The 54,232-nt window shown below is 60.7% G+C and carries 61 protein-coding genes, 1 pseudogene and 1 riboswitch (2 of these 63 running past the window's edge); of the genes and pseudogenes, 31 read left to right on the top strand and 31 right to left on the bottom strand.

The window, feature by feature from the left end; all coding sequences use genetic code 11:
* On the top strand, positions 1-108 hold the 3' end of the coding sequence (locus ACSQ76_RS08590) for a T6SS effector phospholipase Tle3 domain-containing protein (protein WP_437156255.1). 885 nt of this gene lie to the left of the window's left edge; only the last 108 of its 993 coding nucleotides appear in the window; its start codon lies off the left edge, out of view; it ends in the stop codon at positions 106-108.
* On the opposite strand, the gene ACSQ76_RS08585 is transcribed toward ACSQ76_RS08590, so the two are convergent.
* The 3 genes from ACSQ76_RS08585 to ACSQ76_RS08575 form a co-directional block, all read right to left on the bottom strand.
* Positions 57-659, bottom strand: a complete 603-nt coding sequence (locus tag ACSQ76_RS08585; protein WP_437156254.1) for a hypothetical protein — start codon at positions 657-659, stop codon at positions 57-59. The two genes, ACSQ76_RS08590 and ACSQ76_RS08585, sit on opposite strands and share 52 nt — an antisense overlap.
* Before the next feature lie 88 nt (positions 660-747).
* On the bottom strand, positions 748-1,353 hold the full coding sequence (locus ACSQ76_RS08580; protein WP_437156253.1) for an inner membrane-spanning protein YciB: 606 nt from the start codon (positions 1,351-1,353) through the stop codon (positions 748-750).
* 17 nt (positions 1,354-1,370) lie between these two features.
* Positions 1,371-2,273, bottom strand: coding sequence for a DMT family transporter (locus ACSQ76_RS08575; RefSeq protein WP_437156252.1), 903 nt, complete (start codon positions 2,271-2,273; stop codon positions 1,371-1,373).
* 417 nt (positions 2,274-2,690) lie between these two features.
* On the opposite strand from ACSQ76_RS08575, the gene ACSQ76_RS08570 reads away from it, so the two are divergent.
* A complete protein-coding gene (locus ACSQ76_RS08570; RefSeq protein ID WP_306129676.1) occupies positions 2,691-3,173 on the top strand; it encodes an MgtC/SapB family protein in 483 nt (160 codons plus the stop codon).
* Between the two features lie 28 nt (positions 3,174-3,201).
* Here the strand turns inward: ACSQ76_RS08570 and ACSQ76_RS08565 are convergent, their stop codons facing one another.
* Positions 3,202-3,786, bottom strand: coding sequence for a hypothetical protein (locus ACSQ76_RS08565; protein WP_437156251.1), 585 nt, complete (start codon positions 3,784-3,786; stop codon positions 3,202-3,204).
* Positions 3,783-5,252, bottom strand: coding sequence for a signal recognition particle-docking protein FtsY (ftsY, locus tag ACSQ76_RS08560; protein WP_437156250.1), 1,470 nt, complete (start codon positions 5,250-5,252; stop codon positions 3,783-3,785). Before ftsY ends, ACSQ76_RS08565 begins: the two co-directional genes overlap by 4 nt.
* Positions 5,253-5,349: 97 nt before the next feature.
* Between ftsY and ACSQ76_RS08555 the strand changes: the two genes are divergently transcribed.
* Positions 5,350-6,237 carry a lytic transglycosylase domain-containing protein gene (locus ACSQ76_RS08555; RefSeq protein WP_437156249.1) on the top strand — a complete coding sequence of 296 codons (888 nt, stop codon included), beginning with the start codon at positions 5,350-5,352 and terminating at the stop codon, positions 6,235-6,237.
* Here the strand turns inward: ACSQ76_RS08555 and ACSQ76_RS08550 are convergent.
* Positions 6,222-6,890 carry a lysoplasmalogenase gene (locus ACSQ76_RS08550; protein WP_437156248.1) on the bottom strand — a complete coding sequence of 223 codons (669 nt, stop codon included), beginning with the start codon at positions 6,888-6,890 and terminating at the stop codon, positions 6,222-6,224. The two genes, ACSQ76_RS08555 and ACSQ76_RS08550, sit on opposite strands and share 16 nt — an antisense overlap.
* 171 nt (positions 6,891-7,061) lie before the next feature.
* On the opposite strand from ACSQ76_RS08550, the gene ACSQ76_RS08545 reads away from it, so the two are divergent.
* Positions 7,062-8,126, top strand: coding sequence for an alkane 1-monooxygenase (locus tag ACSQ76_RS08545; RefSeq protein WP_437156247.1), 1,065 nt, complete (start codon positions 7,062-7,064; stop codon positions 8,124-8,126).
* 40 nt (positions 8,127-8,166) lie between these two features.
* Entirely contained in the window at positions 8,167-8,562 is a 396-nt protein-coding gene (locus ACSQ76_RS08540) for a hypothetical protein (RefSeq protein ID WP_437156246.1), read from the top strand.
* A 7-nt stretch (positions 8,563-8,569) separates the two neighbouring features.
* Here ACSQ76_RS08540 and xseA read toward each other — a convergent pair whose 3' ends face one another.
* The gene (gene xseA, locus ACSQ76_RS08535; protein WP_437156245.1) at positions 8,570-10,096 is read right to left on the bottom strand and encodes an exodeoxyribonuclease VII large subunit; all 1,527 of its coding nucleotides are present in this window, start codon (positions 10,094-10,096) and stop codon (positions 8,570-8,572) included.
* Positions 10,097-10,134: 38 nt separating this feature from the next.
* Complete coding sequence (locus tag ACSQ76_RS08530) at positions 10,135-10,695, bottom strand: type 1 glutamine amidotransferase domain-containing protein (RefSeq protein ID WP_437156244.1); 561 nt, start codon at positions 10,693-10,695, stop codon at positions 10,135-10,137.
* Between the two features lie 138 nt (positions 10,696-10,833).
* Between ACSQ76_RS08530 and purD the strand changes: the two genes are divergently transcribed.
* The gene (gene purD / locus ACSQ76_RS08525) at positions 10,834-12,099 is read left to right on the top strand and encodes a phosphoribosylamine--glycine ligase (protein ID WP_437156243.1); all 1,266 of its coding nucleotides are present in this window, start codon (positions 10,834-10,836) and stop codon (positions 12,097-12,099) included.
* A gap of 145 nt (positions 12,100-12,244) precedes the next feature.
* Here purD and ACSQ76_RS08520 read toward each other — a convergent pair whose 3' ends face one another.
* Positions 12,245-12,568 (bottom strand): 2Fe-2S iron-sulfur cluster-binding protein, encoded by a 324-nt coding sequence (locus ACSQ76_RS08520; protein WP_057793755.1) that lies wholly within the window; start codon positions 12,566-12,568, stop codon positions 12,245-12,247.
* A gap of 129 nt (positions 12,569-12,697) precedes the next feature.
* On the opposite strand from ACSQ76_RS08520, the gene ACSQ76_RS08515 reads away from it, so the two are divergent.
* From ACSQ76_RS08515 to ACSQ76_RS08505, 3 genes are all read left to right on the top strand, one after another.
* Entirely contained in the window at positions 12,698-13,093 is a 396-nt protein-coding gene (locus tag ACSQ76_RS08515; protein ID WP_306129687.1) for an OB-fold nucleic acid binding domain-containing protein, read from the top strand.
* Between the two features lie 208 nt (positions 13,094-13,301).
* Positions 13,302-13,661: a peptidoglycan-binding domain-containing protein gene (locus tag ACSQ76_RS08510; protein WP_437156242.1), complete on the top strand. Its 360-nt coding sequence runs from the start codon at positions 13,302-13,304 to the stop codon at positions 13,659-13,661.
* A 58-nt stretch (positions 13,662-13,719) separates the two neighbouring features.
* Positions 13,720-14,382: a hypothetical protein gene (locus ACSQ76_RS08505; RefSeq protein WP_437156241.1), complete on the top strand. Its 663-nt coding sequence runs from the start codon at positions 13,720-13,722 to the stop codon at positions 14,380-14,382.
* A 31-nt stretch (positions 14,383-14,413) separates the two neighbouring features.
* On the opposite strand, the gene ACSQ76_RS08500 is transcribed toward ACSQ76_RS08505, so the two are convergent.
* The 6 genes from ACSQ76_RS08500 to ACSQ76_RS08475 all read right to left on the bottom strand — a co-directional run bounded on the left by ACSQ76_RS08500 (position 14,414) and on the right by ACSQ76_RS08475 (position 20,305).
* Entirely contained in the window at positions 14,414-15,283 is an 870-nt protein-coding gene (locus ACSQ76_RS08500; RefSeq protein ID WP_437156240.1) for a hypothetical protein, read from the bottom strand.
* Between the two features lie 78 nt (positions 15,284-15,361).
* Positions 15,362-16,708, bottom strand: coding sequence for a glycosyl hydrolase family 28-related protein (locus ACSQ76_RS08495; protein WP_437156239.1), 1,347 nt, complete (start codon positions 16,706-16,708; stop codon positions 15,362-15,364).
* 206 nt (positions 16,709-16,914) lie between these two features.
* Positions 16,915-17,979, bottom strand: coding sequence for an Mrp/NBP35 family ATP-binding protein (locus ACSQ76_RS08490; protein ID WP_437156238.1), 1,065 nt, complete (start codon positions 17,977-17,979; stop codon positions 16,915-16,917).
* 522 nt (positions 17,980-18,501) lie between these two features.
* Positions 18,502-18,774, bottom strand: coding sequence for a hypothetical protein (locus ACSQ76_RS08485; protein WP_437156237.1), 273 nt, complete (start codon positions 18,772-18,774; stop codon positions 18,502-18,504).
* Between the two features lie 106 nt (positions 18,775-18,880).
* A riboswitch (cobalamin riboswitch) is annotated at positions 18,881-19,069 on the bottom strand.
* Between the two features lie 65 nt (positions 19,070-19,134).
* Positions 19,135-19,416 carry a GNAT family N-acetyltransferase gene (locus tag ACSQ76_RS08480; RefSeq protein ID WP_437156236.1) on the bottom strand — a complete coding sequence of 94 codons (282 nt, stop codon included), beginning with the start codon at positions 19,414-19,416 and terminating at the stop codon, positions 19,135-19,137.
* A gap of 139 nt (positions 19,417-19,555) precedes the next feature.
* Positions 19,556-20,305: a YebC/PmpR family DNA-binding transcriptional regulator gene (locus tag ACSQ76_RS08475; RefSeq protein ID WP_437156235.1), complete on the bottom strand. Its 750-nt coding sequence runs from the start codon at positions 20,303-20,305 to the stop codon at positions 19,556-19,558.
* A 158-nt stretch (positions 20,306-20,463) separates the two neighbouring features.
* Between ACSQ76_RS08475 and ACSQ76_RS08470 the strand changes: the two genes are divergently transcribed.
* On the top strand, positions 20,464-22,236 hold the full coding sequence (locus tag ACSQ76_RS08470; RefSeq protein WP_437156234.1) for an SLC13 family permease: 1,773 nt from the start codon (positions 20,464-20,466) through the stop codon (positions 22,234-22,236).
* Between the two features lie 10 nt (positions 22,237-22,246).
* Here the strand turns inward: ACSQ76_RS08470 and ACSQ76_RS08465 are convergent, their stop codons facing one another.
* A complete protein-coding gene (locus tag ACSQ76_RS08465) occupies positions 22,247-22,732 on the bottom strand; it encodes a transglycosylase SLT domain-containing protein (RefSeq protein WP_437156233.1) in 486 nt (161 codons plus the stop codon).
* Positions 22,733-22,973: 241 nt separating this feature from the next.
* On the opposite strand from ACSQ76_RS08465, the gene ACSQ76_RS08460 reads away from it, so the two are divergent.
* Positions 22,974-23,261, top strand: coding sequence for a hypothetical protein (locus ACSQ76_RS08460; RefSeq protein WP_306129696.1), 288 nt, complete (start codon positions 22,974-22,976; stop codon positions 23,259-23,261).
* A gap of 234 nt (positions 23,262-23,495) precedes the next feature.
* Here ACSQ76_RS08460 and ACSQ76_RS08455 read toward each other — a convergent pair.
* From ACSQ76_RS08455 to mgtE, 6 genes and pseudogenes are all read right to left on the bottom strand, one after another.
* Positions 23,496-25,273 (bottom strand): annotated as a pseudogene (locus ACSQ76_RS08455) (SLC13 family permease).
* Entirely contained in the window at positions 25,273-26,229 is a 957-nt protein-coding gene (locus tag ACSQ76_RS08450; RefSeq protein WP_437156232.1) for a DMT family transporter, read from the bottom strand. The pseudogene ACSQ76_RS08455 and the gene ACSQ76_RS08450 overlap by 1 nt, the downstream one beginning before the upstream one ends.
* On the bottom strand, positions 26,226-27,038 hold the full coding sequence (locus tag ACSQ76_RS08445) for a TIGR00282 family metallophosphoesterase (protein ID WP_437156231.1): 813 nt from the start codon (positions 27,036-27,038) through the stop codon (positions 26,226-26,228). Before ACSQ76_RS08445 ends, ACSQ76_RS08450 begins: the two co-directional genes overlap by 4 nt.
* Positions 27,039-27,143: 105 nt before the next feature.
* Complete coding sequence (locus tag ACSQ76_RS08440; RefSeq protein WP_306129700.1) at positions 27,144-27,617, bottom strand: OsmC family protein; 474 nt, start codon at positions 27,615-27,617, stop codon at positions 27,144-27,146.
* Positions 27,618-27,696: 79 nt separating this feature from the next.
* On the bottom strand, positions 27,697-28,254 hold the full coding sequence (locus ACSQ76_RS08435) for a 5-formyltetrahydrofolate cyclo-ligase (RefSeq protein WP_437156230.1): 558 nt from the start codon (positions 28,252-28,254) through the stop codon (positions 27,697-27,699).
* Positions 28,251-29,687: a magnesium transporter gene (gene mgtE / locus ACSQ76_RS08430; RefSeq protein ID WP_306129702.1), complete on the bottom strand. Its 1,437-nt coding sequence runs from the start codon at positions 29,685-29,687 to the stop codon at positions 28,251-28,253. The genes ACSQ76_RS08435 and mgtE overlap by 4 nt, the downstream gene beginning before the upstream one ends.
* A 129-nt stretch (positions 29,688-29,816) precedes the next feature.
* Here mgtE and guaD point away from each other — a divergent pair, with 129 nt between their 5' ends.
* The 10 genes from guaD (at position 29,817) to ACSQ76_RS08380 (ending at position 42,003) form a co-directional block, all read left to right on the top strand.
* A complete protein-coding gene (gene guaD / locus ACSQ76_RS08425; RefSeq protein ID WP_437156229.1) occupies positions 29,817-31,103 on the top strand; it encodes a guanine deaminase in 1,287 nt (428 codons plus the stop codon).
* A gap of 261 nt (positions 31,104-31,364) precedes the next feature.
* Positions 31,365-32,555, top strand: a complete 1,191-nt coding sequence (locus ACSQ76_RS08420; RefSeq protein ID WP_437156228.1) for a tyrosine-type recombinase/integrase — start codon at positions 31,365-31,367, stop codon at positions 32,553-32,555.
* The gene (locus tag ACSQ76_RS08415; protein WP_437156227.1) at positions 32,552-33,271 is read left to right on the top strand and encodes a hypothetical protein; all 720 of its coding nucleotides are present in this window, start codon (positions 32,552-32,554) and stop codon (positions 33,269-33,271) included. The genes ACSQ76_RS08420 and ACSQ76_RS08415 overlap by 4 nt, the downstream gene beginning before the upstream one ends.
* Before the next feature lie 126 nt (positions 33,272-33,397).
* Positions 33,398-33,577, top strand: coding sequence for a helix-turn-helix transcriptional regulator (locus ACSQ76_RS08410; protein ID WP_437156226.1), 180 nt, complete (start codon positions 33,398-33,400; stop codon positions 33,575-33,577).
* 104 nt (positions 33,578-33,681) lie between these two features.
* Positions 33,682-34,071, top strand: coding sequence for a hypothetical protein (locus ACSQ76_RS08405; RefSeq protein ID WP_437156225.1), 390 nt, complete (start codon positions 33,682-33,684; stop codon positions 34,069-34,071).
* 100 nt (positions 34,072-34,171) lie between these two features.
* The gene (locus ACSQ76_RS08400) at positions 34,172-34,306 is read left to right on the top strand and encodes a hypothetical protein (protein ID WP_437156224.1); all 135 of its coding nucleotides are present in this window, start codon (positions 34,172-34,174) and stop codon (positions 34,304-34,306) included.
* Complete coding sequence (locus ACSQ76_RS08395; protein ID WP_437156223.1) at positions 34,306-34,842, top strand: hypothetical protein; 537 nt, start codon at positions 34,306-34,308, stop codon at positions 34,840-34,842. Before ACSQ76_RS08400 ends, ACSQ76_RS08395 begins: the two co-directional genes overlap by 1 nt.
* Before the next feature lie 172 nt (positions 34,843-35,014).
* Positions 35,015-35,593, top strand: a complete 579-nt coding sequence (locus ACSQ76_RS08390) for a terminase small subunit (protein ID WP_437156222.1) — start codon at positions 35,015-35,017, stop codon at positions 35,591-35,593.
* 3 nt (positions 35,594-35,596) lie between these two features.
* Entirely contained in the window at positions 35,597-36,235 is a 639-nt protein-coding gene (locus ACSQ76_RS08385; RefSeq protein ID WP_437156221.1) for a hypothetical protein, read from the top strand.
* The gene (locus tag ACSQ76_RS08380) at positions 36,235-42,003 is read left to right on the top strand and encodes a hypothetical protein (protein ID WP_437156220.1); all 5,769 of its coding nucleotides are present in this window, start codon (positions 36,235-36,237) and stop codon (positions 42,001-42,003) included. The genes ACSQ76_RS08385 and ACSQ76_RS08380 overlap by 1 nt, the downstream gene beginning before the upstream one ends.
* Before the next feature lie 47 nt (positions 42,004-42,050).
* Here ACSQ76_RS08380 and ACSQ76_RS08375 read toward each other — a convergent pair whose 3' ends face one another.
* From ACSQ76_RS08375 to ACSQ76_RS08365, 3 genes are all read right to left on the bottom strand, one after another.
* The gene (locus ACSQ76_RS08375; protein WP_437156219.1) at positions 42,051-42,527 is read right to left on the bottom strand and encodes a hypothetical protein; all 477 of its coding nucleotides are present in this window, start codon (positions 42,525-42,527) and stop codon (positions 42,051-42,053) included.
* Between the two features lie 85 nt (positions 42,528-42,612).
* Positions 42,613-42,912: a hypothetical protein gene (locus tag ACSQ76_RS08370; protein WP_437156218.1), complete on the bottom strand. Its 300-nt coding sequence runs from the start codon at positions 42,910-42,912 to the stop codon at positions 42,613-42,615.
* Positions 42,896-43,132, bottom strand: a complete 237-nt coding sequence (locus ACSQ76_RS08365) for a hypothetical protein (protein WP_437156217.1) — start codon at positions 43,130-43,132, stop codon at positions 42,896-42,898. Before ACSQ76_RS08365 ends, ACSQ76_RS08370 begins: the two co-directional genes overlap by 17 nt.
* A 62-nt stretch (positions 43,133-43,194) precedes the next feature.
* On the opposite strand from ACSQ76_RS08365, the gene ACSQ76_RS08360 reads away from it, so the two are divergent.
* From ACSQ76_RS08360 to ACSQ76_RS08350, 3 genes are all read left to right on the top strand, one after another.
* Positions 43,195-43,473, top strand: coding sequence for a hypothetical protein (locus tag ACSQ76_RS08360; RefSeq protein ID WP_437156216.1), 279 nt, complete (start codon positions 43,195-43,197; stop codon positions 43,471-43,473).
* Between the two features lie 70 nt (positions 43,474-43,543).
* Positions 43,544-44,680: a sensor histidine kinase gene (locus ACSQ76_RS08355; protein ID WP_437156215.1), complete on the top strand. Its 1,137-nt coding sequence runs from the start codon at positions 43,544-43,546 to the stop codon at positions 44,678-44,680.
* 20 nt (positions 44,681-44,700) lie between these two features.
* Entirely contained in the window at positions 44,701-45,051 is a 351-nt protein-coding gene (locus tag ACSQ76_RS08350; RefSeq protein ID WP_437156214.1) for a response regulator, read from the top strand.
* Between the two features lie 643 nt (positions 45,052-45,694).
* On the opposite strand, the gene ACSQ76_RS08345 is transcribed toward ACSQ76_RS08350, so the two are convergent.
* Positions 45,695-45,901 (bottom strand): hypothetical protein, encoded by a 207-nt coding sequence (locus ACSQ76_RS08345; protein ID WP_437156213.1) that lies wholly within the window; start codon positions 45,899-45,901, stop codon positions 45,695-45,697.
* Between the two features lie 503 nt (positions 45,902-46,404).
* On the bottom strand, positions 46,405-47,385 hold the full coding sequence (locus ACSQ76_RS08340) for a response regulator transcription factor (RefSeq protein WP_437156212.1): 981 nt from the start codon (positions 47,383-47,385) through the stop codon (positions 46,405-46,407).
* 794 nt (positions 47,386-48,179) lie between these two features.
* Between ACSQ76_RS08340 and ACSQ76_RS08335 the strand changes: the two genes are divergently transcribed.
* The 5 genes from ACSQ76_RS08335 to ACSQ76_RS08315 all read left to right on the top strand — a co-directional run bounded on the left by ACSQ76_RS08335 (position 48,180) and on the right by ACSQ76_RS08315 (position 50,014).
* Entirely contained in the window at positions 48,180-48,791 is a 612-nt protein-coding gene (locus ACSQ76_RS08335; RefSeq protein ID WP_437156211.1) for a hypothetical protein, read from the top strand.
* Positions 48,792-48,808: 17 nt separating this feature from the next.
* Entirely contained in the window at positions 48,809-49,000 is a 192-nt protein-coding gene (locus tag ACSQ76_RS08330; RefSeq protein ID WP_437156210.1) for a hypothetical protein, read from the top strand.
* 15 nt (positions 49,001-49,015) lie between these two features.
* Positions 49,016-49,249: a hypothetical protein gene (locus ACSQ76_RS08325; protein ID WP_437156209.1), complete on the top strand. Its 234-nt coding sequence runs from the start codon at positions 49,016-49,018 to the stop codon at positions 49,247-49,249.
* Positions 49,249-49,446 carry a hypothetical protein gene (locus ACSQ76_RS08320; protein ID WP_437156208.1) on the top strand — a complete coding sequence of 66 codons (198 nt, stop codon included), beginning with the start codon at positions 49,249-49,251 and terminating at the stop codon, positions 49,444-49,446. The genes ACSQ76_RS08325 and ACSQ76_RS08320 overlap by 1 nt, the downstream gene beginning before the upstream one ends.
* A gap of 73 nt (positions 49,447-49,519) precedes the next feature.
* Positions 49,520-50,014 carry a hypothetical protein gene (locus ACSQ76_RS08315; RefSeq protein ID WP_437156207.1) on the top strand — a complete coding sequence of 165 codons (495 nt, stop codon included), beginning with the start codon at positions 49,520-49,522 and terminating at the stop codon, positions 50,012-50,014.
* Positions 50,015-50,272: 258 nt separating this feature from the next.
* Here ACSQ76_RS08315 and ACSQ76_RS08310 read toward each other — a convergent pair whose 3' ends face one another.
* Positions 50,273-51,103 carry a DUF3800 domain-containing protein gene (locus ACSQ76_RS08310; protein WP_437156206.1) on the bottom strand — a complete coding sequence of 277 codons (831 nt, stop codon included), beginning with the start codon at positions 51,101-51,103 and terminating at the stop codon, positions 50,273-50,275.
* Between the two features lie 177 nt (positions 51,104-51,280).
* Here ACSQ76_RS08310 and ACSQ76_RS08305 point away from each other — a divergent pair, with 177 nt between their 5' ends.
* Both ACSQ76_RS08305 and ACSQ76_RS08300 read left to right on the top strand, forming a co-directional pair.
* The gene (locus ACSQ76_RS08305) at positions 51,281-51,463 is read left to right on the top strand and encodes a hypothetical protein (protein WP_437156205.1); all 183 of its coding nucleotides are present in this window, start codon (positions 51,281-51,283) and stop codon (positions 51,461-51,463) included.
* Between the two features lie 715 nt (positions 51,464-52,178).
* Positions 52,179-53,378: a tyrosine-type recombinase/integrase gene (locus ACSQ76_RS08300; RefSeq protein WP_437156204.1), complete on the top strand. Its 1,200-nt coding sequence runs from the start codon at positions 52,179-52,181 to the stop codon at positions 53,376-53,378.
* On the opposite strand, the gene ACSQ76_RS08295 is transcribed toward ACSQ76_RS08300, so the two are convergent.
* The 3 genes from ACSQ76_RS08295 to ACSQ76_RS08285 form a co-directional block, all read right to left on the bottom strand.
* On the bottom strand, positions 53,375-53,671 hold the full coding sequence (locus tag ACSQ76_RS08295) for a hypothetical protein (protein ID WP_437156203.1): 297 nt from the start codon (positions 53,669-53,671) through the stop codon (positions 53,375-53,377). The two genes, ACSQ76_RS08300 and ACSQ76_RS08295, sit on opposite strands and share 4 nt — an antisense overlap.
* 112 nt (positions 53,672-53,783) lie before the next feature.
* Positions 53,784-53,984 carry a hypothetical protein gene (locus ACSQ76_RS08290; protein WP_437156202.1) on the bottom strand — a complete coding sequence of 67 codons (201 nt, stop codon included), beginning with the start codon at positions 53,982-53,984 and terminating at the stop codon, positions 53,784-53,786.
* Between the two features lie 11 nt (positions 53,985-53,995).
* A protein-coding gene (locus tag ACSQ76_RS08285) for a phage tail tape measure C-terminal domain-containing protein (protein WP_437156201.1) crosses the window boundary here: on the bottom strand, positions 53,996-54,232 show its end. The gene runs 3,006 nt beyond the window's last position; the window shows 237 of its 3,243 coding nt (coding positions 3,007-3,243); the start codon falls outside the window, past its right edge; its stop codon occupies positions 53,996-53,998.

Below are 54,232 nucleotides of genomic sequence, written 5' to 3'. Positions count from 1 at the left end.
CTCATGCCCTGGCCTAGAAACGGGCTTGCGTCGGTTCCGTTTCTGTCCCGGCCGCCTCAGGCGAGGCTGTCTTCAGGCGGGATCACAAGCAGCACGATGAACCAATAGGCAAAATGGATGAAAAACGCCGCGACCATCATCGCCGACATCCACACCACAAGCGAGCCGGTCGCGATCAATGCCTCGTTCACGCACAGAAAGACCATCGCGAAGCAGGCGTTGACGCGCAGCAGTGAGACCGGCCGCCCCTCTGTCACGTTGTGCATCATCCGCGCCATGACCTCCTGCTCGCGCCGGACGCCCATCAGCATGATCACAAGCACGAAAATGCAGCCCCCCGAAAGCAGGCGCTGGCTGAAAAGTGGATCACCGACCCCCAGTTGCACTGCCGCGAGTGCGGTCACGACCACCACCGGCCAGACCATCCTGGCGCGATAGCCGTCGTTCAAATGACGCGCCGCGTTGGGCAGACTGCGCCAGACCGCATGTGTCTGCGCCAGGACGAGAACCAGAACAAACACCCTGTCCTCCGGCATCCCCGACCCGTTGAGCCCGATCCACAGGATCAGCATGATCACAAGAGGAAGAAGCGTCTCGGCCCGCATCGGCGGAATGGAGGCGAAAGCGCCCTGGACGCGGGAAATCACTGCGTATGTCATGGTGTCTGCGTGAAGTATGATTGGGGCAAAAGTTTGGCCCCTCTCTAATACCGCCCGCAGACGCCGCAACAAAGGGCGGAATAAGGGCTCAGGACTTGCCGGCGTCGTCTGTCCCGTGCTCGGCGATCAGCTTGCCCTGCATCATGAAGAACACAAACATCGCCGCCATCAGGCCGAAGGTCTTGAAATAGACCCAGGTCTCCTCGCTCTGCGTGCGCCAGACCAATTCGTTCAGCGCCGCCATGGCGAAAAAGAAGATCGTGATCCGCCGGGTCAGGATCATCCAGCCCGCGTCCGTCAGAGGCATCAGGCCGTCCATCACGTATTGCAGATAGGACCGACCCCGCAACAGCCCCACGCCCAGAACCGTGCCGAAAAAGAGGTAGATGATCGTCGGCTTCATCTGGAAGAACTTCGGATCGTTCAGCCACACGGTCATGCCGCCGAACACCACCACCAGCACCGCCGTCAGGATCTGCATCTTCGACAGGTGCCCGGTCAGCTTCCACATCAGCGCAGTACAAGCCAGCAGAACGGGGATGAACACCGCCGTGATGACGATGAAGCCCTCGTATTCTGTCGCGCCGATCGTGAATACACGGTCCTTCAGCATCAGGTAAGCCACAAAGAAACCCAGCACCGGCCCGAACTCCAGCACCGCCTTCAATTTGCCATTCGCGTTCTTGTCGTCCATCGTCTCGCCTCTTCGCTTCAGCCGCCACTCTCAACTATGACCGCGCCGGCTGCAATCAATGCCATCAGCGCGATCCGCCGGGGCCCCACCGTTTCCTTCAACACCAACCAACCGATCAGGGCGGCGAACACCGTCGACGTCTCGCGCAGCACCGCCGCCTCGCCCACCTTGTCCAGTCTTGTGGCCATCATGATCGAGCCGAAGGAGAAGAACGCGATGAACCCGCCCGCAAAGCCGCGCAGCAGTAGCGGCCCGGGCTCGGGCGCGTCCTCCATCCCGCGCCACCGGCGATAGGCAATCACCGGAAAGATCAGCCCGTCGATCAGGAAGAACCACGCAAGAAAGGTAAACGGGTCCGCGGTGGCGCGGATTCCGTAGGCGTCGTAAGTGGTATAGAGCGCCACGAAGAGGCCCGTCAGCACCGCCAGCCCCAGCGCCGCCGGCATTGTTTCGCGGTCCAGCTCGATCGTCCGCAGATTATAGATCGCAAGGCCGTAGATACCGACCAGCAGAACGCCGACGCCGGCCCACTGCACAAGATTGAACACCTCACCAAAAAGCAGATAGGCCCCGATCACCGTAAAAAGCGGCCCGGTGCCGCGCACCACCGGATAGACCACCGTGTAGGCCCCGCGCGTGTAGGCCATCGCCTGCAATATCTTGTAGAGCGTGTGGATCAGCCACGCGGTGGCAAAGATCACCCACATATGCGGCTCGGGCCACGGCACCACGAACAGCGCGAAGGGTGCCGCCATCAGCGCATAGGCTCCGTCGATCGCCCCTCGAGTCAGCCACGGATCGTGCCGCCCTTTCTGCAACGCCCCGAACAGCGCGTGCAAAACCGCGGCCAGCAAGGCCAGCCCGAGCGCAAGCCGGTGACCGGCCTCGGTCCCCTCCAAGGAAATGATCCATTCGCTCATGTGCCGGTATCACACCTCCGGGACGGCCCGCTCCGCACCTCAGCCGCCATAAGTCCCCCGGAAGGAACACTCGTTTTCCGGTATGTGTCTGATCCGGGGCGGCAACGTTTCCCTCTCCCGGCGCAACCAAGGCGCATCCGAAATACCAACCATGTGCAAATCGCCCTCCGGGTTGACCAGAAGCAGGACAGGGTTCGCGCAAGACCCGTCGGCTTCTCCGGGTGAACGCAGATCCGGGACCCCAAGACCCGAGGCTGCACCTGCGCCACGGTCATCCCGTACCCCAGCGCTTCGAAAAGGGAAAGGTCCGCCCGAGATTTTCGCTCCTGGCCGCGCGCTTCGAAAGTCAGGCGACGCGAGGGAACCCACATGGCACCACATCGTTTACGTTTCATGCAACCTATGCTCGTCGCATTCATGGACCAGATCATCAACGAAGTGCAGGGTACATTCTCGGTGGTACCGGCGTCGGTGGCCTTCGCGCGGCTCAGCGTCGCCATGGTGCTCGGTGCTTGCATCGGGTTCGAGCGCGAGCTGCGCGACAAGCCCGCCGGCCTGCGTACCCATATACTCGTCTCGGTGGCCGCCTGTCTTTTCGTGATCATCGGGCGCGAACTGGCCGCAATGGATTTCGGCGGTGACAACGGTGAGCAGCGCAACGACCCCATCCGCATGATCGAGGCTGTCACTGCCGGGGTCGCCTTCCTCGCCGCCGGCTTGATCTTTACCGCCGGCGACAAGGTGCGCAACGTCACAACCGGCGCATCGTTGTGGCTCGCCGGCGCCGTGGGCCTCGGCTGCGGCGCGGGCCAGATTCCGCTGGCCGCCATGGCCGCCGCGATCGTCGTCTGCGTGCTGCTCGTGCTGCGCCAGATCGAAAAGATGATGGGGACGCACTGACACCACGCATTTCACAGGCGGGTCTGCCTCAAACGGGATAGATGAAATTGTTCACGTGCCCGTCGACCGTCTTTTCCTTGTCCAGCCGGTCCAGCAGGAAGAAGATGCGATGCCGCTGCGGCTCCTGCGGCGACAGCTTGGGCCGCTCTTTTGACACGACATCGACGATCGTGTCGTGTCCATTCAGATAGTCGATGACCGGCGCAGGGTCACCGGTGACTTCGACAAACAGCTTGAACTGAGTGCCCAGCCGCTTGTGCAGCCGCAGCTTGACACTGATCGGCCCAGCCTCGGCTGGCAGCACCTCGGACAGCCGGATGACCTTGTTGCGCAGACGTCCGTGATGGCGTTCCTGATCACTCGCCAGCGAACTCAGATAGGTGTCGTTGCCATATCGGATCAGCAAGAGGTTCAGACTGGTGATGTTCCGCGGCACGCCGCTATGCGGTTCCAGTATGAACTCGAACTCCCGCGTACGAAGGGACAACTGGAAATAGGCTGCCTGGACAAGACGATTGACCACGGTCCAGACCGCACTCGCCACAGCAATGAAAAGTGTCGTGTCGAATGCCAGCTCAAACGTGCTGAACCGCGCCAGTGTCTCTTCGATCACGCCCGCGCGCCCTCTTCCAGACCCGTCAGCGCATTGGCGAAATCCTCGGGATCGAAGGGCGCAAGGTCATCGATCTGCTCGCCCACGCCGATGGCATGGATCGGCAACCCGAACTTGTCGGCCAGCGCCACCAGAACGCCGCCCTTGGCGGTGCCATCGAGCTTCGTCATCACCAGCCCCGAGACATCGGCAAGCTGCTGGAAAGTCTTTACCTGGCTCAGCGCGTTCTGCCCCGTCGTGGCGTCCAGCACCAGCAGCGTGTTGTGCGGCGCATCAGGGTCTTTCTTGCGGATCACGCGCACGATCTTGGCCAGTTCCTCCATCAGGTCGGCGCGATTCTGCAACCGCCCCGCCGTGTCGATCATCAGCAGGTCCGCGCCGTCCTTTTCGGCCCTGTCCATGGCATCGAACGCCAGGCTCGCGGGATCGCTGCCCTCGGGTGCCGTTAGAACCGGCACGCCCGCGCGGTCGCCCCAGATCTGCAACTGCTCCACGGCGGCCGCGCGGAACGTGTCGCCCGCCGCGATCACCACCGACTTGCCCGCCGCCTTGAACTGGCTCGCAAGTTTGCCGATCGTCGTGGTCTTGCCCGAGCCGTTCACCCCCACCACCAGCACCACTTGCGGGCGCTTCGGGTAGATCGGCATCGGTTTGGCGACCGGTTCCATGATCCGGGCGATCTCGCGCGCCAGCAGCTCCTTGATCTCCTGACTCGACAGTTTGCGTCCCATGCGCCCCTCGGCCATATTCGCGGTGACGCGAAAGGCGGTATCCACACCCATGTCGGCGGTAATCAACAGCTCTTCGAGTTGTTCCAGCATGTCGTCATCGAGCACACGGCGCACGACCGTCTTCGCCTCGCCGCGTCCCAGCAGACGGCCCAGCAGGCCTGACCGCGTTTGCGGAGCGGCCTCGCTTTTCGGCGTATCGGGCGGAATCTCGATCGGCGTCGGAGTAGGTTGCGGATCGGGACGGCGCACCGGATCTTCCAGTGGCGGTGTTTGCGGCACTTCCTGCGGCGCCGTGGGGGGCACCTCCGTCGGCGGCGCGGGAATTTCCGGCGGCGACGGGTCCGGTCTCGGCTCCGGCGGCGGTGTCGGACGCGGTTCGGGCCGAGGCTCCGGCTCGGGTTCGGGCTCGGGCTCTGGTTCAGGCTCCGGTTCGGGGTCAGGCGCCGGCTTTGGGTCGGGCGTCGGCTCAGGTTCCGGCGTCGGCTCGGGCTCCGGCTGAGGCTCGGGCTCAGGGGTAGGTTCCCGCGTCGGCTCTGGCTCCGGCTGAGGCTCGGGCTCAGGGGTAGGTTCCGGCGTCGGCTCTGGCTCCGGGCTCGGTTCGCGCTTCGGATCAGGCTCTGCCGCCTCGGTCAGCTCCTCGGCCTCGCCCCCGTCCTCGACAATCGCGTCCAGCCCTTCCTCCAGCTTCGAGGAAGACTTGAACAACCGGTCCTTCAGCTTGCGGAAAAACGCCATTGAGACACCCTTGCTTTCTGACCTCTCCAGTTAAACCGCCCCGCCTCCGATGAAAACCCACCATTGACAAGCGCCGGGCACCGCAGACCATGGCACCATGCTCGAACGCCTTGCCCTGATGCTCGTCCTATTGCTGCCCGGTCCCGCCTTCGCGACGCCGCCGGACACGATCTGCTCCACCAACAAATGGGGTCCGCCGCTCTGCATCCGCAAGGCGCATTTCGTCTACGACACCTGCAACGCGATCCAGGGCTTCGCCACCCGCCACGGGATCGACCCGCATTTCTTCGCCCGCCTGATCTGGCAGGAAAGCCGCTTCGACCCCAACGCGCTCAGCCCCGCCAATGCACGCGGGATCGCCCAGTTCATTCCCTCCACCGCCAAGCTGCGCGGCCTCTCCGACCCTTACAATCCGGCCGAGGCGCTCGATCATTCTGCGCAGTACCTGGCTGAGATGGCCCGCCGCTATGGCAACCTCGGCCTTGCCGCCATCGGCTACAACGGCGGCGAGCGCCGTGCCGAAGGTCTGATCGCGGGCACCGGCGGACTGGCACAGGAAACCATCGATTACGTCCACATCATCACCGGCGTCCCCTACCCTAGCTGGACGGAAGACCCCGTGCCGACACCCGATCTGCGCCTGTCGCACGACCTGCCCTTTGACAAGGCCTGTTTCGACCTTGCCCGCAACCGCCGCATGACCGCACTGAAATCCTATCTGCCGAAGGTCAAGCCGTGGGGCATCCAGATGGCCTTCGGCATCACGAAGAAAGCGTCTCTGGCGAAGTTCAAAACGCAAACGCGCGCCTGTACGTCTTTGATTGGCAACGAAGAACCGGACCTGCTGTTCGAGAAAAGCCGCGCCAGCCCCAAGGGCGGCTATTTCATGGCACGGCTCGGGCGCGACAGCCGGGACGCCGCCTGGCGCGACTGCGCGAAGTTCAAGAAGGCAGGTTGCATCTGCGCGGTCTATCGAAACGACTGAAGGCAGAACGCCAGCGTGAACAACGCCTGCGCGCTCCAATAGCTGCCCCAGATGAACCGCGCCATGCCCCGCGCCGCCGGATGCTCGGCGCGGATCACGAACCGCTCGAACGCCAGGACCGTGTCCGAGGCCACGAAGAGCACCGCCCCGGGTAGCACCAACCACAATGCGCCGGTGCGCGGTACCGCCAGGGCGGCACATCCCATGCAAAGGATGACCGCCAGGTAAGCGAGCACCGGCCCGCGCAACGCCCCGGCCCGTGGCCACAGGATCACGGCCATAGCCAGCCCCAGGATCAGAAGCGCCCCGCCAATCACCGCGCTCCCTGCCCCGAAATGATTGAGCCCGCCCTCTGGCAGCGACAGGAACAGCGCGGCATAGGCCATGTGCGCCGACGCAAAGGCGGCAACGCCGATTAGAAAAGCGCAGTCTCCCGGTCGCGACAGCATCCAGTCGCCCACCGCCGAGACAAGCAGCGCCGCCCCCAACAACCACGGCGCACCGCATGCAACGCTTGCCGCCGCCAGCGCCACGACCGACCCCGCCTTGACACAAGAGCGCCCCCAGGCGGGCGCGCCGAGAACCTGCCGCGCGCCGTAAAACACCGCCAGCGCCAGGCCGATCAGCCCCAGAAATGTCACCAGCCCGAGCATCAATCCACCTCAGATTGCATCTTCCCGCCCCTTGGCAACCGCGACCTTGCTACCCTTGCGCCTTCCCCGCCGAACACCGATGATTCAGCGCAGATTGCAAACGGCACGATCAAGCGAATCGTAATCGCCACTTGGTAAGGCCCCGGGAAGAAGCGCCAGAAAAGGAACTCCATGCAAGGGCTTCGCCTCTTCACCATCGCGACCTGTCTTCCTGTCGTCCTGATCCTGCTCGCTGCCATGCTTGGCGGCGCCTGGGCCTGGATCGCCCTGGGCTATCTGACCGTGCTAACATTCCTGCTCGACCGCCTGATCGCGGCAGAGGCCGCCTTCACCGACCCCGATGCCGAATTTCCCGCCGCAGATACGCTGCTGACGGTGCTGGGACTATCCCATTTCGCGCTTTACGCCGCCGCACTCTGGGCCATCGCCGGCCCCTCCGGCCTCGGCGGGATCGAACGCTTTCTGACGGGCTTTGCGACAGGTCTGTTCTTCGGCCAGGAGTCGCACCCGGTCGCGCATGAACTGATCCACCGCCCGAGCCGCGCAAGACGCTTACTGGGCCGCCTGATCTACACGTCCCTGCTGGTCGGCCACCACGCCAGCGCCCATCTGCGCGTGCACCACGTTCACGTAGGCAGCGATGAGGACCCCAACAGCGCCAGACGCGGTGAAGGCTTCTATCGCTACGCTCTACGGGCCAGCGCCGGATCGTTTCGCGCCGGGCTCGCGGCCGAGAACCGCTTGCGCGCAGGCCGCAAACCGCTTTGGACTCACCCATACGCGCTTTATCTCGGCGGTGCGGCGGCTCTGGTGGGCGGAGCACTGGTTCTCGGGGGCGCGAAGGCGCTCTTCGCGGTCGTGGCGTTGTCGCTCTATGCACAGATGCAGATCCTGCTATCGGACTACGTTCAGCACTACGGTCTGCGCCGCGCCACCCTGCCCGATGGCCGGACAGAGGCGGTGGGCCCGCACCATTCGTGGAACACGCCGCACTGGTTCTCCTCCGCGCTCATGCTCAACGCGCCGCGCCACTCGGACCACCATGTCACGCCGTCGCGCAGCTACCCGGCACTTCAGCTTGACCGTGGCACCATGCCGATGCTGCCGCTGCCGTTGCCTCTGATGGCCACGATCGCGCTGTTTCCGACGCTCTGGCGTCGCATGATGGACCGCCGCTGTGCCAGATGGCGCGAACGCGCCGATCAACGCGCCTTGCGCGCCATGGCTGGCGAATAACGCGATGGCAACCCTTGCGCCCATCTGGCAGGATCATCCCATGCGCCTGCTACCGGTCCTGCTCTTGCTCGTTACCCCATTCGCCACTGCCGCACAGGATTACATGTCCGCGGCGGAGTTCGACGCCTACACACGCGGAAAGACCTTTTACTACGGGGCACAAGGCGCGCCCTACGGCGGTGAGGAATATCTCGAGAACCGCCGCGTGCGCTGGTCTTTTCTCGACGGGAAATGCCAGGAGGGCGAATGGTACGAAGACGATGGCCTGATCTGTTTCGTCTACGAGAACAAGCCAGAGCCACAATGCTGGAGTTTCCAGCGCTCGGGCAGCGGCCTCGTGGCGCAGTTCGAGAACGACCCGGCCCAGACCGAGCTATACGAAATGGAACAGACAGGCGAGCCGCTGCATTGCCTGGGGCCGGAAATCGGCGTCTAAGACTGCCTTAGAACAGGCTACCCTGCTCGGGCGGTGTCTTCTTTGCCTTCGCGGCGGGTTTCGGCTTCGGATCTGGGGCGCTGGATTGCGGCGGGCCTTTGGGTGCATCGCCTCCGCCAACCGCCAGCCGCCCGTCGGCGAATTCGATCTCCAGCGCGCTGGCCGCCTGTGCCGCATCCTTCGTCGTCACCAGCGCCCCATCGCCGCGCACCACGGCATAACCGCGCTCCAGAGTCGCCTTGTAGCCCAGCGTCTCGCGCAGCCGGTCCTGCGATGCCAGCCTGTCGCGCCAGGTGCAGATCTGCCGCGCGCCCACATCCGCCAGCCGCTTGGCGACCCGATCGAAATCGGACCGCTTCTGCCTGATGTCGCGCTCCAGTGTGCGCATGTTCATCCGCGCCGCCAGCGACGCAAACCCCTCGCGCCGGTTTCGCACCCGCTCGCGCAGCATGCCGGGCCGCAGCGCCCCCGCCTTTTCCGACAGGTTTACCTGACGTACCTGAATCGACCTGCGCAACGCACCGGGCAGCTTGTCGGCCAGCCCGTCGAGCCTCTGGCGTGGTCCGTCAAGCAACGCCTCGCCCCTCGGCAGGGCCCGGCTCAGGTCCCGCAACCTCTGTTGCCGAACCGTCACCTGACCTCTCAGCGCCTGTAGCAGCCGCCCTTCCTGCCCATCGAGCCATGCCAGCAGGTCCAGCCGCACCGGCACTGCCAACTCCGCTGCCGCCGTGGGAGTCGGCGCACGCTTGTCCGAGGCAAGATCGATCAGGGTCGTATCCGTCTCGTGTCCCACGGCAGAGATCAGCGGGATCGCCGACGCCGCCGCGGCGCGCACGACCGTCTCTTCGTTGAACCCCCACAAATCCTCGATACTGCCCCCGCCCCGCGCCACGATCAGAAGGTCGGGTCGCGGCAGCGCGCCCCCCGGCGTCAACGCGTTGAAGCCCTGAATGGCCCGGGTCACTTCGGGTGCGCATCTATCTCCCTGAACAGCCACGGGCCAGATCAGTACCTTGCGGGGAAACCTGTCGCGCAGGCGATGCAGGATGTCACGGATGACAGCCCCCGACGGTGAGGTCACCACCCCGATCACCTCCGGCAGGTAAGGCAGCGGCTTCTTGCGTTCCGCTGCAAACAGACCTTCGCCCGCCAGCGCCTTGCGCCGGGCCTCCAACATCGCCATCAGCGCGCCCATGCCCGCGGGCTTCAGGTCCTCGATGACAATTTGATACCGGGATTGTCCGGGGAAGGTGGTCAGCCGGCCCGTCGCGACGACTTCCATTCCCTCCTCGGGCTGGATCGCCAGGCGCCCGGCGACGCCCTTCCAGATCACTCCTGCCAGAACCGAGCGATCGTCCTTCAGATCCATATAGATATGACCAGAGCGAGGTCGGCTCACCCGGCCCACCTCGCCCTTGACGCGCACGTGGGAGAACTCTCCCTCTATCATGCGCTTTATCGCCCCCGACAGGTCGGAGACCGAGAATTCCGGGGCGTTTTCGCCCGGGGCGGGTTCGTCGATGAGGTCAGACATGACCCCATCTTTGACGCATCCCGCCCCGGTTGGAAAGGTCAGGCCGCGCGGCTTTCGTGACGACCTTCGCAGATTTCCTCGATCATCTTGCCGCAGAAGTTGGGCAGGTCTCCCGGATTGCGGCTTGTGACCACGCCCTGATCGACGACGACCGGGCTGTCTTCCCATTTCGCACCGGCATTTTCCATGTCCGTGCGAATCGAATGGTACGACGTCAGGTTCAGTCCCTTGGCGATGCCCGCCTCGGCCAACAGCCACGGCGCGTGGCAGATCGCAGCGATGGGCTTCTTGGCCTCGTAAATCGACTTGATGAACTCCACCGCGTTCTTGTCCGCGCGCAGGAGGTCCGGGTTGATCTGACCGCCGGGCAGAACCAGCGCGTCGTAATCACGTGGGCTGACCGCATCGAGTGTCTTGTCGACGGTGACCGACCGGCCCCAGTCATCTTCATCCCAGCCGCGGATCTCGCCCGCCTTCAGCGAAACGATATGCACCTCGGCGCCTTCGCTCAGCAGCGCATCGCGCGGCTTTTCCAGTTCCGATTGTTCATAGCCGTCAGTGGCCAGTATCGCGACTTTTCGGTTCGACAGTTTGGGCATTTCTGTTACTCCTTTATCACTCAAACACACTGTGCTTCCGCAACGCCCTGCGCGCTGATCCGTTCCAGCGGCAGGCGGTCGCTTGCCACCGGAAGGCACAGCGCTTAAGCACACGGCGAAATCCAACGGAGCGGTGCCATGAATATCCTCATTCTCGGCGGCGGCGGACGCGAACACGCGCTGGCCTGGGCGGTGATGCAGAACCCCAAATGCGACAAGCTGATCGTGGCGCCGGGCAATGCCGGAATCGCGCAGATTGCCGAATGCGCGGCGCTCGACATCGAAGACGGCGCGGCCGTGGTGAGTTTCTGCGAGGCGAACGCCATCGAGTTCATCATCATCGGCCCCGAGGCGCCGCTGGCTGCTGGCGTGGGTGATCGTCTGCGCGACGGGGGCTTTCTCGTCTTCGGCCCGTCCAAGGCGGCAGCCCAGCTCGAAGCCTCCAAGAGCTTCACCAAGGAGATCTGCGACGCCGCGAACGCCCCCACCGCCACGTATGGCCACTTCACCGAGGCGCAGGCAGCCAAGGACTATGTCACGGGCCAGGGCGCGCCCATCGTCGTCAAGGCCGACGGTCTGGCCGCCGGAAAGGGCGTGATCATCGCCCAGACCGTGGACGAGGCGCACGCCGCCATCGACGACATGTTCGGCGGCAGCTTCGGCAGCGCCGGCGCCGAGGTGGTGATCGAGGAATTCATGGACGGCGAAGAGGCGTCGTTCTTCGTGCTCTGCGATGGCCAGACGGCCCTGCCCATCGGCACCGCGCAGGATCACAAGCGCGTCGGCGAAGGCGACACCGGCCCCAATACCGGCGGCATGGGCGCCTATTCTCCCGCGCCCGTCCTGACCGATGCGGTGGCTGAAAAGGCACTGGACGAGATAATCCGCCCCACCCTGCGCATCATGGCCGAGCGCGACATGCCCTACCAGGGCGTGCTCTATGCCGGGCTGATGATCAAGGACGGCCAGCCCCGGCTGGTGGAATACAACGTGCGGTTCGGCGACCCCGAATGCCAGGTCCTGATGCTGCGCCTCGGGGCACAGGCGCTGGACCTGATGCAGGCGGCCGCCGAAGAGCGCCTGCACCAGGTCGAGGCCACCTGGGCCGACGATCACGCGCTGACCGTGGTTATGGCCGCCCAAGGCTATCCTGGCGCCTATGAGAAAGGCAGTGCTATCAAAGGGTTGGACGACTGCATTGAGGACAGCTTTCACATGGTGTTCCACGCCGGCACAGGCGAAAAGGACGGTCGGATCACCGCAACCGGCGGACGGGTCCTGAACGTCACGGCGCGGGGTGATACGCTACGGGAAGCGGCCGACCGGGCTTACGGGATGATCGACCGGATCGACTGGCCCGAGGGGTTCTGCCGGCGCGATATCGGGTGGCGGGCGCTGGATTGAGGTTCGAACCGCGCCAAGCGCAATCCGACCGATGCGGGGGCCGGCCCCGCACGCGGGTTCAAGCGGGGGCCAGCCCCCGCACGCGGGTTCAAGCGGGGGCCAACCCCGCACCCCCAGGATATTTATGGCCAGAAGAAGAGGCGGGTCAGATCTGCTTTTCGGGCATCTGTACGACAAGGCCGTCCAGCGCGTCGCTGACCTTCAGCTGACAGGTGAGGCGCGAGCGCTCGGGATCCGGCTCGAACGCGAAGTCCAGCATGTCCTCTTCCATGTCGTCCTTCGCCGGCAGCTTCTCGACCCAGGCCGGATCGACATAGACATGGCAAGTCGAACAGGCGCAGGCGCCACCGCAATCGGCCTCGATGCCGGGAATGTTGTTGTCGCGCGCGCCTTCCATCACGGTCAGGCCGTTGGCGACCTCCACCTCGTGCTTGGTGCCGTTATGTTCGATATAGGTAATCTTCGCCATGTAACCGGGCTCCCGTCGCTTGCGTCTTTCTAGGGTTCCTAGCCGCGCCATTTAGGCGATACCAGTCCCATTTGCGACATCATCGGGAAAAGAGTTGCTTAAAATCCTGTATGTTCTATTTTTGTTCTCATGAAGGTTCTATCCGCCGCCACGCCCCATGACTGGCCTCGCCCGCCTGCGGCGCTGGTCGCTGTGCGTCTGGGCGATCCGCCCGACGGCGCACGTGTGACGGTGGCGGGGCTGGTCATTCTGCGCCAGCGCCCCGGCACCGCCAAGGGCGTGATCTTTCTCACGCTCGAGGACGAGACCGGCGTGGTCAACGTCGTGGTCTGGCGCGCGCTTTACGAAAAGTTCCGCCGTGCCGTCATCGCCGGGCGGCTGTTGCGCATCACCGGGCGCATTCAGCGGCAATCGGGCGTGGTGCACGTCGTCGCCGAGGAGGTCGAGGATATCTCCCCCCTGCTCGACCGACTGCTGGACTGCACCGGCGACAGCATGCTTCCCCAAGCGCATGAAACCGGTTAAGATGCTGCAAAACACGCCTGAAAAGGCACGAGCAGATGATACGATCGACCCTGATTGCCCCTTGCGCTCTGCTGGCGCTGACCGCCTGTGGAGACATCCCCGGTGGCAGCGCCGACCCCGACGCGGTGCAGCGGTTGAACACGCCCCCCCCGGTGCGAAGCCCGGAACCTGCTGGGCCCAGGATACCTCGCCTGCGGTCGTGGAAACCGTGACCGAGCAGATTCTCGTGACCCCCGCCGAGGTAGCCGATGACGGCACCGTGACGCGTCCTGCCAGCTACCGGACGGAAACTTCGCAGAAAATCGTGCAGGAACGGCGCGTGACCCGGTTCCGGGTCCCCTGCCGCGCCGAGATGACTCCCGAATTCAATGCCTCGGTTCAGCGTGCGCTCAAGGCGCGCGGGCTTTATCACGGGCCAATCAACGGCGAGATGGATCGCCGTACCCGCGCCGCCATCCGCAGCTTCCAAAAACCGCAGGGATTCGATTCCGATATCCTGTCCGTGGCCGGTGCACGTCAGCTCGGCCTGGTCGCAGTCGCCCTCGACACGTCGGACAGCCCGGAATGACCGGTTTCCGTTAACCGGGCGTTTACCAATTTTAATCACTCTGAACGCGTGAGGTGCCATGCCGCTCAAACGCGTCGTCATTCCCGTTCTGCTAATCGCCACTGCCGCGCCGGCTCTGGCCGGACCGTGGTTGCGCGGCGAGGACAAGACCTTCCTGAGTTACTCCATCGAGACGGATCTTGAGAACGGCATTTCCGATGGCAGCGGATTCTACGGCTCGCTTTATGCCGAGCACGGCCTGACAAACCGCCTGACCCTGGGCCTCGACGCCGGCGCGCATGACCAAGACATGTCCAAGGCCATCACATTTCTTCGCTGGCCCATCGGCGCCGCCGACCGCCGCACACGCATTGCCGCCGAATTCGGCCTCGGGATGGCGCGGGAAACCTTCGCGCTGCGCCCCGGGATCGGTGTCGGCCGCGGGGTCGAGATCGGGGACTTGCCCGGCTGGATCAGCATCGACAGTCGCGCCGTCATTTACGGCAGTTTCGATGGTGTGCTGGAAACCGACATCACCTTCGGCCTCAACCCAAGTCCTAGGGCCAAGATCATCCTGCAATTGCAAACCGGCATTCCGACCGAGAGCGATCCCTACGCCAAGCTCGCGCCGTCCTATGTCCACCGGATCGCCCCGGGCCATCACGTCGAGGTCGGGCTGGTCGCCGGGGTGGCAGATGCCGATGATTTCAAGCTGAAGATCGGCATCTGGCACCAGTTCTGAGCCGTTTCGCGAAACGCTTATGGCCCGCAGGTCAGATCAGATCGTCGATCCGGACCCGCATCGTGACCGTTCCACTGACCGCTTTTTCCCAACGCAGATTGACCTGGTCCTTGTTCGGCCCTTCCTTGCCGTCGTAGTAGGGAATGCCAAAGTAGGCTGTTCCGCCCGCATCTCGGATCGCCCCCTCGGGCACGATCGCCTCGACCGTCTGGGCCCAGGCCTCGAATGGCAGCTTGGGATGCGGCGCCACCACCCAGGTCTTCTGTGCGCTGGCTTCGGTGTGTTGCATCACCAGCGGGTTCTCCACCTGGATATTGACATTGAAATAGGCGTTGTTCTCGAACCGGATATTGCGGAACCGCTCGAAGTTCAGCGTCGCAAAGCTGGTGTCGATACCCTCGAACCGGTCGATCGGCCCGTCGATCAGCCGCACCGTGTTGCCAGTCACCGTCAGCCCGTTGATGAAATGCCCGAGGCCATAGGGCTTGATCGAAAGGAAATTGAACGACGGCGCGGTGCTCTGGCTCAGGAACACGTTGCTGGTGATCGACAGCGCGCTGAACGAGAACTCGCTCGAGAAATCAGGCGCCTCGTCATATTCGTTGGTCCACTCGATCGACCCGTCGCAGATATAGTTGCCGGTCAACGTGCCCCGGTTGTTCGTCCGCGCCAAAACGAAGATCGCGCTGCGCGGACCCGGATCGGCGCTGTCACCCTGGAAGCAGTGGTTGCCGATGATCACGCTGGACGAACCGGCAAGGATCGCGAAATGCCGGAAGAAGTTGCAGCGGCAGTTGCGGATCTTGATGTCGTTGCCGTTGCAATTGACGCCGATCGTGGTTCGGTCCGGCACCAGCAGCGGGCTTTCCCGCGACAGAAACTGGCAGCGGTCGATCATCATGCCCTGGTCCCCCTCGCCGTGGCTGGTGATGCCCCGGTCGCGCGGCTGGGTGAAAAAGCAATCCCGGAAATGGATCGCCTATCCTGCGGGCGGCAGCAGCACGGCACTGCAATCGCCGCCGCACTGGAATTCGATATTGGACACCGCGAATTTGGAAATCTGGTCGAAGCCGCTGAAATCCCACATGTATTTGAAGCGCCTGAAGGTGTAGTTCTGCGTGCCTTCCGCATCGTAAAGCGGCTGGCTCAGCGTCACGGTCTGGGCGCCCACGTTCTTGGCACGCACGTAAACCTCGCGCCCCACCCCGTTGCCGGTCACCAGGGACCCCACCTGGATGTTGGCCACGTTGGCCACGCTGGTCAGCCGCTTGTTGTCACCGGCGCTGTACGTGGCCTGCGAGGTGACGGTATCCGTGTCCCAGTTCGGCCCCGGAAACACCGAGAACTGCGCGTTCTTGATCAGGTGCCGCGTCTTGTAGGTTGTGCGGTTCGGCACGGCGGCCTGCATGTCCACGGGTTCGCGCAGGGCCACCTTGCGCCCTTTCATGTCCAGCTCTACATGTCCCGGGTTGTTCAGCAGCGCCTGATAGGCTTTCTTGAACGCCATCTCGGTATCGCCACCGAACGCATCGACATACTTGGAAAAGTCGAAATCGTTGACCAGTTCGAAGATCTTGTCGACGGGCATGGTCACTTCCCCCTCGAAGCTGACCTTGCTCTGCATGGTCAGGCTGTCGGCAAGATAGTAGGTGCCCGCCGGCACGAGCACCGTGCGCCCGTTGGCTGCAGCGTCTGCCGCCTCGAAGGCCGGCAGATCATTGGTGCTGCCATCGCCAAGCGCGCCGTAATCGCGCACATCGACCATGCCGACGATGTCGCGCAGGAAAAAATTCGTCGCATCCTCGATGCGGATATCGTCGATGCGCACCACACCGCCATTCGGCCCGGTCAGGTCGATGCCGAAATGCCCGTAAAGCGGCCCGGTTCCCCAGACCATGTCGACGCCGCCACGCTCACCGCTGCCGACGACGGCCGTGACCTCGACCACCTCGCCATAGGTCGTCAGCGCAACACTCGGCCCCACTTCGGTCAGGCCTGTCACGTGGGCACCTCCCGCGCCCCCGGCCCAGCCGGCGATCCGCACGTTGGGCAGGTTGCCGGACACCGCCTTCACCCGCGCGGTGATCTGCAGGTAACAGCCGGGCAGGATCGGCGTCTCGCCCATGTAGCGCAGCCTCTGCGTGCCCTGGACCTTCTGGACCTCCAGCGCGCCGCCGAAATCCTGGTCGGCGGGGACGAAGGCGGCATTGGCGGCGCCATCATATGTGTCCGACCCCGGCGTGCCGTTCTCGCTCGACCAGACATCAAGCCCGTTCGCGAAGGCCGGCGGCATGAAGACGATGCCATCGGTAATTGCCTTGTTCATGAATTTCCCTTTCCGCGCCGGGGGCCGTCCCCCAGGCGTCACGTGATTGCCAGCCATAGGCGCGAAACGGACCGCACCCGGGCTCAGGGAAATATCAACGAGGGGTTAATGGAGGATCAGGACACCGTGACGGTGGGGCTGCGGGCGCAACGCAGGTAAGGTGGGTAACACCCACCATTCCCGGCATGTCCCATGAACGAAAGGCGCTACGCCATCCCGCCCTGCACCAGCCTGTCCGCAAGCCGCGCATAGGCCTCCGCCACCGCACCGTCCCCCAGCGCGACAGGCCGGCCCGCGTCGCCGCCCAACCGGGTTTCCAGATCTATCGGCAAGGCGCCCAACAGGGGCAGGCCCAGCCGTTCGGCCTCCTGCGCCACGCCACCATGGCCAAAGATCGCCGCCTCGTACCCGCATTGCGGGCAGTGGAACATCGACATGTTCTCGATCAGGCCAAGCACCGGCGTCTTAAGCGTGTTGAACATGTCGATCGCCTTGCGCGCATCCAGAAGCGCCACATCCTGCGGCGTCGACACCACCAGCGCGCCGGTGGGCGCCGCCCTCTGGCACAGGGTCAGTTGCACGTCCCCCGTCCCCGGCGGCAGATCCACCAGCAGCACGTCCAGATCACCCCAGTCCACCTGGCTCATCATCTGTTGCAGCGCGCCCATGAGCATCGGTCCCCGCCAGACAACGGCGCGGTCCTCCTCGATCATCAGCCCGATGGACATCATCTTGACGCCATGCGCCTCCAGAGGTGTCAGGATCTTGCCGTCCGGGCTGCTGGCCCGCTCGGTCACGCCCATCATCCTTGGCAGGCTCGGCCCGTGAATATCGGCGTCGAGCAGGCCCACGCGCCGCCCCGCCCGCGCCAACGCCACCGCTAGGTTCGACGCCATGGTCGACTTGCCCACGCCCCCCTTGCCGGACGCCACCGCAAGAATCGACTTTACCCCGCCCGGCCGGATCGAGGCGCTGCCGCCTTCGGGATGCCGCCCGACCTTCAGCGTGGGCGCGGGGGCCTCGGCCGCCTCCGCCGTCAGCGCAACCTGAGCCGAACGCACCCCCTCGACGGAAAGCGCCGCGCGCTCGGCGGCGGCCCTCAGCGGCTCCATCTGGCGGGCCATTTCGGCACTCGGCGCCTCCAGCACGAATCGCACTTCGCCGTTTTCAATGCGCATCGCACGCACCATGTCACGGGATATGACATTGCCACCGTCCGGAAGTTCCAGCCGTTCCAGCTGCGTACGCACATTGTCGAGTATTTCTGTCATGCCCGGTCTCCATGCATTCTCGACACCGAAAGTGGCATTTTTGAACGCGGGCACAACCCCCGTCTCAAACCCGCACAAAAATCCATCAAACAGATGAAAATAAAAGTAAAAATTATACTATTCCTCTATGCGCTTCCTGCATAGCTGCATTGCAGCAAAATCCATTGTGCAGGCGCAGCATATCGCTATCTTTAACCCAACAGCGAACGAGACGGCCACCGCGCCAAACGCTCGCTAAAACAATCAGGTGCCGCTCCTCCCGTTTGGTACCTGTTCGGGATACCGCCTCTCCTCCCTTGTGCGGTCCCGGCAATACCCGGGCTCGATACGAGCCCTACTGAACGAACGGTCCCTTCCTCCTCCCTGGGACCCGACGTAAAGAACGGCGGCGCCTCTCCTCCTCCCTGGCGTCGCCGTTTTTTCTTTCCCCCAACACGATCCTCCACATCGCCGGTCGTTAACCGCCTTCGCCCCGGACAAGCCCTGCCTCGCCAAGCCGCAGAGCCAGCCGGTCTGGTGATGTCAGTGCACCATTCGGCCCGCCCGCCCGCGCCGCCAGCGGGTCATCGGCGCGGCCTGCCCCGCCTCTTCCAGCACATCCACGAACGCACGCGCCGCCGCGCTGCCGGCGTTTTGCACGGCCGGCTCGGACAAGGCCTCGTGCACCACCCGGGCTGTCACGGCACCCGGATAGGCAAATACCCATTCCAGAAACCCCAGCCGCGCAATTGCCTCGGCCTCGGCGCCCGTGGCACCGCTGCGTTCCAGTCCATCCATGATCGGTGTCAGGCTCATCTTTTCTGCTCTTCCTCCGGCCACACCCCGGGCCGGCATGGGGCGAAGGAAAGCCGTGCGAGGACCGGTCTTTCCCGGTCCACCGCCCGCACCGCCCCCCCGCGGTTCGACGTCATACCCAAAGGCTGGTTTCCGGGCTTGGCGGGGGTGCGGATACGCGCGCCTTCCCGGGGCGTCGCGCCCCAGTGGCCATCTGCGGTATCCCCCATCCTTACCGTTGCGGGGGCAGCGCCGGACTTGCACCGGCTTCCCAATTCTCCGCGACCTGCGCGGCACCTTCGGGAGTCTCAATGTGCCGCCAACCGAACGCTGACGCAACCCGCGATTGCGACCTTGAACGTCCCGGCGCCGACATCTGCCTCAGGCCAAAACGTCCGCCCACTCGGGATGTCTGCGAAACTGCGCCGCGGCAAAGGGACAAAGCGGCGTTATCTTCTTGCCCGCCGCACGGGCATCCTCCACCGCCCGTGTCACCAGCGCCACTCCCACCCCCTGGCCGCGATAGGCCTCCGGCACGCCGGTGTGGTCGATGATGATGGCGTTGCTCCCAAGCTTGGAATAGGTCAGTTCGGCCTCCGGTCCATCGTCGATCCGGGTCACGTAGCGCCCCTTGCTCTCTTCGTCTTCATGGTCGATCTGCATGTGTATCTCCTGTGGCTGAGCACAGGATGCCGCACCGCGGCACAAAGGTCCACGATGTTGCGCATCACAGCCCGACCTCCCCCCGAACGAAAAGCGGCGCCCGCAACGGGCGCCGCTCAAAGCCGGTCCTGTGAACGGATCACTCCGCCGCAAGCTGGTCCATCACCGCGTCGCTGGCCTCGAAATTCGTCGTGACGTTCTGCACGTCGTCATCGTCTTCCAGCGCGTCGATCAGCTTCATCAGCTTCTGCATGCCTTCCAGGTCGAGTTCGGTCGTGGTCGTCGGACGCCAGGCCAGCTTGGTCTCCTCGCTCTCGCCCAGCTCCGCCTCCAGCGCGGTCGAGACATCGTTCAGGTCCGTGTCCGCACACCAGATCACATGCCCGTCCTCGCCCGATTCCACGTCCTCGGCCCCGGCCTCGATCGCGGCCATCATCACCGTGTCGCCGTCACCCGCATCCGGAGGGTAGGTCACCTGCCCCTTGCGCTCGAACATGAACCCGACAGAGCCCGTCTCACCCAGGTTCCCGCCATGCTTGGTAAAGGTCGAACGCACCGTGCTGGCGGTCCGGTTGCGGTTGTCGGTCATCGCCTCGACGATCACCGCCACGCCGTTGGGCCCATAGCCCTCGTACCGGATTTCCTCGTAATCCTCGCCCTCGCCCGCGACCGATTTCTTGATCGCCCGGTCGATATTGTCGTTGGGCATCGACTGCGACTTGGCCTGCTTGACCGCCAGCCGCAAACGCGGGTTCTTGTCGGGGTCCGGATCGCCCATCTTGGCGGCGATCGTGATCTCTTTCGACAGCTTGGAAAAGAGCTTCGCCCGCTGGGCATCCTGACGGCCCTTGCGGTGCTGGATATTGGCCCATTTTGAGTGGCCGGCCATGACATGCCTCCGATGACATTCGTGAAGTTCACGCCTCTATAAATCAGGCGCAGGCCCCTGTGCAATCCCGCCAATCGCCTGTTGCGCGCCGACGTCTTGACGGTACGCTGTCCGGCACAAGGCGCGGCCCGCGCCGCCGCACAAGACAGGCAGCGCTCATGACCCAGGACCAGATCATCCTCTTCACCCTCTTCGGCGGCGTCTTCGCGCTCCTGCTCTGGGGGCGCTACCGCTATGATATCGTGGCCTTCGGGGCGCTGCTGATCGGCGTGGTGGTGGGGGTGGTGCCGGTCGACGCTGCCTTCTCCGGCTTCGGCCACCCAGCGACAATCATCGTGGCGCTGGTCCTGGTTGTCTCGGCGGGGCTGGTGCGCTCCGGCGCGGTCTTCCTCATCACCCGCACGCTGGTCGACAGCTCGCGCAGCCTTGGCGCGCACATCACCATAATGGGCGGCATCGGCGGCGTGCTCTCGGCCTTCATGAACAATGTCGCCGCCCTCGCTCTGCTGATGCCAGTCGACGTGCAGACCGCCCGCAAGGCGAAACGCTCTCCGGGTCTCAGCCTCATGCCCCTGTCGTTCGCCACCATCCTTGGCGGCATGGCCACGCTGATCGGCACACCACCGAACATCATCATCGCCGGCATCCGGGAGGACGCATTGGGTACACCTTTCTCGATGTTCGATTTCGCCCCGGTCGGCGCCGTCACCGCGCTTGCAGGTCTCGTCTTCGTCGCCGTCATTGGCTGGCGGCTCATACCGGCTCGCGACGACAGCGCCCTACACGCCGCCGAATTGGCCGATTACCTCGCCGAATTGACGATCCCCGAGGACAGCGCCCAGATCGGCAAACGCCTCGCCGAACTTCAGGAGGATGCCGACAGCAACGACGTCGCCCTTCTCGGCCTGGTCCGCGACGGCAAACGACGTTATGGCCGGGCACGCAACACCATCCTGCAGGCCGGCGACGCGCTGGTGATCGAGGCCACCCCCGACGCGCTCGACGAGTTTCGCTCCGCGCTCTCGCTCGCCTTTTCGGACTCCACGCGCGAGGACAAGCTCCGCGCTGCCGGTGAAGGGCTCGACATGATCGAGGTCGTGGTACCCCGCGACGCCCGCATCGCCGGTCGCACGGCACAGTCCGTGGGCCTCAACTGGCGTCAACGGTCGGTGCTGATGGGCATTTCCCGTCGCGGCCGCCAGATTCGCGATCAGGTCCGCAAGACCACGATCCAGCCGGGCGATATCCTGCTTCTGCTGGTGCCGCATGAAACCGGCTCGGACGTGACCGAGTGGCTTGGCTGCCTGCCGCTGGCCGAGCGGGGCCTGAAAGTCACGCAGGACCGCAAGACGTGGGCCGCCATCGGCCTCTTCGCCGCGGCCGTCGCCGCAGCCAGCTTCGGGCTCATCTACCTGCCCATCGCGCTGGGACTTGTTGTCATGGCCTACGTGCTGACCCGCATCGTGCCACCCTCGGAACTCTATACACATATCGAATGGCCGGTCGTGGTGCTGCTCGGCTCGATGATCCCCCTCGGTGCCGCGCTGGAAGAGGCCGGCGGCACCGCCCTTATCGCCGGCGCGCTCGTGGACCTGACCCAGGGGCTGCCCGCCTGGGCGATCCTGACCGTGCTGATGGTGGTCACGATGACCCTCTCGGACGTGCTCAACAACACCGCTACCACCATCGTCGCGGCGCCGGTGGGCATCCAGATGGCAAACGCGCTGGACGTTTCGCCCGACCCGTTCCTGATGGCTGTCGCGGTGGCGGCTTCCTCGGCCTTCCTCACGCCCATAGGGCACAAGAACAACACGCTGATCCTCGGCCCCGGCGGCTATGCCTTCGGCGATTACTGGCGCATGGGCCTGCCCTTGGAGATCATCGTGGTCGCCGTGTCCGTCCCGGCGATCCTGGTCTTCTGGCCGCTCTGAACGGTGCGCCTCAGCGGCAGTGCCGCGCGATCTCGCGCTCGCGCAGGCCGGTCTCGACCAGCAGGCACTTGTCCCGCGCAGCATAGTAATAGCCTTGCGCGTACCACATCACCGCATCGGGCTCGCTGCCGTCCGAGACCAGCCACGCACCGCGCAGGTACTTCACCGCATATTTCAAGTTTGTCTCGGGATTCAGCAGGTCGTTCGCCTGCCCCTGGAACCCCATGCCCCGCGCCGTGGCAGGCAGGATCTGCATCATTCCCCAGTAGGGTCCATTGCGGGCCTTGGGACGGTAGTCACTCTCGCGCTGCACCACCCGGTGCACCAGCGACCTCGGAACCTCGTAGTCATCGGCATACTGGTTGATCAAGGCCCGGATCTGCGGCGTCTCGTTGGGGTAAAGCGGTGGGTTGTGCCGCGTCGGCGGCTCCGGAGCCTCCTTTGCACTGCACCCCGCCACCATGCAAATCAGCATCAAGGTCATTATACGCCGCATCACGGTATCCCTCGTTGTTTCGAGGTTTTTTCCCCAAGCCGCCAATTCAGGCAAGCGTCTTGGCATCCGACGCGCGAAAATCCGCCCGAAACCGCGTTCGCCCCGCAAAATTTCGCGCCTTGCATCTTGACGCAGGGGAAGTCTCATCCGATCTTCGCCGCATCCGGGTGCGAGGCTCCGCCCGGCGGCTACAAGGCGCGGGGTCGCGCCAAGAGTGCTTTCCTCCCCTGGATATACAGACATGCGCATCATCATCGCAACGGCCCTCGCCGCGTTCGCGGCCCTTCCCGCCTTCGCCGACCAGACCCAAGGCAACGTGGTCTCCTTCGACCGCGACACCGGCGTTCTCGTCCTCTCCGACAAGACGGTGTGGTACATTCCCGGCGACATCGCTCTGCCCACCGACCTCGCCGCTGGCGACCGGCTTCAGTTCGACTACGACACCGCCGGCGAGGATGGCCTGACCAAGATCCACGCGGTCACACGCGTCGCCATGGCCGCGACGCAAGGCACGCGCGGCGGCAGCTGAGAGCTTGGCCGCGTTGCGATAGGCGGGCGGGGCCTTTCCGCCCCGTCACCTTACCGAGTGGCCGGAGGCGATCGTGCTGCAGGGCAAGTGCCGATCGCGGCAACCGAAGAACACGGCAAGACCCGTTTGGCGCGCCGCGCCAACGGTCCTGTCGACCGCCGCAACCTGCAGCCTGCGGGAGAAATCCTGCCGGCTTTCACATTCTCCAAAAATATTCGGAATTCTGACGCCACCTCACAGCGGCCAGATGAACGGGATCAGCGCACTGGCCAACAGACCCACGCTCAGGTTCAGCGGCACGCCCACCTTCAGAAAATCGGTAAACTTGTATCCCCCTGGGCCGTAGACCAGCGTGTTGGTCTGGTACCCGATGGGCGTGGCAAAGCTGGCCGAAGCCGCAACCATCACCGCCACCACCAGCGCCCGGGCGTCGATCCCCATCGCATCCGCCAGCCCGATGGCAATGGGCGTCACCACCACGGCGACCGCGTTGTTGCTCACCAGCTCCGTCAGGATCGAGGTCAGAAGATAGATCGCCCAGACGATCAGGAACGGCGGCAAGGCGGACAGCGCCGGCGCCACCGCGTTCACGATCAGCCGCACCGCGCCAGACGCATCCAGCGCCGCCCCGATGGCCAGCATCGAGAAGATCAGCGCCAGCAGCCGCCCATCGACAAAGGAAAACGCCTCCTCCGCGTCGATGCAGCGCGACAACAGCACCACCGCCAGCGCGATCACCGTCAGCGCCAGGATCGGTGCCACGCCCATCGCCGCCAGGATCACGATCCCCGCCATCGCCGCCAGCGCCACCGGCGCGTGGCCGCGCCGGAATGCCTTGGCCGAGGGCTGGCTGACGTCCACCAGGTCCATCTCGCCCGCCAGCCGCTTGATATCCTCCGGCGCGCCTTCCAGCAGCAGCGTATCGCCCACCCGCACGATCAGGTCATCGAGCTGCCGGCCGATATTCTGGTTCCGCCGATGCACCGCCAGCGGATAAACCCCGAACCGCCGACGCAGGCGCAACGAGCCCAGGCTCCGCCCCACCATCTTGCAGCCCGGCGTGATCAGCACTTCCACCGTCGTCGTCTCCACCTGTGACACCTGGTCGACGCGCTTCAGTTCCTTGTTGCGTTGCAGGCTCAGAAGCTCGGTCATCTGGGTGCGCAGTACCACCCGGTCGCCCACCTGCAACTCGACCCCTGCAGGTTGCGCCGCAGCGAGATGTCGCCGCGCACCACGTCCACCAGCCGCACGCCTTCCCGCTTGAAGAGCTGCACACCGGTCACCTCGCGGCCGATCAGGTTGCTGTCGGGCGGGATCACCGCCTCGGTAAAGAACTTCATCTTCGAGCGGTCCGACAGCATGTCCGCCATGCTCTCGCGCTCCGGCAACAGACGCGGCGCGATGAAATAAAGGTAGAACGCCCCCCAGGCCACAAGGCACAGCGCCAGCGGCGTCACCTCGAAAATCCCGAACGGTGCCATCCCCTGCGCCCGCGCCACCCCGTCGACCAGCAGGTTCGTCGAGGTTCCGATCAGCGTCAGCGTGCCGCCCAAAATTGCAGCGTAACTCAACGGAATCAACATCTTCGAGGCAGTTACCCCCAGGGTCCGCGCCAGTTGCACGAAAATCGGGATCATTACCACCACCACTGGCGTGTTGTTCATGAAGGCCGAGCCGAATACGACAAAGGCCATCAGCATCCCGATCGCCAGCTTCGGGTTCACCTTGGCCTGCCGGTCCGCCACCGTGGTGAACGCCTCCAGCGCCCCGGTGCGCACCAGCGCTCCCATCACCACGAACATCCCCGCGATGGTCCAGGGCGCGGGGTTCGACAGCACTTCAAGGCCCGCGCCGTAGGGCAGCACCCCCAGCGCCAGCAGCACGGCCGCCCCGCTCAGCGCCACCACCTCGGTGGGATAGGTCTCCCGGATGAACAGCACGAACATCACCGCGACCACACCGAGGGCCACCCAAGGCTGGGCGCCCTGCGAAAGTTCCATGAATTGCATCAGCTCTGCCTGTCCCGATCCGATGTCATGCCGTGTCCGGCATTCTCATCTATCACGCGCCCCGGCACAAGAACCCGCGCCGCCCGGGGTTGCACCAGGAACATGCCCAGCATCATCACCCCCAGCGCCAGCCAGACCCATATCGAATAGCTTTCCCCCAACAGCGCCATCGACCATAGCACGCCCGCCGCCGTCACCATGTACGAGGTCTGCGCCGAAAAGACCGAGCCGGCGTGGCCTACCATCCAGACGTAAGAGGCATAGACCAGCGCGTGCAGCGCCGCCGCCCCCACCAGCGCCAGCTCCGGCACGCCCACGCCTTCCAGCGGGTTGATCCACTGCCCGGTGCCCACCGCGATGGGCAGCGCCACGACCGACCCGATCATTGACGCCCCGATGATCACCTGCATCGGGTCCAGTCCCTGCGTGCCCCATTTCGCCACCAGGTTGCCCTCGGTCGCATAAAGCGCGGGCGCGCACAGCGCCACCAGCACGAACAGCGCCGAGGTCCCAGTCGGCAGGCTCGCCTCCGGCCCCACCAGCAGTACGATGCCGCCCAGCCCCAGCATCACCCCCCAAAGCCGCTGCCACTCGAAGCGTTCGTTGCCCATCAGCACCGCGATCGGCAGCGAGAACATGGCGACCGAGGCGATCACGATCGACATGACGCCGCCCGAAAGCTGCGCGGCAGCGGTGTAAAAGAAGATATCCGGCAATACCGCACCGCACAGCGCCACCATCACGAACAGCCGCAGGTAACGCCGCGCGAACACGACCCTACGCCCCCGCAACAGTGTCACCGCGCCCAGGCAGAAAACCACGATGGTCAGTTGCCAGAAGATCAGGCCAAAGGGCTGATGCCCCGTGCTCACCGCGATCTTGCTCAGCGGGATCGACAGGCCCCACCCCAGCCCCATGGCAACAAGAGCGGCGTAAAGCCCAAGCGTCCGCTTCATGGAGCGCTGGCCGCCAGCCGCCCGCCTTCACGGACCATCTCCACCTTCGTTGCCTTGCCGGTGGCGTCATCGGTTTCCACGTAAAGCCCGCACAGCGTCACCTCGCCCATGGCCGGCGCGAAGCGCTCCTTGCCCATGCCGGTCACGAAACGCCGCATCGGCTCGGTCTTCTCCATCCCGATCACGCTCAGATAATCGCCGCACATGCCCGCGTCCGACTGGAACGCGGTGCCGCCCGGCAGGATCTGCGCGTCAGCGGTGGGCACATGGGTATGGCTGCCCACGACGATGCTCGCCCGCCCGTCGCAGTAATGCCCCATGCCCATCTTCTCGCTGGTGGCCTCGCAGTGGATATCGATCAGGCTGGCCTGCACCGCGCCCCCCGGCACATGCGACCGCATCACGCTATCGACGGCACTGAAGGGGTCATCAAAGGCCCGCTTCATGAACACTTGCCCCAACACCTGCGCCACCATCACTTTTCGACCACGCGCATCGGAAAAGACCGCCGCACCGCGCCCCGGCGCGCCCTTGGCAAAGTTCAGAGGCCGCACGATCCGCGGCTCGCCTTCAATGTATTGCAGCATGTCCTTCTGGTCGAAGGCATGATCCCCCAGCGTCAGGCAATCCGCGCCCGCCTCCAGCAAATCCTTCGCATGCGCCCCGCTCAGGCCCATCCCGCCCGTGGCGTTCTCGCCGTTGACCACGACGAAATCCAGCTTCCATGCGTCGCGCAGGCCCTTCAAACGCTCCGCGACGGCCTGCCGCCCGGCCCGGCCCATCACGTCCCCAAGATACAAAATTCTCATGGCAAAACTGGTAGAGACACCGATTGCAAAGGGCAAGGGCCACCGATGCTCCCCCGCCGTCCCGGGCTTGACCCGGGACCTCCCAGCCACCGGCACCGCCCGGCCTCAGACCGCCATCACCTCATAGCGCGCCTCGTAGACAATCGGAAACGCCACCGACCGTGCCACGAAACAGACCTCGTGAATCCGCCCATGGATCGCATCCGCCGCGTCCAGATCCGTCCCCTCCGGTACGATGATCACCGGGCGCAGTACAGCCCGTGTGAAGCGCCCCTTGCCCGACGGCTCGACCTCCGCCTCGCCAAGGGGGTCGTCGACATATCCCTGCACGGCAATCCCCGCGTCACTGGCGTAATGCAAATACCACAGCATGTGACAGGCGCTTACAGTCGCCAGCAGCAGATCCTCGGGATTGTGCAGGACAGGGTCCCCGCCCAGCATCGGATCGTTCGAGCAAGCCACCATCGGCTTGCCTGGCGTCTCGATGTTCCACGTCCGGTCGTACCCCTTGTAGGTCCGGGTGCCATCGCCCCGGTTGCCGGTCCAGACCACCTTGGCGGTATAGTTATGGCTCCCCATGAGTGTCTCCTTCCGACAGACGCGCGAGCTATGCCCGCGATTACCAGTACCAAATCAAGACGCCGGGTAAGCGCGCACCTCAGAACGCAATCACCTCTTTTTCCGTCACCACCATGTCCAGCGGCTGATCCGTGGCCTCCAGCGGCAGCCCCTCGGCCTCCTGCGCCGCAAAGGCGAACCCGATGGCCAGCGTCGGCCGCCTGCTCCTGAGCAGTTCAAGCGTCCGGTCGTAGAACCCACCGCCATAGCCCAGACGCCCACCGATCCGGTCGAACGCCACCAATGGTACGATCAGGATTTCCGGCTCGAAGAAATCATCCACCTGAGGCACCTTTGCCCCGAACGGCCCGTCGCGCAGCGGGCCGCCCGGCTCCCAGCGTGAAAACTTCAGCGGCTTGCCCTCGCCTTCGATCACCGGCACACCGACGGGGCCATGCGCCGCCGCCTCGGCCATGGCCGGCAATGGGTCGATCTCGGTACGAATGGGCATGTACCCCGCCAACGGCACGCCCCGATACCCGGCCAGCACGCCGGACAAAAGGCCCGCACCGGCTCCACCCGCCGCGTCGAACGCAGCCTTGCGCCGCGCAAACGCCGCCTTTCGCGCCGCCGCCTTCACCTCGGCCAGATCGCTCACAGCAGCACCACCGCCGCAAGGCCAAGGAATGCAAAAAAGCCGACCACATCCGTCACTGTCGTCACGAACGCGCCCGAGGCCAGCGCCGGGTCCACGCCCACCCGGTCAAGCACGACCGGAATGACCGTGCCCGCCAACCCGGCCATCACCAGGTTGATCACCATCGCCGCGCCTATGACATAGCCCAGTTCCGGACCGCCAAACCACAGCACGCCCACGATTCCCATCACCACGGCAAAGATCACCCCGTTGACCAGCCCCACAAGCACCTCGCGCCGGATGAACCGCCACACGTTCGATCCCGTAAGGTCCTTCGTCGCGATCGCCCGCACCGCCACGGTCAGGCTCTGCGTGCCCGCATTGCCGCCCATCGACGCCACGATCGGCATCAAAACCGCCAGCGCCACGATCTGCGCGATCGCCGCCTCGAACTGCGCGATCACCAGGGACGCCAGGATCGCCGTCACCAGGTTCACCGCCAGCCACGGGAACCGCCGCTTCGTCGTGCTGATCACCCGGTCGCTCAAGCTGCCTTCCTCGCTCACACCGGCCAGCCGCAGGATGTCTTCCTCGTGTTCCTCGTCCAGCACCGCCATGGCATCGTCGATGGTGATCACGCCCACCAGCCGCTCGTCCTCGTCCACCACGGGCGCGGAAATCAGGTGATACTGGTTGAACGCGTACGCGACGTCGCCCTCGTACTGCTCGGCGGGGATGACGTGAAACGTGTCCTCCACCAACGAGCTCAGCATCACCTCGCGCCGCGACGCCATCAGCTTGCCCAGGGTCACGTTGCCCACGGGTTTCAGCCGCGGGTCCACCAGCACGATGTGATAGAACTGGTCCGGCAGGTCGTCCTGGTTGCGCAGGTAATCGATCGCCTCGCCCACGTTCCAGTGCTCGGGCGCCATCACCACCTCGCGCTGCATCAGGCGCCCGGCGGAGTACTCGGGGTAACTCAGCGACTGCTGCACCAGCGTCCGGTCGCTGTCCTCCAGCACGCCCAGGATCGCCGCGGCCCGCTCTTCCTCCAGATCCTCGACCAGGTCGACCACGTCGTCCGATTCCAGGTCGCGCACCGCGTTGGTCAGAACCTCCGGCGCCAGGATCGAGATCACCTCCTCGCGGATCGACTCGTCCAGTTCCGTCAGCACGTCGCCCTCGAACTCGTGCCCGTAAAGCTCGATCAGCCGGCGGCGGTCGAAGGAATTGATCTGTTCCAGAAGGTCGGCGATGTCGGCGGGGTGGAACGGCTCCAGTTCCTGCCACAGCATCGCCTGGTCGCCGATATCAACCGCATACATTATCCGGCCGACGGATTTCTGATTCAGAACATAGGCGCTGTCCTCGCGCTCCGGTTCCCGCTCGGGTTCGGGGACCTGCACGGATTCGCGCTCATCGGTCACGTCGTCCTGCTGCTTTTCCTCGGTCATCGCGCGCTCCCCGGTTTCGGACTTTATGTAGGACAAAGCGCGGGCAAATCACAACGCGATATGCAGGATTTACGCCACCGTCCGCGACTTCTATCCTGCCGCCGACCGGCAGCAAGGACCCAGCCCCGCATGATCCCCCCGAGCATCCTGACCGGACAGGTCCTCTGCTTCACCCGATCCCCGCTCGAGGGTGACCCGGCCACCGCCGCCCGCATCGACGAGGCGGTCCTGATCGAGAACGGCCACATCACCCGCACCGGCGCCCTCTCCGAGCTGCGCGCCGCCGCCCCGCAGGCTAAAATCGAGCGCTACGATGGCCATCTCATCTCGTCCGGCTTCATCGACGCCCACGCGCACTACCCCCAGACCGGCATCATCGCCAGCTGGGGCAAACGCCTGCGCGACTGGCTGGAAACCTACACGTTTCCCGAGGAAATGCGCCTTGCCGATCCCGCCTATGCCCGCGATATCGCCAACCGCCACCTCGACCTGACACTGGCCAACGGCACCACCACCGTGGCCACGTTCTGCACCTCCCACGCCCACAGCGTGGACGCCTTCTGTCAGGCCGCGCAGACCCGCAACCTTCGCGCCGTGGCGGGCAAGACCTGCATGGACCGCAACGCGCCCGCCGCCCTGCTGGACACCGCCCAGTCGGGCCACGACGACAGCGCCAGGCTCATAGCCCGCTGGCACGGTACCGGCCGGCTCACCTACGCCATCACACCACGCTTCTCTCCCACCTCGACGCCCGACCAACTCGCCGCCCTCGGCGCGCTCTGGGCCGACCACCCCACCTGCCTTATGCAAACGCATCTATCAGAGCAGGTCGAAGAGATCGCTTGGGTCAAATCCCTCTACCCCGACGCCCGCGACTATCTGGACACCTACGAAATCCATGGCCTTCTCGGCGCCCGCGGCCCTCTACGGGCACGCCGTCCACCTCACCCCCGCGAGCGCGCCCGCCTGGCCGAGGTCGGCGCGGCGCTCATCCACTGCCCCACCTCCAACACCTTCATCGGCTCCGGGCTGTTCGACCTGGCCGCGCGCATCGCGGACGGCCACCGCGTGGGTCTTGCCACAGATACCGGCGGCGGCTCCTCATTTTCCATGCTCCGCACCATGGCGGCGGCCTACGAGATCGGCCAGCTGACCGGCATCGCCCTGCACCCCGCCCAGCTCTGGTGGCTGGCCACGGCGGGCAGCGCCGACGCCCTGCACATGTCAGACCGCATCGGCACCATCGCCCCGGGGATGGAGGCCGATCTCGTCGCAGTAAACCTCGCGTCCACTCCGGCAATTGCCCAGCGCGCGGACACCGCAGAGGATGTATGGCAGGCGCTATTTCCGACGATCATGATGGGCGACGACCGCGCCATCGCACAGGTCTGGATCATGGGAGAACCGCAATCGTAGGGTGGGGTTCAACCCCACCAATCCGACGCCAGCCGGTAAAGGAAATGCCTGGTTCTGAACCACCCCGGATTCAGCGCACCGCCCTGCCGCATCGCGGAAATTGGTGCGGGTGAAGGGCATTGAAATCCAATATCATGTAGTTTCACGCTGTATCAAGTTTCGCAGAAAATCCCTCTTTTATTAGGTTTCTCCGTATCAATCAGTTTCATGACGTCCCAAAATATACTATATGTTGAGGTGGATTAAGAAGGGGACAGAGACTTGCCCGCACAGCACAAACTCACAGCCAGCCAAGTCAAGCACGCGAAACCCGGCAAGCACTCCGATGGGGCCGGTCTATGGCTTCACAAGCGCGAGGATGGCGGCGCTCAGTGGGTGCTGCGGGTTACGGTCCACGGCAGACGCAGAGAGATGGGATTGGGGCGGCTGAGCGATGTCAGCCTGAAAGAAGCCCGCGATACTGCCGAGCGCTGGCGGGCCGTGGTGCGGGAGGGGAAGGATCCGATCAAGGAACGGGAACGCCTGCGCCGCGAAGCGATGCGTGAAGACCACACGCTTGCAACAGTTGCCGCAGAAGCGTTCGAAGCCCGCAAGGCACAGCTGAAAGGCGACGGCATAGCTGGCCGTTGGTTCAGTCCGCTGGAACTTCACGTGCTTCCCAAGCTGGGCAAGGTGCCGGTGGAGGACATTGACCAACGGGATATCAAGAACACCCTAGAACCGATTTGGCACTCCAAGGCCGACACGGCACAGAAGGCGCTCAACCGCTTGAACATCGTCCTCCAGCACGCCGCTGCGATGGGTTTGGACGTGGACATGCAAGCAACGCAGAAAGCCAAGGCGCTTCTGGGCAAGACACGACACAAACCGCAGCAAATACCGGCGATGCCATGGCAGGAGGTGCCCGCTTTCTATGAAAGTTTGTCGGACGGTACAGTTACGCACCTGGCACTTCGCTTGTTGATCCTCACGGGGCTGCGCTCCAGGCCTTTGCGCTTCTGCCGCCTGGAAGAAATTGAGGGCGATGTTTGGACGGTCCCTGCCGAGAAGATGAAATCCCAGAAGGACCAGGAACAAGAGTTTCGAGTGCCTTTGTCGAAGGAGGCGCTTGCGGTCATCGAGCAAGCCAAGCCCCTCGCCCGCGACGGCTATCTGTTCCCCAGTGTGCGCAAGGGCGTGATTTCCGACGCGACCATGAGTGCCTTCATGAAACGCCGAGGTTTGGATGCGCGTCCCCACGGATTCAGGTCAAGTTTAAGGACGTGGTGTGCCGAGGCAACGGATACGCCAGAGAACGTAGCCGAGGCGGCGCTTGCGCATGTCACCGGCAGCAAGGTTGCGCGGGCTTATCGACGAACGGATTTCCTTGAACAGCGGCGGGTCTTAATGGAACGATGGGCCGATCATGTGACCGGTGGGTCGGGCGATGTAGTCAGGATGGTGGGAAATTGAAGAAACCAGCGTCAGGTCAATCACTTAAGCTCGCCAGTGTTTCAGGCGATCCAAGCGGCTTTTGCCTCGAAGATTTCTCGAAAGTGATTCAATTTCACTTCCCTGATGAAGGAAACACAGAACGGTTCGAAATACTTGCGAGGGCAATCCAATCACACCACTTGACCTGGTTAATCGATCAGGAAGAAGAACGACGGCGCTTACGGGCAATTGAACAAGCCGCGCATACTTTATGGACGGAGTTCGATAATCTACCCGCACGCGTCAAGGGCGCAATGGAGTCCGGAACTAGTTACGACGCAGGAAGTATCGCAGCACTGCCATACCTCTTCAGGCAGGTGCTCTATGAATTGACGGGATCTGATCCTTGGGCTGGTGTCTCCGGTGAAAACTGCGCCGTCAAACCGCTGCCAGAAACAGATGGTGCCCTCAAAAGAGGAGCCAGAGCCCTTTCCGGCGAGCGGCCGGAGTCTGCTCAGCAAAGGGCCAGTAAAGCAAACGAAAAAATAAAGCTGGCGCGGCTTGCTGTCATGATTTGGGAGGAGTGCAGTGGTAAGACTGCGCCCCGAAGTCCATCCGAGTCATCTGCACGCGGCAGCTTTTATGCATTTCTTGATGATCTTATCGATTGGTCGGGCCTCAAATGGGGGAACAAGAAAGCATCCGTCAAGCGAGTAATGAGCGCTTATAACCGCGCGATTGCGAGGGACACCTAACAATCAAATTATTTAATCAGGTGTCCGTGATGGGGCAATTTGACCCCTCTAGGGTAACGCTGCACCCCATTGGTGAAGCGTGGCACAGTTGCAGGGGAAGCTTCACCCGATCCGAATAGGTGAAGCATGAATTACCTGAACCTAAACCAACTTTCAGAAAAGCTTGGCGGGCGCTCCCGCTCTTCGCTGTATCGCGACATTGAGCATGGCCGGATTCCGGAGCCGCTTCGTATCGGCGGGCGCTTGTATTGGATCGAAAGCCACGTCGATGAGGTGTTGACCAAGCAGCTTCAGGATGCCGCTTAAACGAAACCCCCACCCAAAGGATCGGGCAGGGGCGATATTCGTTTATGCAGCACATAAATAAATAGCGCATTCGGCCCGTTCCTTCAACCCAGAAGGAAACGAGCATGAACAAGAAAACAGAAGCTACGCCGCCCGAGAACACGCGTTGGATCATTTCGAGGCATGACCTGCCGCTCCGTCGAGGCGGTGCCTATTACGCGGTGCAACGTGCAGAGGGCACGCGTGAAACCCTAACGCTTAGCAATCGCAAAAGGCAGGTTCTGGATGCGCTGATGCGCAGCCCGATTTACTGCGCCAGCCCGGTTCGCCTCTCCGATATCGTTCTGCTTCTGCGGAATGAAAACGGGATCAATATCGAAACCGAATTCTTCCAAGAGAATGACGGTATCGAGAACACGCGCTTCGGCATCTACGTCCTTGTGGATCAGGTGCGTTACCTCGGCGAAGTCAGCACTGTCGCCAGTCCCGCTGCGGAAAGCGAGGTGGCGGCATGACCTCGCGCAAGATCCAGCTTCAGAGCCTACGCCGCCGTCATGGCCTGTCCTTCGCCCGAGCCGCGCTCATTGCAGCGCTGGCTTATCCGGAGGACAGCAAATGACGCACATCGCAAACATTCGGAAGAATGCGCGCGAAGACCTGCGCGTGACCTTGGACGAGTTCCGGGCACGCGCAGAGGCCGAAGACGCCGCCCGAAAGCTCGGCATCCTTGACCATGGGAAGGCCGAATAATGGGCAGGGATAAGCGCAACGAACGCAGCGAACTGCAGTGGACGAAATGGATCAAGGCGCACCGCCTGTTGCCCGCCTGGAGGGCGCTAAGCTTTCCAGCGCGGGAGGCATACTTTCATCTTCAGGTGCGCTGCTATGCAGACAGCAAGAACGCCGTGAACAACAACGGCGAAATCTACCGGTCACTTAGAAAGCTGGCTGATGACATGGGATGCGCCCAAAAGACCGCCGGGACGGCTCTGGCTGATCTGCAGGCCAAAGGCTGGATCGTGTGTACTCAGGCATGGGAGCGTGGCACCTCTGGCAGTGGCAAGGCCGCGCATTTTCGCCTGACGATGCTACCCACTGCCAAACGCCCGGCGACCAAAGAGCCGGAGCTTTGGAAGCAGGGGCATGATTATCCGGTCACTGTGTATCGTGCCTACCTGCCAAAAACGTACAACCGTGCCGGTAATCTGAAAAAACAAAACCCACCCCACCATTCGGGTGCACCCCTGCACCCTACTCGGGCGCAGTTGAAGGTGGTGAGCCAATGAAGTGCGTCCGACTAGAGTGCAGGAAACGCCCAAATCACGCGTCTGAGTGTATCCTAGTCGGGCGCATATCTAATTGCCATCCCATTCAACGGAGAGGGGCAGTTAGAGGCACATGGACGACCCGCTTTCTGGATCGGACTTCCCCAAAATCGACTGAAACCAAGGAGCAGATATGACTGACGATAACACACAGGCAGAAAACCGTGGCGAGGACGGGCGCTTTCTCAAGGAGAACCGGTTCTGGGAAGCGCGGGCTTCTCATGGCCGTCCACCGATATACAACGACCCGGAACACCTCTGGAACGATTGCTGTGCCTACTTCGAGTGGACGATCAGAAATCCGCTCTGGGAAGAAAAGGTGTTCGCGCATCAGGGCGAAATCACCAAGGCCGATGTCGCGAGAATGCGGGCCATGACACTGGCGGCGATGTGCAACTTTCTGGGCATCGACCATACAACGTGGCGCGCATGGCGTTCTGAGCGTTCCGACTTATCCCCCATCATAGAGCGGGTAGAGAACGTCATCTGGACGCAGAAGTTCGAAGGCGCTGCCGCCGGGTTGCTCAACGCAAACCTGATCAGCCGCGAACTTGGCCTTGCCGACCGGAAAGAACACACCGGCCCGGATGGCGAACCCTTGAAGCCTTCAGCGCTAACCGATGTCGAAATCGCAAGACGGCTGGCGTTCCTGCTGGAAAGCGGCGCGCGCAAGCTGACTGACCAATCCAACCAAACCGAAAACGAGGTATGAGCAATGACACGCACCAAGAAGCAACCGATCACCCTGGACGAACTGCACAACCGGCAGGCGGAACAGGAGCGAGTACTCGCGGCGCTGAAGTCCGAACGTTCCGACGCCATCCTTGAAGGGAAGCCCTTCGATGTATGCAAGCTTCGGGACGCACAGGATGAACTCTCGGCCATCGATGAGGCAATCGCTGAATTCAAGCGGCGCGAGGAAGACCGGCAGATTGCCGAAGCAGAAGCCGAGGCCGCAATCAGCGATCAGGAACGGCTGGACCAAAGCATTGCCGGTATTCGCGATATGGCGTCTGAGCGTGAAGCGGCAATATCAGAAGCGGAAGAGGCTGCGCGCTCGTTCGGAGATGCCCTGTATCGCGCCGAGCATGCGCGCCAGAGCCTCCAGGGGGCCGTCTACAGGCTGATCGGCAAGGTTCCGGTGGGTCTAATGCCCGGAGGCCAGGAAGACCGGCTTTCTAAGAGCTTCGCTGCGGTTCTGGCCACGTCGCTGGGCAAGGGGCGTTTCGGCGAAATGGTCCTGCGCAAGGGCATGCGAGACGCGGAACAGCCCTGGCTGGCAAGCGAACAACCTGTCTCGCGGGAAATCGAATCTGCGCTTGAAGCGCTTAAGGCAGAAGGAGCGGCTGAATAATGGGTATCAAGGATCTTGAAGAATTCGCAAACTCACTGAGTGCCAAAGCGGGACGCGAGGACAGCGCGACCGAAAGCTGGATCTCTGGCCTCAAGGGAAAACAGGCAGCGCGAACAAGCGCTATGTTGTCCTATGATCACCGCAACCCGGACGAGGTAGCGGAAAGCCTACGCATCGGCGACGAAATTGGAATGCCCGCCAGTATTGTTACTGCGAACCCAAAACCGTTCAAGCGTGAGGCGGAGCAAAAGCGAAATAGCATAAGCTTGGCCAATGCCCCCAAGACAACGGCTTGGCTGGCAGACCTGACGAACTCGGGCCTGGGCAAAGATGACATCGGCGTTCTGGCAGACATGGAGACGTTCTGGCGTGAACAGGGCGAAGCCTGGGTGGAACTGGGCAAGCGCGGCGAGGATACGCAATTCGGGCGTGGCGTTCGCACCGGGGTAACAGGTGCCAGGCAGATGGGTACAGCGCTGAAGACCATTCCGGTATCCGGCATGATCCGTCACGATTTGGACCTTTTGGCAGGGCTTCAATCAATCGGAGATATGAACCCGGACGCCCCACGCTATGAAGTTGCCGAGGCCATTGGTGTCTCTCCGACATCGCAAGCCGCCTCCATTGCCTTTGAATTCCTGCGCTCCGATGAGGACAAGCGAGCGAGGATCATAGACCGCACGGTGCAGCGTCTCACCTCTAACAAAGAAGCGATGAGCGCGCTTGCTGAAAGCGTCAGGGCCTACTCTGCAGCCTTCGAGCGGGCCGCAGGCCGCACACCGAATTTCACCGATATCGATGACGCCAAGGCGTTCGCAGACTGGCTGGCTTACAATACCGGCCAAGCCCTGCCCTATCTCGCCATCACTGCGATAGCGGGTGCTGTTTCCGGCCCCGGTGGATTGCTTGCATCCGGTTACGGCATGGGCGTCGGGGACGTGCAGTCAGACCTGATCGAGCAAGGCATAGAAGATCAGGGGCAAGTGGCCATGGCTGCGGGTGTTCCCTACGCTGGCCTTGAATTGCTGGGGCCTGCGGCACGACCCTTTCGAGGCGTCAGCGGCGAAATTCTGGAGAATGTCGCCTCCAACTATTTCCAGCGGCTGGCAAGGGAGATTCCCGCCAACGCGGTCGAGGAATTCGTGAACGAGGCCGGTCAGGAAATTATTGCAGACATTGCTTCCGAGGTCGCAGGGGGCGAAGAGATTGCGTTGACCGACGAGACGCTGCTGCGCTGGTTCAATGCCGGTATGGCAGGCGTTGCTGGTGGCGCGGGTGTTTCCGTCGTCACTGCAGGCCCATCGCGTGGGTCCGAACAGGATCGAAATGCGGCTGCGAACTCAAATCGCACTGCGCAGAAATTGGCCACCGTTGACGCATTGGCGTTGAAGTCGAAGCTTAAAGCGCGAAGCCCCGATCATTTTCAAAGCGCTCTTGAGGCACAGGGCGCTGGCATGGCGAACTTGTACGTTCCCGCCGATGCCATGCGCGAGTACTTCCAGGCGAAAGACACGCCTTTGGACGAGGCGCTGAGCGAATGGGGCGTGGATCGGTCTGCCTTCGAGGATGCCGAAGTCACGGGCGGCGATGTGGCAATTCCCATGTCTGTCTACGCAACGCGGATCAGCGGGACGGATGACGCCCCGTTCATGGCTGAAAACGCGACGATGACAGAAGATGAAATGTCACTTCGCCAGGCGCGGGAGTTTAGTGAAAACGCACCCGAGTTGATGTCTGAAGCCTATGAGCGCGTGAAAGCCGAGGCCGCAACGGAAGAACTGCGCCATACCCTGGACGCGCAGGTTCGCGAAGATATTTTTACGCAATTGCGAGATGCAGGGCGCAGTCCCGAAGTTGCCAAGACCGAATCCGAAATCTGGGCATCGTTCTTCCGTACAATGTCGGAGCGATACGGAGCCGGACCCGACGAACTGTCGAAGCTGACCAATGTTCGGATTATCGGGCCTGGCATGGGAGCAGTGGAGCGCACCGGGCGTGAGATGTCCCAGGTCAATCGCGGCTCCATCATGTTCCCGAAAGATGGCGTGACCGAGGGCCAGACGGTAATCGGCCTCTTCGAAGATGCAAATCTTTCGACCATCGCGCATGAGACGGGACACTTCTTCCTCGAAGCCTTCCAGTCCCTCGCCAGCAACTCCGACGCTCCACAAGACATGCGCGCCGATATGGATGCTGTGCGAAAGTTTCTGAAGGTCAGCGACGGAAAGGAAATCACGACCGAGCAACATGAGAAATGGGCACGGGCGCTGGAAGCCTATTTGATGGAGGGCAAGGCCCCTTCCCTCGAACTTGCGGATACCTTCGCCCGCTTTAAAGCCTGGCTCACGCGGATCTACCAAACCCTTCGCGGATTGAACGTCCGGCTGACCGACGAGGTTCGGGAGGTCATGGACCGCATGCTGGCGACGGACGGAGAAATTCAGGCGGCTCGGGACGTGGCCGCGATGGACCCGCTATTCGCGACAGGCCGACCGGCGGGCATGTCGCAGTCTGATTTCGAGACCTACCAGCGCATGGCGCGTCGGTCGCAGGAAAAGGCCGAGCAAAGCTTGCTCGAAAAGACGATGGCCAAGGTACGCCGTGAACGTGAGGCTTGGTTCAAGACCGAGAAGAAGGCCGTTCGGGAAGAAGTCGAAGCGGAACTGAACCGACGCCCGGAATACCGGCTTATCGAGTTGTTCGCCAATCAGCGCTGGCTGGGCGAAACTGAAGCTGAAATCCCTGATCTGCAACTGGATCGAGATAGCCTGGTTGAGATGTTTGGCCCGGAAATCCTCGATGATCTGAGCCGCTCGAAACTGGGCGGTAAGCGGGCGATTTACTGGACCGAAGGCATGGACCTTGCCGCCGCCGCGGATTTCTTCGGATTCACCAATTCCATCGAGATGGTTGAAACCTTGCAGACTGCCGGAAAGCGCACTGACGCCATTCGGATCGAGGTTGATCGGCGAATGTCCGAACGACATGGCGACCCGCTGAATGACGGCACGATTGAAATCGAAGCGTTGAACGCCATTCACAACGAACAGCAGGCAAAGACGTCCATTGCCGAAGCACGGCACCTCGCCGGTCAACTCGGAGTTAGTTCGAAGCACATGCTGCCAAAGAGCTACCGCCATCGCGCGAGGGTCATTCTGCGAAGCATGAGGGTGGCAGAGGCAGTGCGGCCCCGTAGGTTCCTCCAGGCCGAACGTAGAGCCGCCAGGAGGGCGCAAGAGGCCTTTGCGAGGGTTGCGCGCTCCGGAGGCCCTCAGGCGCTCACAGAGGCGCTGCAGGCCAAGGAACAGCAAATTCTGAATGGGTATCTCTATGACGAAGCCAGCAGGCTTCAGAAGGAGGTTTCCCGTAAGCGCGAGAAGATGCGCGACTACAACAAGAAATCCGTTCGTGAAAAACTGGCGGGCGGATACATCGAGCAAATCGACGCCATCCTGGCAGACTACGATTTCAGAGTTCGGCCCGCGTCGATGATCCAGCGCGAAGAGAGCCTGAAGGACTTCGTTCAGCGCATGGTCGAGGAAGGGCGCGAGGCCGAGCTTTCAATCGATCCCAAGCTGCTGGAGCGAACACAGGCCAAGCACTTCAGCCTTTTGTCCGTGGAAGACCTTCAGGGCTTGTTCGATACCGTTGAAAACCTCGATCACCTTGGCAGGTTCAAGCAGAAGCTGATCGAGAAAAACCGGCGCAGGGAACTGGCGACAAGTACCGCGCGTGTCGCAGATCAGGTTCGCAGCAACCTAGGAGCCGGTAAGGCCAAAAAACAAAGCGGCGTCATCCGCAACACGTTCAACCTATTGGCCACGGCAGACACGATGCTGATTGCAATGGATGGCGGGCAGGAAATCGGCGCATCCTATGACGAGATCAAGCGCGGGATCGATGCGGGGCAAGCGGAAGAACACCGGATGTCCGTGGAATTGGCCGAACGCATGGACAAGTTGTTCGCAGCTTATACCTCCAAGGAAATCGCCGGGATGCAAAGCCCGAAGCGCATTTCCGGTGCCAACGGCAGGCCGTGGACGAAACTGGAAATCCTGTCGGTCGCGCTGAATACCGGCAACGCGGAAAACCTCTCAAGGTTGCTGGATCCCACAGCGCACGCCGAAAACAGACTAACCCAGGACCAGCTTGATGCTCTGCTCGGGCAGTTGGATAAGCGCGACTGGCAGTTCGTGCAGTCCATGTGGGATTTGATCGACAGCTATTGGCCGCAGCTTGCCGAAGTTTCTGAACGTAGGACAGGTGTAAAGCCCACAAAGGTTGAAGCCGTTCCGTTCGAGAATGCGCACGGGACCTGGCGCGGTGGGTACTACCCGATCAAGTACGACCCGGAACTGTCCGCCCCGGCCATGAGGGACGAGCAATCGGCGTGGGACAAGTTCGTTTCTGCCGGACGTGATGCCAAGGCTGCTGTCCGAAACGGCATGACCATTGAACGGAAGAATTCCAGCGATGGCCGAACACTCAAGTTCGATATGACGGTACCCTTCACGCACCTGCGGGACACGATCCGCCTTGTCACGCTCTCTGAGGCCGTCGATAACTCGCACCGCATCCTGAACCACCGGGATGTGCGCCAGGCATTCATCGACGCAGGAAGGGTCGATGACCTGAACACACTCAACCTCTGGCTGAAGGACGTTGCGAACGGTCCAATCTTCAACACGGACCCGATCAATACCTTCGCGCGCACGATCAAGAACAACTTCACGCTTTCTCGCCTGGCATTTAACTTCCGAACCGTTGCCTTGCAGGTAACTGGCCTCGGGCAATCAGCCGCGACGATAGGCAAGCGCAACCTCATGCGCGGAATGCTGGATTACCGGAAGCGACCGCATGCCCTGACGCGTGAAGTCATGGAGAAATCCACCTTCATGGCCGAACGCCAAAGCACCTTTCAAAAGGATATCTACGACTTCGCGAATGACGTGAAAATCAGCACGCCCATCGCCAGCCGCTGGGCGAAAGCGCGGACTGTCGTAGGCCAATGGGGGTTCGCCCCGATCATCAAGGCGCAGTTCTATGCGGTCGATATGCCGACCTGGCTGGGCGCTTACCGCGCGGAGTTCGACAGGACACAGAACGAAGCCACGGCCATCGCATTTGCGGATCGAATGGTGGCGCGGGCACAGGATAGCGGGTTGATGGCCGACCGGTCAGGATTCGAGCGCGGCACGCTTAGCGCCAACACACGGCAAAGCGACTTTGTAAGGCTGTTCACTACCCTCGGCGGCTACATGATCAAGAAGCTGAACAGGGGCTATGTGACGACCGTACAGGGCCGCTCAGCGGTCGCGCAGGCTGAAGGGTCCGCAGCCAAGCTGCTGGCCGCCAGCAACGCCGCCAGCGACCTGGCATTGCTCTATGTCTTCGAGGCGGCATTCATGGCGCTGGCCTACTCGATGCTCTTCGATGACGAGGACGAAGACGTGCAAGGGTTCATGGTCAGGGAAACCGGCATGGCCGTTGTAGCAGGTATCCCGCTTGTCCGGGATGCAGCCAGTGCGTTCAACGGATATGGCGGCGGCGGTGTTTATGGATCTGTCCTCGAAATCCCGGCGAACCTGTACCAGCAAACGGTCCAGGGTGAGAACGACCCTGCCTTGCGCCGCGCCTTGGCAGACCTGGTGGGGACTGCGACCGGCCTTCCCTCGACGGCTACGATGCGCATTCTCGAAGGCGCGTTGACGCCGGAAGATACTTCAGCAGCCGAAATGCTGTTTGGGTCAAATCCACTGAACAGGTGATCGGTTCTGGCTGCTTGATTTGTCGAGCAGCCAGCCATTTCTGAGCCTCACGCAGAGTCTGTGTTTTGGTCGTGACCTGCTTCGTAAACTATATGCGAGGTGTCATTAGGCCCCGGTATTGTTATGCGCCAGCGAGAGAAACCAACCACGTCCGCCACTTCAACGTCAGAACTTATCTCGCCAGCAATGCTAATGAAAAAGGTATCCCTATTTTTCTCGCGAACGGCAAAACAGGGGCCGGCCTTCGACACAACTAATAATCCTGGGGAAATATCTGATCTCGTAGGACTGACCTTTGAATCGTCTGAAATATCGACCTCATAGTTGAAATGCTGCACGCCGAGATAAAAATGGTTAGCCGAAGCGAGGTTCCTGGGGCGAAAGCCAGGCTCACCTGACGCCGGATCAGCCAGATCAAAACCATGAGGCTCTCCTTCGAATTCAAACACGAACAAAGGAGGGCGATCATACTGACCACCTCCAATTAACAAGGTGCCAGCTTTGGCCTGTGAGGGCTTGGTCAAGTAGATTTCGTTTAAGTTTACCAGCATTAAAGCTCCCCGTCACTAGACGCATTATTTGCGATTTTCGCCGCAAAGCTACCTGCCATTAAAATGGGCTATCGACTACAAATCTGAATTTCTTGTCAGAAGTCGTACTTCCCGAAAAGGTCATGCCTTTGCTGCGGCTAGCAATCTGTTTCATATGCTTGTTTAAGTTCAACTGAGCCTGTTCAGTAGTGTATTCCTTGGAGATGCGAAGCACTTCTTCCCTTGTGTCCCAGTTATTGCAGTCGCTGCAGCCATACTCAACTTGGCCGTCTTCTGCATCTCTAGACTCCACTCCTTTGCGGCACTCGCCGCACAAGATTGCATACGTTTCGCTGCCGTCGCTATTTTCTTCCGACATTGTGGCTCCCGTTTTGAATCGTGCTGGAAAACCGTGCGCCACAAGGTTTGAGGCAGTCAAGAAGACCATGCTTCTTGAAGACCGCCGCCCACCTACGCGGCGGGTGCTCCTCCAGGCAACCAGAGTCTGCGAAATACCTTCTCGCTTCGTCACTGAGTCCATATTTCGCTACGTAGGCAGCAAGGATCCCCTCTGCTTCTTCCAATCGTTCTTCGGTCATCTTTAGGTCTCCTGTGCAGGGGTGTCGCATTGGAAGGTTAATAAACCGTTGCCACAACGCAGATGGCTGAACATCTCGCCAAGCGGAAAGAGCTTTGGGAGGCGCGGAAGGTAGGTGGTGCAACTTGCACCACCAAGAAACCTCAGCATCAAAGGCAGTTCGCGTCTGAAACCTCGGAAAAAACAGGGGTTAACAAGTCCACGGTCAACCGCGCTGTGTCTCGCGCCCAAGTCTCAGAAGAAGCGCGGGACGCCATACGCGGCACGGACCTCGACAGGGGCACGGTTCTGGATGAACTCAAGAAGGTGGAGCCGGAGCGCCAGCTGGGTAGTGTTGGCTGACACCAAAACGCGATTCCGCTAGTAATGCAGGGACACCCATGTTTGGCTAATGCAACCCAAGGAGGGTTCAATGCCAGATGATCGATCAAAGCTAGACAGGCTTCGACTGCAGCGGTCCAAACTTGCCGAGTTCGGCTCTTTCGCGTTTTCTTCCATTGATCTCGACGACATTCTTCTTGAGGCATGCAAGGATGCGCTCAAGGCCCTGGAACACGAAGATGCGAAGATAAAAGTCCTTGAGCATCGGCCAGACTCGAGCGACTTTCTCGTGCGGTCCGGTATCAATTGGCCAGAAGGCGTCGTCGGACAGGAGACAATCGGGGACGACCTTGACTCGCCCGCAGGTTATGCGCTCGTGAGTGAAGGTCCGGTGGTGTCTCGGGACCTTTCACAAGAGACGCGTTTCCGCACTCCTTCCTTGCTAAAGCGGACCGGTGTTCGATGCATGGTCAACGTGATCATCGCGGGCCGCGACGCACCTTTTGGCGTTTTCGAAGTCGACGGTCTATCGCCAAACATGTTCGATGAAGAGGATGTAGACTTCCTGCGCAGCCTCGCAAACCTTATCGCGGCGGCTATCGAGAGAATGCGTCTGCGCGAAGCGCGAGAGCGATACACCCGGGAACAGCGTATCCTCGTTGAAGAACTGGGACACAGGGCAAAAAACCTCTTCGCCCTTGTCCAGGCTGTCGCGAACCAGGTTGGAACGGACGGCGTGTCAGCCGAAGACTTCAAACAAACCTTCATCGGACGCTTGGGCGCATTGGTGACGGCAGAAAACTTGATGTTCGAAGCTGGCTACAGCGATGTCAGCCTTTCGGACGTAGTTGAGCTCTTGCTGCGTCCCTACCAAGCCGATTTCGAAGAACGTGTGTCTGTTGACGGGCCTACGGTATTCCTCCCCTCTCGCTCGGCACGGATGTTGGGCTTGGCATTGCACGAGTTGGCCACCAATGCGTCGAAACATGGAGCACTTAGTGAGCCCGGCGGGACAGTAGAGGTCCACTGGGCCGTTGACGACGGGCAAGGCCAAATAACTCTTTCCTGGACCGAGCATGACGGTCCGCCGGTGAAAAAATCTGAGCGGAGAGGGTTTGGTTCACGATTACTTGAACAGATTTGCCCTACCGAACTGGGCGGACGAGCGGAACTTAGCTCAAACGTCGGGGGTTTGGCGTACACGTTAACATTTTCCACCAACAACTGAATGCCCAAACACTGATGCCAATGCCCAAAGTCCTCGTCGTCGAAGACGAAGTAATCATAGCATTCGGATATGTGCACGCGCTCGAAAATCAGGGCTACGAGGTTCTCGGCACTGCGGGTAGCAATGCACAGGCGCTTAAGATTCTACAGGAACACAGCCCGGATTTAGCTTTGCTGGATGTGAACCTCAACGGTGAGGAATCCGAGCCTGTGGCATCGGCATTGGCAAATTTAGGCGTACCTTTCCTCGTATTGACGGCCACGCCGAGCGCTTCAATCACTGGACCCAATTTGCGCTCAGCCCCGATGCTTGCCAAGCCGGTGTCCGACGCCAGCTTGCTTCAGGCCCTCCAAAAAATCAGGCACATCTAGAGGCCAGCCGCGCGGTTCGAGGCACGCGCCTTGACACTGGCGTGTTCCTGGACCGCTTGAAGGACCTGGCAGAGTATGATCAAGCCGAGTTTGCACAGCGACATTCCGACAGATTGGACAGCCCGTTAACAAGCCGCCGTGACCTGGGGACTAGCCACGGCGGCTCTACGCAAAGCCGACAACTCGGGTTTCGGCAATGGGTAGGTGATAATCAGAAGCCCACAACGTTCAGAACGTCTGAGGCATCGGGAGTACGAAACGTTCCGTCAGGGTTGGGCGAGACGGGAGTCCCGTTGCCCAGAACGTAGCGCTGCTCGCTTCCGTTTGACTGTTTAATGACGGTAAGAAGAGATCCGTTTCCAGATTCACACTCCAAGATTTGAAGGTTCGTCCATTCGGTCGACATGTTGCACTCCTAACATGATGAGTTGCTACTGCCCTCGTACCCTCGTGTACTTACAGCATTCATGATTCTCCATTTTCTCGCAAGGATCGGTTCTCGCATTAGTTGTATGCAGCCAAAATTTGCTTACCCTGACCGCTGGCCCTTTAAGGAATACCTGGGGATAGTTACTGGTGACCGAAGGCATTCACGGCAAGGCCTAGGCCAATGCCGTTTTGCTTGGAGTTATGCCAATGTTCGTCAGCCCTTGTCGAACAACTTGCGAGTAGACTTTATATTCTGGGCTATGACACGACGGTTATGAACTGAGATTTCTTTCTTGCTCATCTCACAAGAACGCTTCACTTGCTTTTTCAATTGCTTCGCAAACCGTTCATCATCGTTGTCGGTCTCTAGCTGTTGGGTAGCACGTTTGAACTTGGCGCGTTGAGCCTTGTGGTTTTCCATGGGGCGAAGGTACCCCATCACGTCAAACATAAGAAGGAGCGGACTTCGAGCTGCCAGTGTTTAGCATCAATCCGCCGTGCGGCTTAGGGGCAACCTCTGCGGATGCAGATCCAGTCTACGGAGCCAGTTTGCGCTAAAAAGAGCGACCGAGACGCGCCCGGTCGCAGTTATAAGGAGACAGGTGAGGCGGATTAAAATCCTCACCTATAGATTTCCCACTATAGAATTTCTAAGCGGTGCGCCACCCACTCTAGGTTGATAGCTGGTTCCTTCGGTGGCGTGGCAAGGCCGCAATTTTGTTTGAATGTTTTTGGCTACTGCCCCCATTACTCCTCAAATCGATAACGCTTTGCGTTGAAACTGGTAACGGAAATGTTGAGCGGGCATTTTCAACAATTCTGTTACCGCGCCACAAAAAACCAATACTAGCATTCAGCTTCGAGCGCCTGTTGTTCACATGGGGCCAAGCCTACTATCAGGCGGCTGACAGCGGACAGCCCCAGTCAGCGTGATACGCTGTGCCTGTCGTCCCAGAAGTTTTTGAGGTCTTCTGCGTACCGTCGGCTTTCGTTCTCGGCGCTTTGATGCGCGGCTGACAGGGCGCTTATTGCGCTGTCGCCACTTTTCCACACCAATCGGATGACATCGCCAGCAGACACTTTGACAGACATCGGCCTGCCGTCATTGAAATAGAGTCCTAGGCTGTGAATAGCTATATTCACCTTGTCGGCCAAAGCTTCTGCATCCGGTTGCCATCCGTCCTCAACAATGCATACAAAAGTGCCATTCCCGGCATGCGAAATCAAATGTGGATGTGTACTCAGACACATTGTGATGGCCTCGGCAACATCAGCCACGAGACATTCGTATTCGTAGCGCGAGGTTTGTTGGAACAGGTCTTCGATGTCGCGAATGCTGAACGCAAACACAGCCGAACCGAACAGCTTCTTGCGTGCCATTAGGGAAATGTAATTCTCAAGCGCCAGGTAGTCGATCATCCCGTTTACATTGCGCACGTGGAACGGTTCATGCAGTGCCAGTGGCGCGTCGATTTCGCTCGCACCTGTGTTACTCAAATCTGGCTGTTGTTTCTGCTTCTTACGACTGGCGACAATCTCTTCCATCAGTTTGATCCGCCCGCGCACATCATCGATTTCGAATGGTTTGGTGATGTAGTCAGTGGCCCCAGCCGAGAAAGCCCGGTCGATGTAAGACTTGTCTGACATTGCCGTCAGCATCAGGACTGGCGTGTTCTTGTGATCATGCCGACTGCGCAGGATCTTGCAAAGCTCAATGCCATCTGTTCCGGGCATCTGAATATCCACCAGGAAGCAGTCAACTGGCTCGGCGTCGGGCTGCGCCAAAACGTCAAGTGCATCAACTGCACATTCTGCAGTGGATATCGTGTGTTCTCCACTGAACTGAACCAACAGCTCGATGAGCTGAAGGATCGCCGGTTCGTCATCTACAACAAGAAGGTGCATTTTTTCCTCCCACAACTAGATACTCTTTGTACAGCGCGGTCAGATACGCTTCACGTGCGTCCTGCCTTCTCTGAACAACTGGAAGGAGAACTCGGCGATACTGTGACGACGAGTGGGAAAGAATGCAGCAAACACTTCCGTCCAGCCCTTACTCAGGACTGCGGTGCTCTAAATTTTCCGGCTTCACATCTGAAGACGTCGCTCTGTAGCTGCGATCAAGGCTTAATTCTCGCGCTCCGCCAAGCATGCATTCGCACCCTCGATCCGACCCGCGCTGTACCCCGTCGAATAGGCTGAGCTATCCCAGTCACCTTCTATGAGCGTGGCTCGGATCTCACAGGTGGTGTTGTAACCCTCAGCGTAGCCATCGCTATATCCGGTGTCGTAGCGTTCATCTTCGTCCTCGCGACAAGCGGCAACGAAGAAGACGCTTAGAGCAAAAGCAACGCGTAACACTATTCGATTTCCCGAAGCGCGACACCTGGCCCTGTAGCCACTTGGCCGTCATCAAGGAATTGGATGCCTTGGCTTTCCAGGGCCTTCCGAATTGCCTCGGCGCTGGCATGCTGAAGTCCACCCTTCTCAGTCTCAAAGCGACTGATTGTCGTGAACGAAACTCCCGCCATTTCCGCTAGTTCGCGCGTGCCAATCCTTAAAGCATTTCGGGCCATTCTCAATTGCGCTGGCGTCACTGCTAACCTCGTATGTTATTTTGCATACAGGGTATTGACATCATAGTGACCCTGTACCTATATTTATAACACGATAAGCAAAACGGCAACAGGGTTATCGAAATGCATTACGACCGCGTAGAAATCATGAAAGCCGCCTGGGTTATTGTTCGTCGTTTCCAGGGAAACGGTGAGCCGCTCAGCGCCCTGATGTCCCGCGCATTGGTATGCGCATGGTTTACAGCTCGCCAGAAAGTTTCGGTTGCGCGGCGTATGGAGCAGTCACGCCGTGAGGCCACGGCGCTGGCCGAGCGTCCTGCCGCCGAACTCGCCGCAGAAATCATTGCCCTCGAAAATCGCAGCTACCTCGGCCATGAAGGTCAGGAGAAGCTGCGCGGACTCAGAACCGCCCACAAGGCCGCATCTGAACGTGAGGCGCAGGAGGCAAAGCGCGAGATCATCGACAGCGCCAAAGGCCGGTTCGCTTCCGTCACCTTTACGAAGAAAGACGGCACAGAGCGTGTCATGCGCGTACAGCCCGCCACGCTCAAGTTTCACGTGAGGGGCGCTGCCGCCTCTGATGCCGCTCAGAAAGCCGTACAGGCCCGCGCAGAGCGCCACCCGCACCTGATGCCTGTCTGGGATGCCGAGGCCCAAGCACCGCGCTCTCTGAACCTCGCAACCATTTCTCGGATCGCCGTCAACGGTACGGTCCACGAATACGCCATTCACTAGGAGGAGAGAGAGAAAAAATGCCCGATGAAATCAAAATGACCCGCCAGGAAATGCAAACAGAGGCATTGGTGATCGAGAACCTGTTGGATGCGGCGCTGGTCATGCAAGGCGACCCGAACCGCGAGGAAACGGTCCAGATTATCGAGATGGCTCAAGGGCGCATCGAGCGTCTGGGTAGGGCTTTGGATCCGGTAAACGCAGCAGACTGAGAAAGGACTTAGACAATGACCAAGACTATTTATGACCTCGAAAACGAAGCAGCATTCCTCGCCGGGCTGATCGGTGGGGCAGAAGTGCTCGTTGATACAGTCAACAGCACAGACTCGAATTGCCAAGAACACAAGCTGGCAAGCAACTCGTTGCTGCCGATTTTCGAAGACCTGCGCCGACGTGCCGACGAGCTCACGGTAGCGCTCGAACGGCTGGAGGGCGTGGACAGAACTCGCGGGGTCCAGTGATGTCAGAGCAAGCAAGCACCGACACCCTCTCAAAGGCCGCAGACCTGCATTCCCTTCTGCGCTGTGCGTTGGTTGCCGAAGAGAACGAAGCCTCCGGTATCGACTGGAAGGGGCTTGAGCGCGTCTTGGGAATGGCTGAGCGCTTGGCTTGCGAAATCATGAATGAGGTGGAGAGCGTGAAAGGAGCCGGAAACTGAAAATCGCCCTTTTCCTTGTCGTCGAAGGCAGCCTGCAATCGTGGGCTGCCTTTCCATTAAGGCTATTTCAAACATGACATTTCAGTACGACATTAACCGTCAGTGGTCTGACCAGTTCATACCGCAGATCAAGAGCATTGTTGGCAGTCACCTTTTGCAAGCGGCTCCCGATATGCTCGACATGACCCAAGCAACGGATCTTGTGATGCTCGATGCCCGTGATATGCGGATAGCGGCTCGGGTGCGCAGGCCGGGATATGCTGACCGCTACCCCTACCAGTTCACCGTGCGCTCACAGCTTCCCTCAGGCGCAGAGACGGAGCTTTCGAAGATAGTGAATGGGAAAGGTGACTGGCTGTTCTATGGCCACTCCAACGCTTCTCAGACGGCTGTGGAGCGCTGGTATCTGATCGACCTCAACGCCTTCCGCGCGGCGCTGATCCGGCAGGGTGCAGAGGGGCTTTGCTGGGGCAACAAGTGCAATCCAGACGGAACGCGGTTCACCTGGTTCGACGTACGCAGCTTTCCGGTTGATCCGCCGTTGGTGGTGGCGAGGTCTAGCAATTAACTCATCTGCACCTCTACGCTGATCAGTTTGAATTTCGCTACAACAATTGCGTTGCAAATGGCTTTGATGATCAATGCCGAGCAGAAATTGCGTTGCATCTTGTTATTGGCAAAGGGCTTTAATATCAGTCGCCTAACATATAACATTTTGAATCTAGAAAAAGAATCCGAGGCGTGATAGTTTTTGACGGCAACGTTGCGACCACCTGAATGGGATGGAGAGCACTTGCTTAGGGCGGTCCTTTAGGGGATCGCCCGACTACCCCAACCGCTTGATTCCATCGGTGCCGCCAGTATGCACTTTTGTGTTTAACAAGTTACGGGGGATTGCGTCGTGTAGTGACCCTAGATGCAGTCGCTTTTCCTTTTCCGTCAAATCGCTGCGTTCGGATTTAACCTTCAATAAAGTCGCGTAGGCGATTAGATCCGCAATCTGAATGAAATGTGATTGCCTTGAGTCTTTAAAATTGACGTCTTCAATAGATGTCGAAAGTGGCTTGTTGGCCGTCGATGTGCCATCGGACCACCCGCCCATTCTTGAGCCTGTGGGTAGGTATCGGCAGGCCTTACGGAACAAGGTTCGGTATTCGCCATGGCCTTCGTCGAACATTAAAAGCGATTTCTGTCCGGATCGCTTGTTCTGCGTCTCTATTCTTTGAAAGGCTGCATTCAGACAGGCCTCAAGCTTGTAATATCCGTAGAGATGGAATCCACGAGTTGCGCATATCGAAAAAATGCTTTGGTCTGGCAGGAACGCTAATTGATCTAGCGCGTCCTTATATGCGCGGATCGCTGGGGGACCGTACAGCGGGAGATTCCCGTTTTTGTATCTATTCTGGCCCTTGGCTAACTTCCGTCCCTTTAGCTCTTTCGCAACAGGAATTCCGTGCTTGTCGCGGAGATACTGGCGCCACTTAATAACTGATGCAAAACTGCTTTCCCATTTATTTAAAAACCTTGCCGAGTCCCAATCGTGTTCTGGCTGAACAATCTCAGCGGTTGGAACATTTACGAAGGCCAGGACGAAGCGGGTTTTGTCATCGGACTCATCAGCATATACTGTTGATAGAGTGGTACAGGGCAAACTCATGGAGGAAATAGGGTGGGTAGCAAGGCGAGGAGTCAACTAGATAAATTCAAATAAACCGCCCGCCAGCTAGAGACGGATGACACCAATAAGCTGTTTGAGAAGTCAACTGTGAAGTGGAAGCCGAGCGGCCAAAGGGGTGGCAAGTGAGGTATTTAAAAAGCTCATTGCAGGGGTATCATGACACCCATGAAAGTCATTCAGATACGCGGCAAAATCGTTCTTGAACCAGAGACGTCCAAAGAGGCGCGCAAGCTATCTGAAGCGGTCGGCCAGCGCGTGCAGCTTATCCCGGAAGATTGTCAGCCAGCCACTGGTTCACATCATTTGGACCCTGACCCCAATATGGCTTGCTTAAGCTGATGACGTAGCAGTTGTCATTGCCATCTAGATGTTTGGATAGCTTTTCATATACGGCCTTTGCGCTGCTGGTGGTACTTATCGCGTATGACGACTCTGAAAGCTTGGCCCAATTACCGTAAGATTTAATGTCCTTTAGGATGTCTGGGCGGACAGTCTCTTTGTTTAGGTCGTAGGTGACAATGTAGCAGGCCATCTTCGAATCTCCTTAAATGAGACTCCAGACTGCATTGCTAGCGGCGGGTTTGTAAAACACGCAATCTCCAGACGACGATCCGGCAAAATAGGGGACCTGAAGTCTGCCGAGACAATGCACGATAGCAACCAGCGAGTTTCAAAGCTGAATCGTCAGGGGGATTAAAAGGTGGATTGAATTTCTTTAAAAAATCACATGTACATGAATTTAAACAGATTCTAGGCAATTAGTGGTGCGGGTGAAGGGACTTGAACCCCCACGCCTTGCGGCGCCAGAACCTAAATCTGGTGCCGGACCCTAAATCGGCCCCCTATGTATGATTTTCGAGAAAGGAGCTATCGCTTTTAGGGCATTGAAAAATAATAATTTACTTGGAATACTCTTGTTTTCCTTTGTAGCACTCTGAATCTGGTGATAACCACGGTCTTACGTATCTGCCTGTAGCAGAATCGTAGCAGTCATCAAAAATCTGGGGCCACAATGGGTACACGTACGAAACTAACCAAAGCCGCAATTGAGGGTATGAACCTCGAACGAGACGGACAATGGGTTACCGACACTGAAGTGCCGCAGCTTGTTCTGCGCCTCACGGAAACGTCTAAGACGTTCGTTGCGCGGTGGTCGTCAAAAAAGGACAACAAACGGAAACAGAATGTCATAGCGAAGGTCGGCGAAATCAGCGTTGGGGAAGCCCGCGACCGCGTTCGCAAGATGGTTGCACAAGACGCGAACCCATCGGCAGAGACACTGAGAGACATTTTCCAGATTTGGGACGCCAACTACTCTTCAAAGATCAGCGCCGGACATGCCGATGAGATGCGGCGAAGTTGGCGCAAGCACATTGAACCTGATCTAGGCAGCAAAAAGTTGTCGAGACTGACCACGCCGACTCTTCAGCAGTGGTACGACAAGAAGATCAGTGAACACCCGGTCACTCCGTCCGGGAAAACCGCGGACAAACCACATTCGGCGGCGACCGTTAATAGGTGGATCGCCTACATCTCCAAGCTCTGCTCCATTGCCCGTGCGAATGGGTATATGGTCGGAAATCCCGTTGAGGCTTTGGAGCAATCAACGCCGCACCGGCGACTAAAGGTCTTTACACGCGACGACATTAAGGAGTTGAGCGACAGCCTGACGGCTGCAAAGGACCGCTATCCCATTGGCGTTGCGCTGATAAGGTTTCTTACGAACTTCCCCTGCCGCGGAACTGAGGCGCGCGACATGCAGTGGGATGATCTGGACCTAAAGGCAGGAACGTGGACCATCCCGGCGGAGCGCTACAAGACACAACAGGACAAGGTTTTCCCCCTTGGTCCACTCCAAATCGACCACTTAAGGTCCCTACCCCGCTGGTCAGACACATATGTCTTCCCGATGGTTACAGACGCTAACCGCCCCGTTGCCAAAAGTCATCAAAGGTATGTCTGGGAAAAACTGCGCCCGAAACCTATGGGAATCCACACTCTGCGGAAGACAATCGCAACCTTGATGCTTAACGACGATATGCCCCTTGAAATCGTTTCGAAGCTACTTGGCCATAGCTCGACTCTGGTCACGCAGCAGGCCTACGCTCACTTAGACCCCCAAGTTGCAGGAAAGCATTTGGAAAGATGGGGAGCCATCTTGGAAGACGATGAAGAAAAAAAAGACTTCGACCCAGAAATGGTGAAGATGTTGGAGGCTCAGGCCGCAATGGAAATTAAACGAGAGATTTCCTAGTCAGAGCCGCCGCTATCGAGCTTTTCCGCAATAAACTTCAGCGTGATTGAGATTTCTGCCACTGCGCCCGACAGCGCCGCGGCTGCAAGTGTGCTTAGAGCGGCGGCAAAGACAAGGTATGCCTCTGCGAATCCGGCAAAAGCCATTACCATGGCGATAATGCTTACAGCGGCAGCAACAGCCGCAATGAAGCCCAAAATGTGAGTGAAAAAAAGAGGTTTTAGCTTCTTGGACTTTTTCGCAGCAGCTTGCTTCTTCGGTTTTTCCCTCAGTCCGAAATCAATATCGCTCATTGGATTACTGTTCCTTTTTTGGTGTGCCAACTTGCAAGGATGTGACGGCGGAAATGGGCGCTACCGGGGCATTTTATTGACGGTTTGTGGCCTTGTCAGGCGTTGCGGTATGTCAGCCGATGCCGGACGGCAGGCGCGCGTCAGCGCGGCGGTACAGAGCCTTCAACATTTCTTCCTTCGTCGCGGCTTCTGCATCCGTTCCATCCTGACGAAAACCGGCGGGCGTCAGACCAAGCTGCTGACGCTTTTCTTCGATCTTGTCTGCGTAAAGACCCAAACGGTTACCCATGGGCTTCGGTTCGTATCCTGCCATTTTCGTTCTCCTTAGTCGTTCTTGCGGACGGCCTTACTTCCGGCGCGGGCCATGTCGGCGCTGATCTGGGACGAACTGCGGCGGAAGCTGTCCGCGTCGGGGGTATGCACATCCCAGTTGAAATGCTGCACGATGGGCTGGCCACCGTTCGCGCCTGCACCGCCGTTGAGTTCGACCGGAATCTTTCTGCCCTTGGTCAGGTTTACCACTGCCTCATTGCCATGAAGAATCGCAGGAATCCCTGAAGT

Origin of the sequence: Roseovarius sp. B08, assembly GCF_051417955.1 — a bacterium.
GTDB lineage: Bacteria > Pseudomonadota > Alphaproteobacteria > Rhodobacterales > Rhodobacteraceae > Roseovarius.
The sequence above is the reverse complement of the archived record's forward strand: the minus strand, read 5'-3'. Positions and strand labels throughout refer to the sequence as shown.

Excerpts from the sequence above, each read along its gene's own strand:
- ACSQ76_RS08300 (WP_437156204.1), top strand. The coding sequence starts at position 52,179 with ATGAACCTCGAACGAGACGGACAATGGGTTACCGACACTGAAGTGCCG.
- ACSQ76_RS08545 (WP_437156247.1), top strand. The coding sequence starts at position 7,062 with ATGCAAGGGCTTCGCCTCTTCACCATCGCGACCTGTCTTCCTGTCGTC.
- ACSQ76_RS08485 (WP_437156237.1), bottom strand. The coding sequence starts at position 18,774 with ATGAGCCTGACACCGATCATGGATGGACTGGAACGCAGCGGTGCCACG.
- ACSQ76_RS08310 (WP_437156206.1), bottom strand. The coding sequence starts at position 51,103 with ATGAGTTTGCCCTGTACCACTCTATCAACAGTATATGCTGATGAGTCC.
- ACSQ76_RS08530 (WP_437156244.1), bottom strand. The coding sequence starts at position 10,695 with ATGCCCAAACTGTCGAACCGAAAAGTCGCGATACTGGCCACTGACGGC.
- ACSQ76_RS08475 (WP_437156235.1), bottom strand. The coding sequence starts at position 20,305 with ATGGCCGGCCACTCAAAATGGGCCAATATCCAGCACCGCAAGGGCCGT.
- ACSQ76_RS08490 (WP_437156238.1), bottom strand. The coding sequence starts at position 17,979 with ATGACAGAAATACTCGACAATGTGCGTACGCAGCTGGAACGGCTGGAA.
- guaD (WP_437156229.1), top strand. The coding sequence starts at position 29,817 with ATGATCCCCCCGAGCATCCTGACCGGACAGGTCCTCTGCTTCACCCGA.
- ACSQ76_RS08585 (WP_437156254.1), bottom strand. The coding sequence starts at position 659 with ATGACATACGCAGTGATTTCCCGCGTCCAGGGCGCTTTCGCCTCCATT.
- ACSQ76_RS08410 (WP_437156226.1), top strand. The coding sequence starts at position 33,398 with ATGAATTACCTGAACCTAAACCAACTTTCAGAAAAGCTTGGCGGGCGC.
- ACSQ76_RS08365 (WP_437156217.1), bottom strand. The coding sequence starts at position 43,132 with ATGACCGAAGAACGATTGGAAGAAGCAGAGGGGATCCTTGCTGCCTAC.
- ACSQ76_RS08575 (WP_437156252.1), bottom strand. The coding sequence starts at position 2,273 with ATGAGCGAATGGATCATTTCCTTGGAGGGGACCGAGGCCGGTCACCGG.
- ACSQ76_RS08335 (WP_437156211.1), top strand. The coding sequence starts at position 48,180 with ATGCATTACGACCGCGTAGAAATCATGAAAGCCGCCTGGGTTATTGTT.
- ACSQ76_RS08290 (WP_437156202.1), bottom strand. The coding sequence starts at position 53,984 with ATGGCAGGATACGAACCGAAGCCCATGGGTAACCGTTTGGGTCTTTAC.
- ACSQ76_RS08495 (WP_437156239.1), bottom strand. The coding sequence starts at position 16,708 with ATGAACAAGGCAATTACCGATGGCATCGTCTTCATGCCGCCGGCCTTC.
- ACSQ76_RS08480 (WP_437156236.1), bottom strand. The coding sequence starts at position 19,416 with ATGCAGATCGACCATGAAGACGAAGAGAGCAAGGGGCGCTACGTGACC.
- ACSQ76_RS08515 (WP_306129687.1), top strand. The coding sequence starts at position 12,698 with ATGAAGGTTCTATCCGCCGCCACGCCCCATGACTGGCCTCGCCCGCCT.
- ACSQ76_RS08555 (WP_437156249.1), top strand. The coding sequence starts at position 5,350 with ATGCTCGAACGCCTTGCCCTGATGCTCGTCCTATTGCTGCCCGGTCCC.
- ACSQ76_RS08505 (WP_437156241.1), top strand. The coding sequence starts at position 13,720 with ATGCCGCTCAAACGCGTCGTCATTCCCGTTCTGCTAATCGCCACTGCC.
- ACSQ76_RS08570 (WP_306129676.1), top strand. The coding sequence starts at position 2,691 with ATGGACCAGATCATCAACGAAGTGCAGGGTACATTCTCGGTGGTACCG.
- ACSQ76_RS08540 (WP_437156246.1), top strand. The coding sequence starts at position 8,167 with ATGCGCCTGCTACCGGTCCTGCTCTTGCTCGTTACCCCATTCGCCACT.
- ACSQ76_RS08350 (WP_437156214.1), top strand. The coding sequence starts at position 44,701 with ATGCCCAAAGTCCTCGTCGTCGAAGACGAAGTAATCATAGCATTCGGA.
- ftsY (WP_437156250.1), bottom strand. The coding sequence starts at position 5,252 with ATGGCGTTTTTCCGCAAGCTGAAGGACCGGTTGTTCAAGTCTTCCTCG.
- ACSQ76_RS08395 (WP_437156223.1), top strand. The coding sequence starts at position 34,306 with ATGGGCAGGGATAAGCGCAACGAACGCAGCGAACTGCAGTGGACGAAA.
- ACSQ76_RS08465 (WP_437156233.1), bottom strand. The coding sequence starts at position 22,732 with ATGCGGCGTATAATGACCTTGATGCTGATTTGCATGGTGGCGGGGTGC.
- ACSQ76_RS08340 (WP_437156212.1), bottom strand. The coding sequence starts at position 47,385 with ATGCACCTTCTTGTTGTAGATGACGAACCGGCGATCCTTCAGCTCATC.
- purD (WP_437156243.1), top strand. The coding sequence starts at position 10,834 with ATGAATATCCTCATTCTCGGCGGCGGCGGACGCGAACACGCGCTGGCC.
- ACSQ76_RS08500 (WP_437156240.1), bottom strand. The coding sequence starts at position 15,283 with ATGATGATCGACCGCTGCCAGTTTCTGTCGCGGGAAAGCCCGCTGCTG.
- ACSQ76_RS08445 (WP_437156231.1), bottom strand. The coding sequence starts at position 27,038 with ATGAGAATTTTGTATCTTGGGGACGTGATGGGCCGGGCCGGGCGGCAG.
- ACSQ76_RS08355 (WP_437156215.1), top strand. The coding sequence starts at position 43,544 with ATGCCAGATGATCGATCAAAGCTAGACAGGCTTCGACTGCAGCGGTCC.
- ACSQ76_RS08370 (WP_437156218.1), bottom strand. The coding sequence starts at position 42,912 with ATGTCGGAAGAAAATAGCGACGGCAGCGAAACGTATGCAATCTTGTGC.
- mgtE (WP_306129702.1), bottom strand. The coding sequence starts at position 29,687 with ATGACCGAGGAAAAGCAGCAGGACGACGTGACCGATGAGCGCGAATCC.
- ACSQ76_RS08390 (WP_437156222.1), top strand. The coding sequence starts at position 35,015 with ATGACTGACGATAACACACAGGCAGAAAACCGTGGCGAGGACGGGCGC.
- ACSQ76_RS08345 (WP_437156213.1), bottom strand. The coding sequence starts at position 45,901 with ATGGAAAACCACAAGGCTCAACGCGCCAAGTTCAAACGTGCTACCCAA.
- ACSQ76_RS08520 (WP_057793755.1), bottom strand. The coding sequence starts at position 12,568 with ATGGCGAAGATTACCTATATCGAACATAACGGCACCAAGCACGAGGTG.
- ACSQ76_RS08580 (WP_437156253.1), bottom strand. The coding sequence starts at position 1,353 with ATGGACGACAAGAACGCGAATGGCAAATTGAAGGCGGTGCTGGAGTTC.
- ACSQ76_RS08360 (WP_437156216.1), top strand. The coding sequence starts at position 43,195 with ATGGCTGAACATCTCGCCAAGCGGAAAGAGCTTTGGGAGGCGCGGAAG.
- ACSQ76_RS08460 (WP_306129696.1), top strand. The coding sequence starts at position 22,974 with ATGCGCATCATCATCGCAACGGCCCTCGCCGCGTTCGCGGCCCTTCCC.
- ACSQ76_RS08405 (WP_437156225.1), top strand. The coding sequence starts at position 33,682 with ATGAACAAGAAAACAGAAGCTACGCCGCCCGAGAACACGCGTTGGATC.
- ACSQ76_RS08320 (WP_437156208.1), top strand. The coding sequence starts at position 49,249 with ATGTCAGAGCAAGCAAGCACCGACACCCTCTCAAAGGCCGCAGACCTG.
- ACSQ76_RS08385 (WP_437156221.1), top strand. The coding sequence starts at position 35,597 with ATGACACGCACCAAGAAGCAACCGATCACCCTGGACGAACTGCACAAC.
- ACSQ76_RS08400 (WP_437156224.1), top strand. The coding sequence starts at position 34,172 with ATGACGCACATCGCAAACATTCGGAAGAATGCGCGCGAAGACCTGCGC.
- ACSQ76_RS08330 (WP_437156210.1), top strand. The coding sequence starts at position 48,809 with ATGCCCGATGAAATCAAAATGACCCGCCAGGAAATGCAAACAGAGGCA.
- ACSQ76_RS08450 (WP_437156232.1), bottom strand. The coding sequence starts at position 26,229 with ATGAAGCGGACGCTTGGGCTTTACGCCGCTCTTGTTGCCATGGGGCTG.
- ACSQ76_RS08470 (WP_437156234.1), top strand. The coding sequence starts at position 20,464 with ATGACCCAGGACCAGATCATCCTCTTCACCCTCTTCGGCGGCGTCTTC.
- ACSQ76_RS08380 (WP_437156220.1), top strand. The coding sequence starts at position 36,235 with ATGGGTATCAAGGATCTTGAAGAATTCGCAAACTCACTGAGTGCCAAA.
- ACSQ76_RS08305 (WP_437156205.1), top strand. The coding sequence starts at position 51,281 with ATGACACCCATGAAAGTCATTCAGATACGCGGCAAAATCGTTCTTGAA.
- xseA (WP_437156245.1), bottom strand. The coding sequence starts at position 10,096 with ATGTCTGACCTCATCGACGAACCCGCCCCGGGCGAAAACGCCCCGGAA.
- ACSQ76_RS08440 (WP_306129700.1), bottom strand. The coding sequence starts at position 27,617 with ATGGGGAGCCATAACTATACCGCCAAGGTGGTCTGGACCGGCAACCGG.
- ACSQ76_RS08315 (WP_437156207.1), top strand. The coding sequence starts at position 49,520 with ATGACATTTCAGTACGACATTAACCGTCAGTGGTCTGACCAGTTCATA.
- ACSQ76_RS08550 (WP_437156248.1), bottom strand. The coding sequence starts at position 6,890 with ATGCTCGGGCTGGTGACATTTCTGGGGCTGATCGGCCTGGCGCTGGCG.
- ACSQ76_RS08325 (WP_437156209.1), top strand. The coding sequence starts at position 49,016 with ATGACCAAGACTATTTATGACCTCGAAAACGAAGCAGCATTCCTCGCC.
- ACSQ76_RS08295 (WP_437156203.1), bottom strand. The coding sequence starts at position 53,671 with ATGAGCGATATTGATTTCGGACTGAGGGAAAAACCGAAGAAGCAAGCT.